The following is a 57,671-nucleotide window of genomic DNA, read 5'->3' on the forward strand; positions in this document are numbered from 1 at the left end:
GGTCAGCCTGACCTAATGCGTTATGTTGCCGATTTAAGAATGAATCCAGCTTATCGTGGTGCTAAAGTCATGCGCTTATTAATGGACTATGTCCACGATGAAATTCCGCAAGATACGATTTTTGAAAGTGTAGTTTTAAACGCCAATACTGTCGCTGCTAGTATTTTACATCATGAAAGATCAGGTTTTCCATTGCCATATTTTTATGACGAAATCCGAACCTATACTGTTTCACAGGCAGTGAAACCAAAAACTTTCAATCAATATCAATTTAAAACGCTGACTGCTGAAAGTGTAGATGAAGCAAATGATTTCATTTTAAAAATGAAAGACCATTATAATTTTTTACCTAGCTATGATTTTAATGCGTTGGTTGATGGTCAAAATCCATTTTGGGCAGGCTTAAATCTGGATGATTTTTATTTGATTTATGATCAGCACAATCAGTTGGTTGGACTCTATGGATTATGGAATCAAAAGAGTTTTAAACAAACCCACGTAATCGACTATTCGCGTTCATTAAAGTTGATGAAGCCTTTTTATAATGCCTACGCCAGTGTGCGTGGTGTATTATCACTGCCAAAAATTCAGGGAACTTTCGATTATTTAATGCTGCACAGTCCACTATGTCATCCTGAACATCTAGATGTATTTGCAAGTTTGATTTTTCATGCCAAGCAACAGACCAAGCGACGTGGCAAAGAAACCTATTGCATCACTTTGGCAGAGAAGGACCCACGTATAGGATGGATGAAAAATACAACCTCTCACGTGTTAAAAGCCAAGCACTATTTTCATAGTTTTAAAGGCAATCCATATGCCGCATTTGATCGTAAACGTATAAGTTATTTTGAAGCTGGGCGTATATAGTTAAAGTGATAGCCATCAAAAAATCAATTAAAACTGCCAAATCAATCATTTAATATCATTCTAATTGTGTACTTATGTAACTGAGTTCTTCAGTATACTGCGCAAAGAATAATCAGAATGAGAAAGACATGTCAAAATTGATGTGGGGAATTGGCAGTTTAGTGGTGCTTTCAGCAGCTGTGGTGGGAGGGAATTTATATGCAGATAAATCTCTTGCCCAATTTTATACACAGAAAAATTGGTCAGCAGCTGTACAAGATGTTGATGTAAAATACAGCAATTATCAAATGGGTTTGATGGGTGGAACGGTCGATTGGGTATTAACTCTGAAAACAGACCCGTGTAAACCCAAAGAAGTGATCGTATTGAAGGGTACCGATCAGATTCAACGTGGGTTGAAAGGTTATAACATCAACTCTAACTTTAAGATTGTTCAACAACAAAGTACGTCCGAATATGCCAAGCTTTTTGGTACGGACTTAACGGCAAAAACGTTGGTCAATTGGATTGGTCAAAGTAAAACAGATCTACAGATTCCTGCATTTAAAACGACTGCACAAGGTGCAACAGTACAAGCTGATGCAAGCCAATTGCAAATTCGGATTAGTAGTTTACCGGGGCAAGCCACTAAGGTATCTGAGCTTTCAATCCATTTACCTGTGGTTCGGTTGAGTGAAGGTCCAACGCAAACCATGGTGCAAAATTTTTCGATGAAGACCAATCAAGGTCTAAATCAGAAAAATCTTGAAAATGGTTTTGTTGAAATTCAAGCGGGTTCTATCAAACGTTTAGATCAAAAGTTCTCAGGCGGCATGCGTGGTATGCAATTGCGTTGGGAGACCGAACTAAATAAACATGATGTGGACTTTGAAGGCTACTTAAAAGCTGATGAGATGGATTTCCCTGGTTCACCGGTCACGAAAGATTTCGCACTAAATTTGGCATTACATAAAGTTAATCTAGATAAAGTTCGTGCATTTAGTGAACTTTTGCATCAGGTGGAAAATTCATGCGATGCAGTGGGTGAATCAAGTGAAGAAATGACTGAAGCTTTCTTAGCAATCGCAAGCCAAGGTTTTGATTTTGAATCTAAAGATAACTCGATCAGTATTGGTGGAGGTAAAGCCTCTGCAAATGTCGTGGGGAAAGTCATGCCGGGTCACCATGCCTCAATGGAGTCTTTTATTAAAATGGTGCCGAGCTTACTAGATTTTCAAGCAGACTTAAGTTTTGATAAAAATATGATGACTGCAATCATGAATAACTTTTTGCAATTACAGGGCAAAAGTTTGTCAGGACAGGAAGCCGAAGCCATGTTTGCTGGTTTTGAAACATCAGGGCAAGGCAAGCGCGATGGCAATAACATGGTCATGAGTATGCAATATAAGTTCGGTCAAAAGCTTTTTGGTCAGGCTATACAAAAGAAATAAGCAACCAGTAGTGAGTAGTTAAGTTTGAAAATATAAAACCGTCATAGATTGGCGGTTTTGTATTTTTGGCTACAGAATTATGATTTTCAGTTTATCGGAACACAGCGGCCTAGCCATTGTTGAACAGTTGAAAAGTTGCTAGCGTCAATGGGCAACTAGCCAATGAAAACAACAATAGGAAAGACACCATGTCACACGATTATTTTTTTAGACGGAAACTTGTTCATTCATCCATGCCTAAATGTTCTTGGGTAAAACATAGTCTTATTAGTAGCATTTTTTTAATCGCTGTTCAGTCTATAGCTTTTGCGGGTACTTCAATTTCAGATCAACGCTTGTCGAATGAAACGCAAGGTAAAAAACAGTTTAGTGAAGAAACCTTAGATATTATTGAGAGTGAAGCAGCTAAACCCAAAGAAGAGCAGCAGAAAAATTCAAATCATAAATCTAATCGTAATAACAAGATCATTCAGGAGACCCAGCTTGAAGGCTCAACCATGAGTGATTATTTGCTTCAAAAGAAAAGGGCAGCGGATCAGGTCGGGTTAATACAATCTCCAGAAGTCGCACCGATTAACCGTATTGTGCTGCAAGAGCGACATGAAAATATTCGAGTAACGTATCCAGATGGAGTCGTGGTTGAAATGAAGCACTGACGTGCTTCATTTCATAGATCAGGAATTGCTAAAGTTAAACCTTAGATTTGTGGATGGGTGATTTTCCATGCACGATGAATTTTGCTGTTACGTTTAAAGTCTAGACCAATGGTTTCATTGCTGATTTCTTCAACATCAAACATTGCCATGATCACATCGTCCATCTCAAAACCACGGTAGTTGTTTGAGAAGTAAAGCGTACCGTCAGTGGTTAAACGGTTCATGGCACGTTTAAGCAAAGACATATGGTCGCGTTGGACATCAAACGTACCATAGAACTTTTTAGAGTTTGAGAAGGTTGGTGGGTCAATAAAGATCAGGTCATATTGCTCGTGACCTTCTTTCAACCATTCAAAACAGTCGCTAGAGAAGAACTGATGTTGTTCATCTGCATGATCTACAGTCAAACCATTCAGTACAAAGTTCTCTTTAGACCAGTTTAGGTAGGTATTTGACAAATCGACACTGGTCGTACTTGCTGCACCGCCAAGCGCTGCATGTAAGCTCGCTGTAGAGGTATAGCTGTATAAGTTCAGGAAGTGTTTGCCTTTGGCTTCTTTGGCAATGCGTAGACGCATTTGACGATGGTCAAGGAACAAACCTGTATCGAGGTAATCTGTTAAGTTCACCAAAATCTTAGCTTTGCCTTCTTGAACGATAAAACGTTTAGACGCAGTACTTTGTTTAGTGTACTGATTTTTACCTTCTTGGCGCGCACGTGTTTTAATGAAAATCGCATCACGACCTAAGCCTGTCACTGCACGAATCGCTTGAAGTGCTAAGTTAAAGCGTTTTTTGGCTTTTTCAGGGTCAATTTTTTTCGGTGGTGCATATTCTTGTACGTGTAAACGATCACCATACAAATCTACCGCGACATTAAAGTCAGGCAAATCGGCATCATATAAACGTAGGCAGAAAATATTTTCTTTGACTGCCCATTTTTTAAGATTCTGCATGTTTTTTTGCAGACGGTTAGTAAAGTCTTCTGCACCTTCAATTTTTTCAAATTGTTGCGGTTCCCAATGCTCTAGGAAAGGCTTTTGAACTGCCGCAGGTTTGACTGTACCAAAACGGACGTAAATTGGTAGCTTACCATTCATCAAACGCAAAATTTGTGGATCATTAAAGGCAAGGACATCGGCCTGTTCAACTTGTGCTGCAATAATTGCAGCAGGCTGATTTGGGAAGTTCTTTTGTAATAATGCCGATAGACCTAAATATAGTGCGCGGTTAGAGGCTTTATCACCTAAACGCTCGCCGTATGGAGGATTAGTGACAACAAAGCATTTCTTACCTGTTGCTTGGAAATCTGGCCAGTCTGCAAGTGTACGTTCTTCAATTTTAATTTGATCAAGTACAGATTCGAAACCTGCAGCGATAATATTTTGTTTGGTTGCTTTTACTGCTTCCCAGTCTGCATCAAATGCATAGAATTGTGGGAGAGGGTTTTCAAGTGCGGCTTTATGACGTTCAGCAGCTTCGCCTTTGATCGACATCCAAAGTTCATGGTCATGACCATTCCAACCATTAAAACCAAAACGACGAACAAGGCCTGGCGCGCGGTCAGTCAAAATCATTAAAGATTCAATGATAAAGGTCCCTGAACCACACATTGGGTCCAAGATAATATCGGGTTGATGTTGTTTAAGTTTTGCTTTCTGTAAGATAGCAGCCGCTAAGTTTTCTTTAATCGGTGCATCTGTCATGTAGCGACGGTAGCCGCGTTTATGCAGAGAATCACCTGATAAATCTAAGCAATAAGTATGTTCAGTTTTGCCAGCTAATACATACAACGTAATTTCAGGTTGCTTAATGTCAATGCTTGGACGTTTGCCCACAGCTTCCATAAAGGAATCGACCACTCCATCTTTGACACGTAAAGTTGCGAACTGAGAATTGACTTTGATGTCACGTTCGATGTGTAAACGAACGGCAAATGTACTTTGTGGTGCAAAAATAAGTGACCAATCAAAGTTTATTGCACCTTCATAGAGCTCTTCCGCTACATCACGTGCATCATGCGTGAACTCTAATTCATGTGTATGAATCGGGGTGAGTACACGTGAAGCCAAACGTGACCACATGCAAATACGGTACGCATCTTCAAGTGTGCCTTTGAATACAAGACGACCCGGGAACTGTTCAATATTTTGAACACCTAAACCTTCAATTTCCTCGCGGAGTAAGGTTTCCAGTCCATCTGCACAGGTAACCCAATATGTAGAAAGACGCGGTTTCGAATTCATGTAAATTTCCAAAGGCAAAAAAGCAATCTTATATTTTAACGTATTTTCGGGGATTTGGGCGGACGATATTGCGCTGAAACGGGAGAAATATCGGTAGATTTGAATGACTTTATCAAATTTATTCTGTGTACATTGTGAGAAATATCACTTAATGGTACAAAAATTGCTATAACACTGATCAAAATTCGATCTTTATAATATTGATATCATTAGGGGTATTTATGACAGGGCTGGCAATCAATAGTCAATCAAACGCATTTTCAATCGCCACTTTAATTTACGCGCGTTTACGTCGTGTGTCAGGTCGGGTTATTGACGCATTATATGTGGTTGAGAATGTCGAATATGCACGCTTTGTTTCTAACTTGGCTTTGGAAACGGCTGATCCTGAATTATCTCGTTTAGTTGCACGTTTATATAGTGAGTTGAATTTGCATGAAGTTGCAGTTTCAGCACCAGAAGAACCAATAGTTAGCTCAGTTCAATCTGAAACAGCAGAAATTTTAATGAGCGAACCGACTGCGGAAGATATCTATAAAGCACAGGTTGCACATCGTTATATCGGCGCATTGCGTTAATTCAATCCTGCTGTGAGCAGTAGGTATATTTTTCTTGCTGCGCACAGCCTGATGTATAAACCAACTTCCTTATTTCAAGAGTTGTTGAACTGCGCAGAAGGCGGCTGTTTACAGCTGAACTTTATTTTTTGAAAGTATCCAATTCAATTAAAAATAAAGGTGGATTGAAGTCCTGTTTGAAGGCTTTTTGAAAGGGTAAAGGTGAAGTTTAATTTAAAACGTTTAATTTATCTAATTGAAATGATAGATAGGAATTTGAAAATTCATTTTGAATAACATCATGCGTTTGCATTGAACGTTGAAAACTTCAACTGCCATTTGCCAAGATTCTCTGTATAATGCGTTAACTTAACGATAAGGAATCTCTCATGCACTTGGCGGCATTGCATACACCGAGCCAGATTCAACTCAACCAAGATGGTAACTTAAAACATTTCCTCACCATCGAAGGCCTTTCTAAAGAAACTCTCACAAAAATATTGGACACTGCACAGTCCTTTTTTAATGACCAAAATCAGCTGATTACCAACAACCTTTTAGAAGGTCGTACGGTAATGAACCTGTTTTTTGAAAATTCAACACGTACCCGTACCACTTTTGAAGCGGCAGCAAAACGTCTGTCTGCAAACGTATTGAACATTGATATTGCACGTTCAAGTACATCAAAAGGCGAGACACTGCGTGATACCTTGTGGAATTTAGAAGCGATGGCGACCGACATTTTTGTGGTTCGTCATTCATCGTCAGGCGCGCCGCACTTTATTGCCAAAGATGTTTGTCCGCATGTGGCAATCATCAATGCAGGCGATGGCCGTCATGCGCATCCTACGCAAGCCATGCTGGATATGTTGACGATTCGCCGTGAAACCAAAAAGAATTTTGAAGACATTTCCATTGCCATCATTGGCGATATTAAGCATTCGCGTGTTGCCCGTTCAGATGTCGCTGCATTACAAACATTGGGCTGTAAAGATATTCGTGTCATTGCGCCTAATACTTTGCTGCCTTACGGTTTTGATGATTATGGCGAAGGCATTCGTCTGTTCAACAATATGGAAGACGGCATTCAAGACTGCGATGTGATTATTACTTTACGTATTCAAAATGAACGTATTGATTCTCCTGCGCTGTCATCTCAAGCTGAATTCTACAAAATGTACGGTTTGAATAAAGAGCGCTTGGCTTTGGCAAAACCTGACTGCATCGTGATGCATCCGGGACCGATGAACCGCGGTGTTGAAATTGACTCGAGTATTGCCGATGGTGTTCAGTCGGTGATTTTACATCAGGTGACCAATGGTATTGCGGTACGTATGGCGGTACTGGCTTTGGCAATGCAAGGTCAGTTGCAAGAAAAAGGTTTAATTGAAGCGATTGCGGTTTAAGGGATAGTCATGAGTATTGTTAAAGTTGAAAATGTACGTGTCTTAGATCCAATCAATCAAACTGACAGCGTACAGACAGTTTATATTGAAAATGGCCGATTGGTTGCCGAAAGCAATACCGCTGAAACCATTGATGGTCAAGGCAAATGGCTGATGCCAAGTATGGTTGACCTTTGCGCGCGTTTACGAGAGCCGGGTCAGCAGCAGCACGGCACTTTAAAGTCAGAAGGTAAGGCTGCGCGTGCGAATGGTATTTTGCATGTGTTTACCCCGCCTGACTCTAAACCGATTGTGCAAGACAATGGCGCATTGATTCATGGTCTGGTGGAAAAAGCCTTGCTAGACGGCGGCATTTATCTGCAGGTGATTGGCGCGCAAACTCAAGGCTTGTTAGGCAAGCAGCCTGCGAATATGGCAGGTTTGAAAAAAGGCGGCTGTACAGCAGTATCAAATGCCAATGCGCCATTTATGGACGATGATGTGGTGATTCGTACCTTGGAATATGCTGCGGGTCTGAACATGACCGTTGTGTTCTATGCCGAAGAGTCGCAGATTGCCAAAGATGGCTGTGTGCATGAAGGTTTTGTCGCATCTCGTCAAGGTTTGCCGATGATTCCTGCATTGGCGGAAACCGTAGCCATTGCAAAATATTTACTGATGATTGAAGCCACTAAAGTGCGTGCGCACTTTGGTCTGTTGTCATCAGGCGCATCTGTCGAATTGATTAAACATGCCAAATCGAAAGGCTTGCCCGTGACTTGCGATGTAGCCATGCACCAATTACATTTAACTGATCAGTTGATCGACGGCTTTAATTCACTTGCGCATGTGCGTCCGCCGCTGCGTTCTGAGCAAGATAGAGACTTGCTCCGCCAAGCGGTAAAAGACGGTGTGATAGACGCGATTTGTACGCATCATGAGCCATTAAGCAGCTCTGCGAAAATGGCTCCATTTGCTGAAACACAGCCCGGTTTTACCGCATTTGATACTTATGTGCCTTTTGGTATTCAACTGATTCAAGAAGGCCTATTAAGCCCACTGGAATGGGTTGAAAAAGTCACACTCGCACCTGCTAAAGTAGCCAATATGCAACAACGTTGGGTAGATGAAGCGGGTTGGGTGCTTGTCGATCCAGAGCTTGAGTGGACCATTAATAAAGACACGATTGTGTCAAATGGTAAGAACACACCATTAATTCAGCACACCGTTAAAGGTAAAGTGCTTCAAGCTTTTTATGCTGTTTAAGCTGAAGCTCAACATGGAAAATGTTGAGTCCTAGCATTTTAATTTCATATCTAAAAAGTCAGCTTCGGCTGGCTTTTTTTTATGAGGATTGAAATTAATATATTGAAAATAAAAAAGAAATTAACGCGCTGATAAGTCCGAACAAATTATTACATTTGATCAAAAAATAAGCATATAAACTAAAGTACACATGAAAATAATGACAACTGCATGGAGTACAAATATGAATATAGACTTATTAGCGCTGATTAAGCAGCACGTCTCCTCGATTGTGCTGGACGGTGATACACAATATTTAACTGAAAAAAATTCAGCCATTAGCCAGTTTATTCCATTCCTGTTAAATATTTTTCGATCCAAACCTGAATTTATTGATGCCTTTCAAAAACAGTTAAACCCTCGTATTAGTGATATATTTTCGGCAAATCCCACATTAAAAGATCAATTTTTGCAACATCTCGGTGGCGGTACGGCCCCAACGTCAGAAATAGAGCAAACCTTAAACCACTCTATAGCTCCAACTTTAGGGGCACTTGAAAATGAAGCGGGTTCATCTGATCCCGTCGCAATCACGCATTTACTTGATAATCATGCAGATAGCATTTTGGCGGCACTACCACAATGGGCAGTGCCTTTACTCGCAGGTTTAGGGGTAAACACTGCAGCTGGCCGTACATTACACCAAACGCCTGTTGTTGAACCAACACCTGTTATCGTTGAAGAAAAACGCTCGAATTGGTTATTGTCAATTATTGCGCTGCTTATATTATTGGGTCTGATCGCATTTTGGTTTAAGTCTTGTACTAATAAAGAAGAACCAACCATCTCTGCAACAACGGTTGCACAGCCTGCTGCATCTCAGCCAGCACATTTGCAATTTAGCACCGGTACAGATGGGCAGTTAACCAACTGTCAAATTCAAACAGGCGATTCAAACTATCTTGAAATTTTGCAGCAACAAGTCAAACAGATCTTTAACTTTAATACGGGCTGTGGTGCTTCATCTGATGCCAGTTACCATACTCAATTTATTGATCAAGATACCATTCCAACGGTTCTGCAAAAACTTAAAGGTGTGCCAAATACCACTTTAACCTGGACAGAAAATCAGTTATCGATTTTGTCGCAAAATCCTGCGGATGCTCAAAGCCTTGCCAATCAAATTAAGCCTTTAGTAAAAAATATGACGGTATTGGTTCAAGAAGGTGTGAGTGAACAAACTGCAGTAGATAACAGTATTACTGATGCACAAAAAGCATTAGCGAGTATTAACCCTGAACAAGTTCGTGCTCTAGATGTTGCGACTGCGCTGAACTTACAAATTATTAATTTTGCGACAGGTTCATCTGATATTCCTGACGTGAATAAATCGATTTTGGATCAAGCGGCAGCGTTAATGCAGCGCGCAACACAGGTACATCTGACTGTACAAGGTCATACCGACGCTGTGGGTAATGCGGAAGCGAATAAAGCTTTATCGCAAGAGCGTGCACAAGCTGTGGTGGATTATTTGGTGTCGAAAGGCGTTGATCCTGCACAGCTTCAAGCGGTGGGTTATGGTCAAGAAAAACCGGTAGCAGAAAACAGCACCAAAGAAGGTCAATTCAAAAACCGTCGTATTGAGTTTGAAGTTTTAAATACCGAGAATGGTAAAGTACGAGATGTCACCAGCGAAGGCGTAACTGAAAAGACCAATTAAAACCGTACTAAATGAGATGATATATAAAAAATCCCTGCACATGCGGGGATTTTTCTCGTCAAAGCGCTGTATTTTTGAGTAAAATACGCCCGAAGAATAAAATCATAATGGTACTTATACAATGAAAAAAATAGTCATCACGAGCCTCATGTTGTCTGCGGCATTGATATCCGGCTGTGATAATTTTAAAAATAAAAAAGATACTGAAGCCAAAACGGAAGCGCCTGCTTTGGAAGATTGGAGTTGTACTGCACAAGCCAATATTGACCAATTGCAAGATCATTTAAAAAAAGAATATCTCAAAGAATTAAACAAAGAAATACGTCAGTCAGATTATGAAGCTGATCAGCAACTCATGGATCTGATTGTAAAAAATCTAAAATTTAACATTCAAAATGTCACGACTTTAACTGAAGACCCTAATAAAGCCAAAACATTGGAATGTAGCAGTCAATTGTTGGTGGTTTTCCCGAAAGGATTACAAAAGCGTGCTGAAAACGCCTATGCTGAACGACCATGTGACGAAGGCTGTGAAGAACGTGGTCATTATACTTTGAATGATTCACTCGAAGATGGTGAGTCAGGCTTAAGCATGGACAATGATCAGCTTAAAGGGAACTTTAGCTATAGCATCACTAAAACGGACAAAGATGGTTTAAGTTTAAGTGTCCCAAGTCAAAATGACGTAATTGATAGCGTTGTAACAGTGACACGTCATGCGGTGCTATATGCGGCATATAGTGCTCAAAATAAGCGAGACGAAGAATCCTATCAGCAAGGGATGGAGAGTCAATCTCAACAAATGAGCCTTGCACAAAAGGCGATGGATATTCGTAAGAAAGAGCTAGATCAGGATAATGCCAAAGTGGTGGATCGTCTCAATCAGACTTGGGATCGTTTTAGTGATGAACAAAAGGCGCAGTTACAGCAAGATCAAGCGGATTGGTTTGAAAAGCGTGATATCGATTGTAAAGTGCTTGCACAAAAAAGTGTTTATTCATTAAATGAAAGTGAAAAAGAGACTTATCAAAAGCATTCGCAATACTGGGATGATGCGATGAATACGCAAAATCAAGAGTTGCAATATACCAAATGTTTTAATCAGAAAACTACAGAACGAATTGTGTATTTAAATAATGTGTTTAATTGATCTAAAAGAAGAAAAGCCCTCAATTGAGGGCTTTTTTATGAATCTTAGTTTATTGCTTGATGATCAAAACAGGAATTGGGCACTGCGTTAAAATATTTTGTGCTACGCTGCCCAGCATGGCTTTTTTTAAACCTGTGCGTCCATGTGAACCCATGATGATTAAATCTGCAGAGATTTCATCAGCCACTTGTAAAATCCCTTCAGTTGGCGATACACCATGAATCAAACGAGTTTTAACTTCGATACCATCACGTACAAAGGTTTGTTTGATATCTTCTAAACGCAGCTGAGCACTTTTTTCAGCTTGCATAAAATATTCAGTGATTGCAGGTGCAACAGCGTAGAAATCGACACCAACGAATGGATCAACAGCAACAACACTAACAATGGTCACTTGTGCATTTTGACTTTTAGCCAAGCTGAGCGCATGTTCAACAGCAGAATATGAAATTGGAGATTCATCCACAGGGACTAAAATTTGTTGATATTGACTCATATCTGCTTCCTTAATATTTTAAATGTTATCAATCTAATCTTGCTCTATTCACGATATTGTATGAATTAGACAAAAGGGTAAGCCTATGGGTGAAGGGTGTGCTGAATAGAAAAAAGCCCACATGATGTGGGCTTAGTCATCTTAAGCTTTTACAACCAACACAGGTAATTCAGTATTACTGAGTACATCTTGTGCGAAGCTGCCGAGTAGCATTTTCTTAAAGCCTTTACGACCATGTGAACCCATCACAATCAAATCGGCTTTGACTTCATTGGCTGCTTCTACCACACCTTCAGCAGAAACTTGGCCTTTAATGATTTTACTTTGTGCTTCTACACCCACTTCAGTTGTAATTTGCACAGCTTCTTTCAAAGCAGATTCAGCATTTGCATAAGCTTGTACGAAATATTCTTTCATGATTGATGAAGAATAATAGAAGTCTGCATCGGTAAATGGGTCTTCAGCAACAAGGCTGATTAAAGTGAGTTGGCTGTTAAACGCCTTGGCAATAATTGCAGCTTTTTTAACTGCAGAAAACGAGATTTCTGAACCATCGACAGGTACTAAAATGTTTTGATATGACATGGAACAATCTCCTGTAATTTTGCTTTTAAACCCTATAGATTATTGATAACACATTGTCGTGCATGGTTCAATTTATTAATCTAAAAAATATTGTAAATTCATAAAATTACATAAATTAATGTCGATAAGTCGTCAAATAAATCTGAGCGGAAAACTCGGACTTTGCTCAAAAAATATTAAAATAAAATCGACCAATTTTCTCGGATTTTGAGCTTAAAAGATCAATTTGAACTTTATGAAAATAAGCCTAAACTATATACAGTTTTAAATCTAAGATTTATAACAAAATTGATGCGATTGGATAGTTTGATATGTCATATAAAGCAGGGTTGGTTGTACTTAGCATGTGTTCAGTGTTGCATTTGTCTGGTTGTCAAAACACGCAAAGTAGTACCAAAGTGATTGCAGGTGCTTTTAATTTATCGACACAAGTTCAAAAGACCTTCATCAACCTACATGCTCCTGACAATGTTATTGTGCAGTCAAATATTCAATATCTACAAAATCCAAATTTAAACTTGGATATCTATCAACCTGAAACTAGTATGGCGATTGCACCAAGACCAACGATTGTTTGGATCCACGGGGGCGGTTGGGTCTCAGGTTCAAAAGAGCATGCAGGTGGATATTTTAAACGGCTCGCAGCGCAAGGCTATAACGTGGTTTCTGTTCAATATCAGTTTGCACCTGAAGCCATTTATCCTGCACAGCTCAACCAAATAGATGCAGCACTGACGTTTTTGAATCTACATGCGGCACAATATGGCATTGATTCGCAAAATATGTATTTGGCAGGGGATTCTGCAGGTGCAAATATGGCCAGTCATTATGCAACTTTGGTTACAAATCCAGATTTTGCGCAAGCGTCAAAGATTCAACCTGTATTAAAGCCTTCACAGCTTAAAGGGCTGATTTTACATTGTGGTATTTATGATTTAAACAGCTTTGTAAATACTGCACCCGACGAGATTGGACTGATCGAGTGGGGCGTCTATAACTTGGTTCAGGCGTATACCGGAGACAAAAAAGATGATGCCGAGTTTTTAACGCGTATTTCAACGGCCTCAAATATTAATGCAAATTATCCGCCAGTATTTATCAGCGGTGGCAATAAAGATTTTTTAACCAAAACGCAATCTGAGCCTTTTGTAGAAAAATTGAAGGCAAATAATGTACCTGTGACGGCGGTATTTTATCCAGATTCGAAAGAATATTTGGTACATGAATATCAATTTATGATGAGTAAAAAGGCCAGCCAGCAGACCTTTGATCGCACTTTAGAATTTTTGCAACAACACGTACAGTCCGTTAAAAATTAAAAATAGGCTTAAAATGCTTGCAGAATAATCTCTAACTTAATAACATACCTACCAGTTGGTATGTTTATTTTGGAATGATTAATGAATTCGGTCACTTTAGCTTATGGCTTACTGTCATTGGCGATTATCTCAGAAGTAATTGGTTCGACATTTTTGGTGAAGTCAGAAGGCTTTACCAAACTTGCGCCTTCATTGGCTGTCGCAGTTTTATTCTGTTTGGCATTTTATTTATTGTCTCAGGTGATTAAAGTCATACCACTTGGTATTGCTTATGCCATTTGGGCAGGCGTTGGTATTGTTTTAACTGCACTAATTGGCTACTTTATCTTTCGTCAAAGTTTAGACCTCCCAGCCATGTTAGGGATAGGCCTGATTGTTTCAGGTGTGGTCGTGATCAACCTGTTTTCAACTTCAGCTGGACACTAGTATGGATAATCCGCATCAGCGTAAGAAAGAGCCTCAACTGATACGCCAGAGTATTTTGCAGCATGCAATCCTTCTTGCTGCTGATAAAGGTGTTAATGGGGTGTCGATTCAAGCCGTTGCGGATTTAGTTGGGGTTACAAAAGGTGGTGTATTTCATCATTTTTCAAATAAGCAAAAGCTCTTAGAGTCCATGATTGTGATGCTTTTGGCTCAATTAGACAAGGTCGTTGACCGTTTAGTTGAAGAAGACCCTGAGCCGTACGGTCGCTTTACCCGAGCCTATATTGAAATTACTTTAGAAAAACAAATCATGGGTTTGCAACAGTCTTGGTCCGCGATTTCGATGACCATGCTGACCGATAAAACATTTAATGAATATTGGATCGACTGGATGAACTCACGTCTAGAGCGTCATCATCAGACCGATTCGGATATAGAACTGAAAATTGTTCGTTATGCAGCCGATGGTATTTGGCTCACCGCTTTTACAGAAGTGGAAGATGAGAGCGAAACCCAATTATTAAAACAAGAACTGATCGCCCGAACGTATCGAGCGAAATAGATTAAATAACTGATTTTACATACGTAAAAGTAATTACGCATTTTTAAAATGATTTTTAAGTCTATTCGACAGAGTCTTACATCTAGGGATTGAATAAAGGGATTAGCCTTCGGCTGGAGGTACTCTTGAAATGTTGTTTCTCATTCGGCAAAATGAGAAGCGTGCTACGTAAGGAAACCATCTTGCGGAGCATTGTTCCTCACCGCAAAACTTGTTCACTAGTGTCTAATTATTCAAAGTACCGCAAAAACATTTTTGATTAGAAATAGTCCTATATCAAACACTTGCGTATGACCTTACCGCGTATCATTCTTTTATTTGAAGCAAATTATTTTACTGAGGGCTTAATTTCTTTTATATTTGAAAATAGCATGCACGACTAAACCAAAGACCAACCCCCAAAACGCGGAACCAATACCAAAAAATTGTACGCCCGATGCACTAAACAAGAAGGTGAGTAGAGCGGCGTCACGTTCACTCGCTTCTTGGAAAGCAATGACGATGTTGTGTCCAATGGTGCCTAGTAGGGCAATGCCTGCTAAAGCGGTAATAAACACCAATGGGAAAGCGGTTAAGAAACTCACCAAAGTGGCTGCAAACAGGCCCATCAAAATATAAAAGACGCCACAGGTCATACCTGCGATATAGCGCTTTTTCTCATCGGGGTGGGCTTGGTCATCTAGACTGATTGCCGCACTAATCGCAGCAATATTGACACTAAAACATCCAAATGGCGCGAGTAGTGTTTGGGCTGTCCCAGTCCAACCGATCAGTTGATTAACGTGGGGTTGATAGCCATAACTTTTAATCATGGCTAAACCCGGTAAATACTGAGAGGCCATATTGATTACAAAGAGTGGTAACGCCAAACCCAGTATTGCTGAGATCGAAAATTCAGGTGTGACCCAAACCGGCTGTGCGAGTTCTAAATTAAGCGCCGGTAATTGAAAGCCAAGTAATAATGGACAAAGCATGATGCCAATGATCACCGTAATGACAATGCTATAACGTGGTAACAGTCGTTTACTGATGACGTAAGCCGCGAGTAAACCAAGAACGAATGCCCATTCATTTTGTAAACTGACAAATAATTCAATACCAAATTTTAGAAGTACGCCCGCCAACATCGCACTGGTTAGACTTTGCGGGATATAGCGAAGTATTTTTTCAAAAATGCCTAAAAATCCGAGTACTGCTGTCAATAGGCCACAGACTAAGAAAGCACCTAGGGCGGCATTCATGCTGTAACCATTTGCAGTCGCTAAAATCAGTGCCAGTCCTGCAGTGGACCATGAAGTCGCAACGGGATATTTAAATTTCCAAGACAGAATCAGCCCGCTTAAGCCGATACCCAAACCTAGAGCCCAAAACCAAGAGGTTATTTCTGCTGTGTTGGCACCGAGCAGTTGTGCAGATTGGATCACCAAAACAGCCGAGACACTGATCCCGACTAAGAACGTAATAAAACCTGCAAAAGCAGCTGGAATGGAAAAGTCTTGGGGTAGTTTTTGCATAATGATCGAGCTATGATTATTGTTGGCGCAGATTTAAGATGACATTTTTCAGGATGATACGCTCAAGTCCTGTACAGTAAAAGTGCTTAACAAGATATTAGGGAAATACTTTATTTATTCACGAACGACACTTTAATAAAAGGCGCTTTAATAGTACGAACCGAAAACCTGGATTGTGGATGTTTCAACCATTCAAAAGTTTAAAGGCATATAGATTTTTAAGTAAAAAAACAGAAATACTTTGCCCATGTCGGTTACATGGTAGATGTCGCAAGCTTTAGACCAAATCCACAAAATAGAAGACCAACAGCTGCGACACAGCTTGCCGTAAATTTATAGCGATGGCCAAAATAGGTAGCCAGTTTTGCACCCGAAAAGATCAAAATCGTTAAATAGCTCATACTGATAATTTGCAATACGATCGCGAGTGCGGTGAATGTAATCGCTGGATATGGATATGCAGGATCGACGAATTGTACAAAGAACGATAAGTAAAAAAGAATGGCTTTAGGGTTTAAAATACTGATGGTTAATGCAGTCTTAAACGGTTTCAATTCATTCAAACTCAGTTGTTTAGTGTCGAGTTGTTCTGGAGTTTGAACGGCATTCCAAGTTTGGTAGGCAGCCTTGAAAAGTTTGATACCTAAATAACTTAAATACAGCGCACCCACAATTTTTAATAATAAGAATAACCAAGGGAAGGCATGAAGTAAGGATGCAGCCCCCAGAGCGGTGAGTAAGATTAAGATCAAATCGCCAGTATAAACGCCAAAAGCACCTAAATAGCCGACCTTAATGCCATAGCGAGAAGCAACAGACATGACATAAAGTGAATTTGGACCGGGTAAAATCACAATTAATATCGTACCAATAATAAAGGTCGTTAAGTCTGTGATTCCAAACACTGAAGACACTCAAATAAAAAACCGAAGCTGTAGTATACAACTTCGGTTCTAGAGGAAACTGAAAAATTCTAATTTAAGCTTTTATTTCAACATCTAAGCCAAAAGATTGACGCAGTAAGCTACTTAATTGCTCACGGGCTTTAATAAAACCATCAATACCGCCTTGTAATAGTTGGAAAGACATTAAGTCTTTTTCAACTTCAGCTTTGAAAGTTTGCTTGTCGAGCACTTGTATGTCGTGTTGACAGTGTGCATGTGCATGATGATTAGACAGTTGCACTTCAACGGTACGCTGATCTTTTTCCAGTTCTGCCAATAAATTTGGTGAAACTGTCAATAAATCACATCCTGCTAAGCCGAGCACTTGATCAATACTACGGAAGCTAGCACCCATAATTTCAGTTTTGATGTCATGTTGTTTATAGTAGTGGTAAATCTGCTTCACTGATAACACGCCTGGATCTTTCTCAATCGGGTAGCTATCCACATTTTCAGCTTTTTTGTACCAATCTAAAATACGGCCGACAAATGGCGAAATCAGCGTGACTTGAGCATCTGCACAGGCTTGAGCTTGATGCAAACCAAACAACAGAGTCAGATTACAGTGAATGCCTTCGGCTTCAAGGGCTTTAGCGGCTTGAATGCCTTCCCACGTTGAGGCAATTTTAATTAAGATACGATTTTGATCGATACCATACTGTGCATATAAAGCCAGTAACTCTTTAGCTTTTGCAATGGTGGCATCAGTATCATAAGACAAGGCTGCATCGACTTCTGTAGATACACGTCCTTCGATCAATTTTAAAATTTCTACACCAAATTTGACCGTAAGAATATCGATGGTGCGCTCAACCAGCTCATCATTTTGATAACCTTCTTTACGCGCTTGTTCAAAAGCACTTTCAATCAGTTCTTTATTTTCAGGTTGATTTGCCGCTGCTGTAATTAAAGATGGATTTGTGGTCGCATCCAATGGACGGAATGTATTAATCGCAGCTAAATCACTGCTGTCAGCAACAATCGTTGTTAGGCTTTTTAATTGGTTTAACGCATTTTGAGTCATTTGAAATCTAGTTCTTAATGTTCTTGGTGTACATACTTTTATAACACAATCTGTTTAGAACCCAACCAAAAAACGCCCAATTAGGCAGTCTAAATCGTAGTTTTTCGTGAATTTCGGATGTGATTAATCAAAAAATGAGCAGCCGAGCCGAGTGGTTTTTCACGGTTCCAGACCAAGTCGACGAAATATTCAAATTTGGGTGTGAAATCTTGAAAGCTTAAAATTTTGAGTTGATCTTTGAGCGTCGGATTTTCATTAAACATCTCGAGGGGAAGCACACCCCAACCCAGACCTTGAATAATCATCGAACAGGCAGAGTGGTGATTATCTGTACGCCAACTGTGTTTGGAAAATAACAACTCTGGTTTGATGCTTTTATCACGACTTGCGACCACGATTTGTCGATTTTGCAAAATTTGCTCAAAACTGACTTGCTTAAATTTCGACAGGGTATGTTTTTTCGCCGCAACTGGAACCAGTGCTTCACGCTTTAATTCAACAAATTGTTCATAACTCTCAAGCTGTTCACGTTCAAACATTAGAGCAAGCTGTGCTTGACCTTGTAATAGCATCTTTTGGGCATCTTCTTGAGGCGCAGAAAAAATATTGATTTGCAAAGATGGAAAATGAGTTTCTAGCAAAGAGATATAGTCGGTCCACTGTGTATGTAGCAGTTCTGATACCACCACGATATTCAGTGAAGACTCTAAACCATGACTCAGTGCAATTGCATGCTGTTTCCATTGATTGATTTCTATCAATAATTGTTCAGTTTTTTCATACAGGTTTAGCGCTTGAGCTGTGGGCACAGGTTCACGACCAACCCGCTCAAACAGTTTAAGGTTGAGATCAATTTCGAAGTTGGCAATGGACATGCTGACAGCCGAAGGTACTTTGCCGAGTTGTCTGGCAGCTGCGGAAAATGATCCTGTTTCCATGACTGTTTTAAAAATCATCAGTTGTTCTTGATTAATATTCATGTGCATACAGAAAAAAAAGGAATACAACCTTTCAATAATATTGAAAGAACCTAACTCGATTAATCAATAATATAAAAATAAAATAAGTTTTTTACAAATAATAGAGTGTTTCAAAATGACGATTTCCAAGAGAAGGATTATTCATGCGCTAAGCTATGAGATCATCCTATTGGTGATCATTGCTATTGCGTTAAGTTTTATTTTTAAAGTTCCGATGGAGGTGACAGGTACGCTCGGTATTGCAATGGCGGTCACTTCTGTGATTTGGAACATGATTTTTAATCATTATTTTGAAAAATTTGAAGCAAAAAGAAAGTTAAAAAGAACCTTTGGTGTACGTGTTTTACATGCAATTGGATTTGAGGGCGGTTTAATGCTTGCAACCATCCCAATGGTGGCTTATGCCATGCATATGACCTTATGGCAGGCGATTTTGCTCGATTTTAGTATGACCATGTGTATTTTAGTCTACACATTTATTTTCCAATGGTGCTATGACCAGATCGAAGCGTACCTAGGTTACCAACCACAATATCGTTAAATTTCAATAAGAAAATCACATTGGCCTGTATTGATAAGTACAGGCCTTTTTTGCATTAAAATAGTGCAAAAATTTACAAATAACAATATATAGGCTGTGTTGCACAAACCTATCTGTAAAGGCTTTTTCAGCGATATAATTTTCAAATGAAGAAGCCTACACACAAAATCTATCGCACAACCAATTGGCCCGCATATAACCGAGCACTCATGAGTCGCGGAAATATTGCCATTTGGTTTGATCCTGCTACGCAATGGTATGCTCCATCAAAAGGCAAACAAGGGCGAAATCAAACCTACTCCGACGCAGCTATCCAATGCTGCTTAATGATTAAATCCTTATTCCGTCTATCTTTACGTATGGTCACTGGCTTTGTGCAAAGTCTGATTAAACTTTGTGGATTAAATTGGACCGCATCAGATTACAGTACGCTTTGCAGAAGACAAAAACATATTGATATTGCGATTAATTATCAAAAAAGCAGTGGTGGGCTTAACTTGCTGATAGACTCTACCGGTCTAAAGTTTTTAGGTGAAGGTGAATGGAAAAGGAAGAAACATGGACCTGAATATCGTCGCCAATGGCGTAAACTTCATATTGGTATAGATGCTGAAACCCTTCAAATACGCGCCATTCAACTCACTACAAATAATGTGAGTGATTCACAAGTGCTTGGTGATTTACTCGATCAGATCCCACAAGATGAGCAGATTGACTCTGTTTATACCGATGGAGCTTATGACACCAAGCAATTCCGTCAGGTCATTGCAGATCGGCAAGCGCATGCGGTGATTCCACCTAGAAAAAATGCGAAACCATGGAAAGATACAAAGATCAGCTCGCTAGCGCGAAATGAATTACTTCGTACTGTTAATCTTGCGAAGCAGTGCTTCTCAGGCAGGACATTATGGAAAAAATGGTCCGGCTATCATTGCCGAAGTTTGGTCGAAACTAAGATGCATTGCATCAAATTATTGGGGGACAAACTCAGTGCAAGAAAATTTGATAGCCAAGTCAATGAAATTCATGCACGTGTAGCAGTCCTCAACAGATTTACGGAATTAGGTCGACCACTTACCCAAGTTACGCCTTAAATTTGGCTCAATTAGGGGGCTTTGTATTTCAAATCTTTGTGCAACAAAGCCATGTATAGGTATAAAAAAAACCGCTCATATGAGCGGTTTTTTATAGTGCAGATTAATTATTTTTCAATAATTGCTGTCACACCTTGACCACCTGCAGCACAGATCGAAACAAGAACGCGACCTGAACCTTTTTGGTTCAGCAATTTTGCAGCAGTCGCAATAATACGACCACCTGTTGCAGCAAATGGGTGACCCGCAGCAAGTGAAGAACCTTTCACGTTTAATTTAGCACGGTCAATTGAACCTAGTGGTGCATCTAGACCTAAACGTTCTTTACAGAACTTCGGATCTTCCCATGCTTTAAGCGTAGACAATACTTGAGAAGCAAATGCTTCATGAATTTCATAGTAATCGAAATCTTGTAGCGTAATACCTGCACGTTCAAGCATACGAGGCACTGCATACGCAGGCGCCATCAATAAGCCTTCTTTTTTCTCTACAAAGTCAACCGCCGCTGTTTCTTGGAAGGTTAAATAAGCAAGCACTTCGTGACCGTTTGCTTTTGCCCATTCTTCAGAGGCAAGAAGGACACATGACGCACCATCAGTTAGTGGAGTCGAGTTACCCGCAGTCATCGTACGCGCATCGCCTTTACCAAACGCTGGTTTTAACTTCGCAAGTTTTTCTACTGATGAGTCTGCACGTAAGTTGTTGTCACGCTCTAAACCAAGGAATGGCGTAATCAGGTCATCAAAGAAACCTTCTTCGTAAGCAGCTGCCATTTTTTGATGTGAAGATGCAGCAAGTTCATCTTGCGCTTCACGTGAAATACCCCATTCAAGCGTAGTAATGGCTTGATGATCACCCATAGAAAGACCTGTACGTGGCTCACCGTTTTTCGGCGCATCCATCAAGTCTTTTACATTAATTTTAGTTAATGCTTTAAGGCGATCTTTACCTGTTTTTGCGATGTTCAGTTCAAGTAGTGCTTTACGTAAACCATCACCAAAAGCGATCGGTGCATCAGAGGTTGTGTCTACACCACCAGCAACACCCACTTCGATTTGACCCAATGCGATTTTATTAGCAACCAAGAAAGCTGCTTGTAAACCTGTACCACATGCTTGTTGAATATCGTAAGCAGGTGTTTCAGGAGCAAGTTCGGTATTGAGTACACACTCACGGGTCATGTTAAAGTCACGACTATGTTTTAACACAGCGCCAGCAACAACTTCACCAAGGCGTTGACCTTGAAGGTTGAAGCGTTCAACAAGACCATTTAATGCAGCTGTGAACATATCGCTGTTTGATGCTGTGAAGTAAGCGCCGTTAGAACGAGCGAAAGGAATACGATTACCACCGATAATAGCAACGCGGCGAACTGTGTTTTGACTCATGGTATTATCCTGTTGAACAGACGTTTGAGTTGTTGATTTTGAAGCTGTTTTAGGGTTTGAAGCGGGTGTCTTAGTACGCGTAGATGCACGACGAGGACGGCTCGTTTTAGCGGCATCACTTGTAGACTTGGTTGCTGTGCCCGTACTTTTAGCGGTACGTGGCGTACTCTTTGATGTATTTGACACAGTTTCCGTGGTCGGAGTTTCGACTGCTGGATTTTCTTGAGTTGTTTTGCTCATAAGGCTTTTCCAAGCATGTGGATGATCTTCTTGACGGCTACATTAGCATATTCACCAAAGTGGTAAATTGACTAAAATGACATTTGCTAAAGCATTCAGGTCAAGCCATCTGCGGTTTAACTCAAGTATGATTCCATGGAAACTGATGGAACTATTGAAATATAAGTATCTGACATCATCTTGAAGTTAAAGGGATATCTTCAGATCCATCAAAAATTAATCTGTATGAGAGATAATAAACATGACTGATCAATACCAAACATTTGCAAAATCTCCTATTGGTAAATTTGTCATCAAAAATTTAGGTTTACCATCACCGACTTTTTTAGAGCGTTTTGAGTCTGCAACACCTGTAGTAAAAGGCGCTGTTTTATTAGGTGCGGCACCAGCTTCAACATTGTCAGGTGCAATTGCTCAAGTATTGGCAAATATTCATGCCAATAGCTATGCAGGCAATAATGCTGAATTACAACAAGCTGCTGCCAAGTCAGGTTTAAACCTAAGCGCATTTAATGAAGGTGATAAAGAGTCTAAGTTTAAAGTTGTAGTTTTTGATGCATCTGGTATTCAAAATTCAGAGCAACTTCATTCGCTTTATGCATTCTTTAATCCAATTGCTCGTCAAATTCAGGCATCTGGTCGTGTTGTAGTAGTAGGTACAACGCCTGAAACAGCGAAGACTGTGAAACAAGCCATTGCACAACGTGCCCTTGAGGGTTTTGTGAAGTCTGTGGGTAAAGAATTTAAAAAAGGCATTGCTGCTCAACTTGTGTATGTAGATGAAGGGGCAGAAGCAAACTTAGAGTCTGCGCTGCGTTTTGTGATTTCACCACGTTCAGCTTATGTATCGGGTCAGGTGATTCGTGTATCTAAAGCAGATGTGGTTGATGTTGATTGGAATAAGCCGCTTGCAGGTAAAACAGCTGTTGTAACAGGTGCAAGCCGTGGTATTGGTGAAGCAATTGCACATGTATTGTCACGTGATGGCGCGCATGTCATTTGTTTGGACGTTCCACAGCAGCAAGCAGACCTTGACCGTGTTGCAGGTGAAATTGGCGGTTCTACGCTAGCGATTGATATTACTGCAAGCGATGCCGGTGAAAAAATCAAAGCTGCGGCAGCTGCTCAAGGTGGTTTGGATATCATCGTGCACAATGCCGGAATTACCCGTGACAAAACTTTGGCCAATATGAAGCCTGAGCTTTGGGATTTGGTGATTAACATTAACTTGTCTGCGATTGAGCGTGTAAATGATTACCTTCTTGAAAATGATGGCTTCAATGCAAATGGTCGTATTGTTTGCGTATCTTCTATTTCAGGTATTGCAGGTAACTTAGGTCAAACCAACTATGCTGCTTCTAAAGCAGGTGTAATTGGTGTGGTTAAATTTACTGCTCCATTATTGAAAAATGGTGTAACCATTAATGCGGTTGCTCCAGGCTTTATTGAAACGCAAATGACTGCTGCGATTCCATTTGCAATCCGTGAAGCAGGTCGTCGCATGAACTCGATGAGTCAAGGCGGTTTACCTGTAGATGTTGCAGAAACGATTGCGATGTTTGCTTCAACTGCGTCGACTGGCTTGAACGGTAACGTGGTACGTGTGTGTGGTCAAAGCTTGTTAGGGGCTTAATACATTCCTCTTAAAATTTCCTCTCCTTTTAGGAGAGGGCTAGGGAGAGGTAAAAATTTGCTATAAATGAATGGGTCTAACCCTCATTCTAGCCTTCTCCTTGAGCTATATATGGCGCAAGAGAAGATGCTTTTAAAACATTGAAATAAAAACTTCCAAAGGTTTAGTATGAATACTCACCATTTTAGTCAACTTCCAAAACCTTATTTAGCCTATCCAAAAGTGATTCAAGGCTTGATTTTTAAAAAGCCTAAAGCTGAAAAAGTGCTGCCGCAAGTTGAATATGTGGTGGATTCATTTAAGGTCGATCAAAAACATTTAAAAGCTTATAACGAAGTCTGTGGCTTTAAAAACAATGGATATATCCCAGCGATTTATTTGGCTGTGCTTTCTCAAAGTTTGCAAATGCATATGATGACTACGGAAGCTTTTCCATTTGCGATCTTAGGTTTGGTACATATTCGTAACCAAGTGAAGCAATATCGCAAAGTTGGTGTGAATGAAACACTGTCATTGTCATGCAAATTTGGTGAATTACAGCCACATGATAAAGGTGTGCAATTTGACTTTATTACCACTGCAAAAGTGGGCGATGAAGTGGTTGTAGAATCATTAACCACGTATTTAGCACGTCAAAAAACAGAGAACAAAGCTGCGGCAAAATCTACCGAAACAAAGTCAGCTGAGTTGCAAGTTCAAGCTGAATGGAATGTTTCTGAAAATACCGGTCGCCGTTATGCGTTGACTTCTGGTGACTTTAACTTGATTCATATTCATGCTGTAACCGCTAAAGCGTTTGGTTTTAAACAAGCCATTGCACATGGTATGTGGAGTAAAGCCAAAGCTTTGTCGAGCTTAACTTTACCAGATGCCTATGAAGCAGATGTCTGGTTTAAACTGCCGATGTATCTCCCATCACAAGTTGAGTTTTTAACGGCTCAAACTGGACAAGATACCGAGTTTGCAATTCGAAATAGCAAAAACAAAAAACCGCATGTCGCGGGAAGTGTGAAAGCACTGTAAGACTTAAGCCTAAATCGATATCGGTTTAGGCTTTTTTGTTTTAATCTCAAGCGATTCATATTCAAAGGAATGATGATGCAGGCGCTCAAAGAATATCTATTTGCACAGAAGAATAATTATCAAGGTACGGTTGACGAGGCGTTTCAAGATTTGGCGGCGCAATTTAGCCGTATGCAGGATGCTCGAACCCACTTAGGCGGAGCCGCCTTAGTGGTGTATTTTAAAGGTCAAAAAGTCGTAGATATTTGGACTGGTAAAAAGTCAGCCGAAGAAGCTTGGCAGGCCAATACACCCTCAGTCTGTTATTCCACGGGTAAAGGCGTACTTGCAACGCTTGCACATATCTTAGTGAGCGAAGGCTTTCTAGATTACGATACTCCCGTTGCCGCATATTGGCCGGAGTTTGCTCAAAATGGTAAGTCGGATATCACATTAAGGCACATGCTGAGTCATCAAAGTGGTTTATACGATATCCGTAATATCATCGAAACAGCATCTGAAATGGCTGATTGGCCACATATGCTTAAAGTCATCGAACAAGCTAAGCCGCGTTTTGAGCCATCAACTGATGCAGCATATCAACCGTTAACCTTCGGTTGGCAAGTCGGTGGTGTACTTGAAAAGGCCACAGGTCGACCGCTTACAGAATTGATGCAACAGTATTTGGTTGAACCTTTAGAGTTGGATCATGCTTTTTTTGGTGTACCAGAGCATCAACTTGGTAAGGTTGCACGCTTGATTCCGAAAAAGAAAAAAGAAGAACGCACTATAGATGCTTCTGTTCAAGAAAATACCCAAGCGCAGACAACGAAAAAAAAGACCGAGACACGAAAACCGTCAATCTTTGATCAGTTCCTGCAAATTTCAGGACAAAATTTGCAAGACTTTCAAGATGGTATGATTCCAAAAGGGATGCGCAAGTTTTCATTTTTTAGTGATGAGGGTTTGCAAGCCATTATTCCTGCGGCAACAGGCGTATTTAGTGCCAATAGTTTAGCGAAAATCTATGCAATGCTAGCCAATCATGGCCAGTGGCAAGGACAGACCTTAATTACACCACAAGTTTATGAATCTTTAAGTAAAATTCAATATAAAAAGCGTGATCGTATTATGCCTTTACCAATGAATTGGCGTTTGGGATATCACCGCATTTTAACTTTAGGCAAATCGAGTCAAGGTTTTGGACATATAGGTTTTAATGGTTCTGGGGCCTGGTGTGATCCGCAGCGTGATTTAAGTTTTGCATATACACATAACTTTGCGACGGGTTCAATCACCGGCGATTATCGCTTATGGGGCTTAACTCAAGAAACGCTACGCTGTGCAGATAAAGTATTAAAAGGGCGTAAAGGCTGGATTTAAGATACTTCGGAATAGAACAGAAATTGGGGAAATGTGAAAAATATGCTATTTTCCCTCGCAGTTTTAGACTGCTGTGATATCCCTATGAAAAAAGTTGTTTTGATTCCCTTAGTAGCAACGTCGGCAATGTTGGGTTGTCAGGATTCAACTCAAACGAAATCAAAGGAGATAGAAGCAATTACTGCTGAAAAACAGCATGCAGCATGGGTCGGTAATTTTAAAGGCATAACACCTTGTATGGGCTGTCTTTCTCGTTGTGAAGATTGTCCCGGTATGGCTGTGGCACTTGAGCTACATGAAGATCAAACTTATACACTCACTCGTGAAAGTTTAAGCGGTCATAACGGCGTTGAAGTGCTAAAAGGTGTAATTCGTTTTAAAGATGAATCAAAGCAGCAGCTAGAACTTATGAATGTGCAAACGCGCAATCTTTTGTATGTAGATTTGGATCAGCAACTGCTAGAAATTCGTGAAGACCAGACGGCGAAACGCTATCAAATGCAGAGTGATTTTATCTTAGCTAAATCAGTGTAGAATTGGTTTAAATGAATAATTATTATTTTAATTTTTTATGAAAATTAGAGATTGGAGCGTTACTGATTTAATAGCTATTGTATCTGCAGTTGCTTTAGTGGTTACAGTTGCATCTCAAGCTTATTTTTATCTTCGTCTCAATGCTTTATGGGTGATGTCAATATTGTCACCATCAGTATATTTTGTTGAAGTAATAAAAGTACTATGCTTAACATCTATATTAATAGTTAGCGTTCCAATATTTGAATTTATTTATAATTATTTAATCCAAAAATTCCTTGGAAAACGGAAAATAATATATAAGGGAAATTCAGAAGAAATAAAAATATTACTTCATAAAAAGCGGAAAAAATATGTAATAGGATTTACAATTTTTTCTATATTTTGCATGTTGTCCATATTTGGTGTTTTGCATGAATTAGGCCTTCCTGTAACAGAAGTTATACTCTTTTGGATATCTTTTATTTTTGGCTTATGTCTAAGTTTATTTACAAATAATAAGTTGGATATAATAACCAGACGCATCACTATTGTTCTGATAGTAATATTTGTAACTGCACTAAATGCAGAATTAAAAATTGCATATCTAAAGTTTTCACCAACTGTATATTTGAAAAACAATACATTTGACAAGAGTAAAAAAATTAGATTATTGGAATCTTATCAAGACAAAGTTGTAACTTTTGAGGATCAAAATTCGAAACTAGTTATTAGAGTTTTAAAAATTGATCAAGTCGATAGAATCGAAGAGTATAAAGAGGCAAATTAAGAGTTTTCATTCACTCTTAGACAAAAAAACAGTATGCTTACACCTGTAAAAAGGAGCATACATGTATCAAGTACTTGCACGAAAATACCGTCCACGAAATTTCATTGAACTCGTGGGACAAAACCATGTGTCACGCGCACTTACCAGTGCCTTAGAACGTGGTCGGTTACATCATGCGTATTTATTTACAGGTACTCGAGGTGTGGGTAAAACCACTATTGCCCGTATTTTGGCAAAATGTCTGAACTGTGAAACGGGTGTAACATCAACGCCGTGTGAAGTCTGCCCAACGTGTAAAGCAGTAAATGAAGGCCGTTTTATTGATTTAATTGAAATCGATGCGGCATCACGGACCAAAGTTGAAGATACTCGAGAACTACTCGATAACGTTCCTTATGCTCCAACCCAAGGTCGCTTCAAAGTTTATCTAATCGATGAAGTGCATATGCTCTCTACACATTCATTTAATGCGTTATTAAAGACTCTCGAAGAACCGCCAGAGCATGTGAAGTTCTTATTTGCTACCACAGACCCACAAAAATTACCGATTACTGTCATTTCGCGTTGCTTGCAATTTACTTTGCGTCCTTTAGCCGTGGATGAAATCACCACGCATCTGACCGATATTTTACAAAAAGAACAAATTCAAGCGGAGCAAGATGCGATTTGGCAAATTGCTGAATCGGCTCAAGGTTCACTGCGTGATGCATTGTCACTAACTGATCAAGCGATTGCCTATGGTCAGGGTTCAATTCAGCACCAAGATGTTAAAGACATGTTGGGCCTAATTGACCGTACGATCATTTATGATTTGATTTTAGCCATTCATCAAAATCATCGTGAACGCGTGAGTGCTTTACTCATGCAATTCCGTCAACAAGCACTGGATGTGTCGCTGGTATTAGATCAGTTGATTTCAACGTTACATGAACTGGCATTATTACAATACTTGCCAGACTTAGCGTTGAAATATAGCGCTGAGATCAATCAAAAAATTATGCAATTGTCGCAGTTGATTTCAGCTCAAGATTTGCAGTTGTATTATCAAGTCGCATGCAAAGGTCGGGCAGACTTGCAGTTGGCAGTCACGCAAGAGCAAGGTTTTGAGATGTGTGTGCTGCGTCTATTAGCATTCCGACCATTACAGCCAAACGAAATGTTGGTCTCTGCCGTACAGCAAGAGTCAGCCGCACAGCCACAGCTTGCTCAAAATCAGGCCGAAACAGTTCAGCCGACTCAAACACAGTCTTTGCAGCAACCCAATACCGTTGTTGAGTCTGCTGCACAGGTTGCCACTGTTGAGCAGCCTGAAGCTGTACCCGCTGTAGACACATCGCCAGCTTTCGATGATTTTGATGATTCACATTATGATGACGATGATGGCTATGTTTCTGCACCTGCAGTCGATGAACCTTCATCTGATGATTTTTTAGATGATCCTGAAGAGGATGTGATTAGCCAAACTTCTACAGCATCTACAGCAAATGGCACTCTAGATACGCAAGAGGTTGCACCGGTTGAGTCTGTATCGACACAGCAAAATGACACGCTTGTTATGGATGCCGTGGCAGAAGATACATTATTTGATTTAGATCCGACGCCGAGTACTGAAACTGAAGAAGTTGATGTGAGCGCTATAAATTTTGAAGATATTGCACCTTTAGAACCAACAGCTTTAGAGTCAACAAGTACAGAAACTGAAACGACTCAGCCAAATTTGACAGATGCAGTTGAGCCACAGCAAGAGGTGAATGAATCAGTTTCGGGTGCTCAAGGCGACAATGGTTTTGATCTAACATCACCACAAGTTACGCAAAGTTCAGTTTCTTCGGATGCTGTTCAAACGGGTTCATCTTCTACTTTGCTGCCACAAGATATTTTGACTTTACAGCCTCAAACCCTTGAAGGTGAGTGGACGGTCGAAAAGTGGGAGTATTGGTTCCGTAATAGTCAACTTTCACCTGCGGTACAAGAGTTGGCTCAGCATGGCATTATGCGAGGTACGATTGACGGTGAATCGACTTTCCATATTCCAAAGCGATACGAAGCTTTAGTGACTCAATTGCAGCATGTATTGGAACAAGCCATTCATGCGCAATGGTCAAAATGTCGTTTCCATATCAACTTTGAAGATGTCGAAGAAACCACACCGTATGCTTTACAACATGTCCGCAAGGAGAAGGCCTTTGCACGTGCAAATGAGTTATTACATGCAGAGCCTGTTGTGAAAGACTTACTCAAAAGCTTTGATGGTGAGTTGCAAAATATCCAGCTCAAATAAGTTTCAAGCTGGATATAAAAATTAAAGTAAAAATTGAGTTAAAGCATCTCGCATATCTTCGGGTATCGAGGTGCTTTTTCGTGTTTGGCGGTCAACAAATACATGCACGAAATGTCCTTGAGCTGCAGCCTCATTTTGTCCTTGTTTAAAAATGGCTAAGTCATAGCGCAGTGAAGAATTACCAATTTTTTCAATCGCAACTCCAACTTCAATGATTTCTGGATAGGACAGTTCTTGTAAAAAGCTGCAGGCTGAATCGACCACTAAACCAATGATCGGGGTATTTCGCAAATCAAAACCGGCATGTTGAATCAATAGCGCATTTGCAGCGGTATCAAAATAGCTGTAATAAGTGACATTATTGACATGGCCATACATATCGTTGTCTGCCCAACGCGTTTGGATTGGAAATAAAAAACGATAGTTTTGGCGGCGTTTAGTTTCAGGTTTCATCGTTGGTATTTTCTTTATTTCAAAATGAGTGAACTTTAGGCATAGATCGATTGGTAAATCTGGCGAGCGTCTTCAAACTGCAGTTCTCGCGGATTATTTTGTAATAGTCGCGTTTGTAATAGCGCATCTTCTGCTAAACGATCGAGCATATTTTCAGGCACATTCAGTTGACTGAGTTTAAGCACCAAACCGCTCTGATCTAAATGATTTTGCATATGATCAATAAATAAATCACATAAACCATCGGTACAGCCCGTACTGTATGGGTCTAGCCAACTCATAAGTTCTGCATAATGCTGCTTGGCCTGAGGTGCATTAAACTTTAACACTTCAGCGAGAACCAGTGCATTGGTATGACCATGCGAGAGATGAAAGTGTCCACCGAGTGGATAGGCGAGTGCATGCACCGCTGCAACTGGTGCATTAGCAAAGGCCTGACCCGCAAGCATTGAACCGACTAGCATGTGCTGACGCGCTTCGAGGTTATGTCCATCTTGTAAAACCAGTGCTAAGTTTTTATTTAATAAACGCAAAGCTTGTTTAGCAAGCATATCCGCATACGGATTTTTTTTAATTTTTGATGTATAGGCTTCAATGGCATGCACCATGGCATCGATACCTGTCGCTGCGGTAATATGTGCGGGAAGATTTAAAGTAAAGTTCGCATCGAGGATACAGACATCGGCATACAGTACAGGGGAGACGATACCAGTTTTGGTGGTTTCACCTGTAGTGACGATAGAGATTGGTGTGACTTCAGAGCCGGTCCCTGCCGTTGTCGGGATCAAAATGAGTGGCAAGCGTGGTCGTTTTGCATTAGCTACACCATATAAATCACTGATCTGTTGTGTTTGCTTAGGATGAGCCAAGATCGCAATAATTTTAGCCACATCCATTGAACTTCCACCACCAAATCCAATAATCAAATCCACTTTTTCATTCTTGGCAAATTGAACTGCATCCAAAACTATATGTTCTGCAGGGTCAGCTTGAATACTGGAATAAATCACATAATCTTGATGGATACTTTCTAAAATATCCAAAATGGGTAAATGTAATTGTTGTTGCAACATACCGGGGTCGGTCACAAGCATGACACGCTTGGCTTTAAAGTCGCCTAGGACCTCTCTCAGTTGGGAAATAGAGCCTAAGCCTGAAATAATATTGCTGACGGTTTGAAACTGAAATTGACTCATTGGCTTATCCCTAATTTTTTATATCCAAATAAACATTATTCTTGAGTGTTGATATAGGATTCATCCTGTAAATAACTTAACATAAGACGCTTGAAATAAAAGTAGTCTTGAGGTTGTTATGTCATCCAGCACGCCATATAAGGTGTTGTGTGTTTGTTTAGGAAATATTTGCCGTTCACCTACGGCTGAAGTGGTTCTCAGACATTTTTGTGATGAAGCGCAACTCAATGTTCACATCGACTCTGCGGGTACGAGCAATTATCATCCGGGCAAAGCGCCTGATCTACGTAGCCAACAGCATGCAAAATTACGTGGCTATAACTTATCTGCATTACGCGCACGTCAGTTAACGGTTCATGATTTTATTGAATTTGATTTGATTTTGGCCATGGACTACGAAAATTTAGACAATATTCAAAACCTCATGCAAAAGGCGCAGCAACAATTCGGTCAACTACGTGCACAAGTGTCTTTGATGAGTCAACATGATCACCAATATCCGCAACAAGAAGTACCAGATCCGTACTATGGTGGTGATGCAGGGTTTGAACATGTATTAGATCAATGCGAATCTAGCAGTCAGGCTTGGGTCAATTATTTAAAAACTCAGTTACAAGCACAGCAAAAAAATTAAGGTTTAAGAATGCAAATTCAAACACAGGTTCAGCTTAAGCCATTTAATACATTAAGCCTCGATGCTGTAGCATCTCATTATGTACGTGTTCAATCGGTAGAAGATATCCAAGCAGCGCTCGACTTTGCCAAAGCTGAGCAATTAAATGTATTGGTACTTTCAGGAGGCAGTAATATGCTGTTGCCTGAGCAAATACATGCTTTAGTGATGCACATGGATATTCAAGGTATTGAATATGTACAAGACGATGCCGCAACTCAAACTTTAAAAGTGGGTGCAGGGCAAGTGTGGCATGACTTTGTACTTTGGACGACGACACACCAGTTTTATGGCTTACAAAATTTGGCACTGATACCTGGTTTAGTCGGTGCTTCACCTGTGCAAAATATTGGAGCTTATGGTGTTGAGGCGGGTGAATTTATTGAATCTGTGCAGGTCTATGACCGAGTAACAGAACAGCAAAGTAGTATTAGCGCTGCCGATTGTCATTTTTCATATCGCCATAGTATTTTTAAAGATGAGCCAGAGCGTTTTATTATTACGCATGTGACTTTTAAACTTTTAAAACATGCCGATTTAAAATTAAATTATGGTGATTTAAAGCAGGCTGTAGGCGAAGACTTAAGTGCAGAAAACCTACAACAACAAGTCATTCATATCCGTCAAACCAAACTTCCAGATCCGAAAGAATTTCCAAATGTCGGAAGTTTCTTTAAAAATCCTGTGATTAGCCAGCAAGCCTTTGACCAAATTGCGCTGCAATTTCCAAATTTACCCCATTATCCACAACCGAATAATGCGGTAAAACTGGCAGCTGGCTGGTTGATTGATCAAGCGGGTTGGAAAGGGAAATCTGTGGGTTCAGTGGGTATGTTCCATAAGCAAGCTTTGGTGTTGGTCAATTATCAGGACGCCACGCTGCAAGATGTACGTACAACTTACAAAGCTGTACAACATGATGTTTTTGAAAAATTTAATATTGAACTACATCCTGAGCCTGTATTATTTGATACAAATGGCTTGATTCGATCTCACGCAGATCAATAAAAACACATAGGTTTTAGATTTATGCATAAAACACATTGGATGGTTCGCTTAGTACAAATTGCCGCAGTGCTATTTGTACTTTTGGGCTGTCTAATGATTTTTATCTATACGCCGTTTTATTCTAAATTGATCGTTAAAAGTTTAAATTATTTCGTTCCTGTAGAAGTCAATCAGCTCGCAGCGCAAAGTCAAAAACTCGGCGCCTTGAGTGATGATGATAACTATGAGCCGGGTTCTGACTTGTGGATAGCGCGTCAAGCGTATTTAAAACTCATGGAGCAAGCCATACAGTCCGATGAACCTCAAGATTTAACCCTTATACAAGCACGTTATAAGGCGTTACAGCAGCTCATTGAAGAAGAACATGAAAAAGAAAAGAATGATAGTCAAAAGGATATACCGAAAGTACCTCTGCTGAATCCTTCTGCGTCCGAGGCGGCTTCTTCTGAAGCATTGGCGGAAAATCCTGCTCAAAAAATGAAAGAGCTGCTTGAGCTCAATAGTGCGGAAAATAAAGGACTGATGACTCAATATACCGAGTTCTTAAAAACCCATGAAATTGAGCAAGCGGCTTCAGAAGCGGAACCGATCGATGATGAAACATATCTTGATCTTGCCAAAATGAAAGATAAAACCCTGAAGCAGCCAACCGCAGAGCCGTATGCGATCGTGGTGTTAGGTGGTGGTTTAACCTTAGATAAAAATGATAAAGATATCGTAGTGAATGACTACACACGACTTCGACTGGAAAAAACACTCGATGTTGAACGAGCCAATAAGTTACCGATTGTACTGAGTGGTGTAGAAGCACCGTATATGCAAGCATGGTTAAAGCAATATGATGTTGATGCGAAATTGCTTGAAGACCGCAGTATGAATACTTGCGAAAACTCACGGTTTAGTTCGTTACTTTTACAGAAAAAAGGCGGCGCACCGACGGTTATTTTAATTACCGATCAATATCATATGCCTCGAACACGTCGTTTATTTGCACTAAATGGTATCGAAACCATTCCTGTTGTGGCACCTATGCCAACGACACTAACCACATGGCGACCAAGTGAAAAAAATTATGACCATAGTCGTCGTGCTAATTATGAATTATTAGCCACCTTACGTGATGTTTGGTTTGGCTCAAGTGACTGTCGGGAGGTCCCATAATGTCAGATATCCCATTTCTTAATCCTTCGATTCTTAAACAATTAGATCTTCCAGTTCCAAGTCGAGAATTAACCCCACAAGTATTAGAACCGCTGAATTTAAATCGACCGTTTGAGCCTAGTGTTGAAATACAGTCATATCGACGACTTTATGGTTTAGATGCCTTGAACTGTGAACATTGGCAAGGATATGTAGAAATGCCTTTGTTCAAATTACACGTACAAGTGTTTCAACCGAAACTGAAGACTGAAACGGATGTCATTAAAGGCACTGTATTTTTATTGCATGGTTATTTAGAGCATAGTGGAATATATCAGCCGATTATTCGTGAACTCTTAGATCAAGGTTTTAGTGTTTTAACCTATGATTTACCGGGGCATGGTCTAAGTAATGGCTCGCCAGCCAGTATTCAAAACTTTGACCATTACCAACAAGTTTTGGAAGCGGTATATCGTTATGTTAAACATGCGGCTCAATTACCGACGCCATGGTTAGGGATTGGACAGAGCACGGGTGGTGCGATTTGGCTGCATCATCTGTTAGATTTTGCTGAACATCGCAAAAACCCATATGTCGAACGGGTTTTATTATTATCTCCGCTGATTCGTCCTGCAAAAACGGCATGGTGGCATAACTCGGTTGGATTAGGCATTATTCGTCGTATTAAACGTGAAGTGCCACGTCATTTTAGACGGAATAATCATAACCCTGAGTTTTTACGTTTTGTCCGCTTAAAAGATCCACTACAACCTCGAATGATGGGGATGGATTGGATTTTGGCCATGTCAAAATGGATGCAGGAGATGGAAGAACGCCCAGCGTGCCGTATTCCAGTGTGGTTAGCGCAAGGCGCACAGGATCAAACTGTAGATTGGCGTTATAACATTGAGTTTATACGTCGTAAATTTCGTTTACAGACGCTTCTCATGCTTGAAGAAGGTTCGCATCAGCTGATTAATGAACGTGCCGATATTCGTGCTGCATTAACAGGTTTGATCCCGGCATTCTTGCATGCTCAATCGAATAGCAAGTCTTATTACTAACTGATGTTACGCACGTAAAAGTAATTACGCATTTTTAAAATGATTTTTTAATTTTATTCGACGGAGTCTTACATCTAGAGATTAAATAAAAGGATTAGCCTTCGGCTGGAGGTACTCTTACGAAACATTGTTTCTCATTAGGCAAAATGAGAAGCAAAGCTTCGCAAGGAAACCATCTTGCGGTGCAATGCACCTCACCGACAAAACTCGTTCACTAGCATCTACTTATTTAAACTATCGCAAAAACTTTTTTGATTAGATGTCGTCCTGCCTCAAACACTTGCGGATGACGTTGCCGCGTATCGTACTTTTATTTGAATCAAATTGCGCTTCTGGTGTTACTGCGTAACATCAGTTACTAATTGACGATTGAGCACAGCTTACCTTAATCAGTGTGATTGATCTAGACGAAAAAAAAGAGGCGTAGTCGCCTCTTTTTTTTGGGTGGAGGAATCAGAACTTTTCTAGATGTGCCATATTCCACATACGGAAATAGAAGTTTTCTTCATCTTTATTTTCACAACTGAGTAACTCCCCATCTTTTAACCAAAAATGTAGCTGTGCATAGTTTTTAATTTCACGGTTGTTAATGCGCTGCGCTAGATGGTGCGCACGGATATCTGATGGATGTTGTAAACCCGCAGAGGCAATAAGTTCAGATAAACCATGCATGGTGTTTTTATGGAAATTAAAAACACGCTCTGCTTTGGTCGGAACATGGATGGCTTTTTGACGGTCTTTGTCCTGCGTTGCAACGCCAACTGGACATTGGTTGGTATGACAGCTTTGAGCTTGAATACACCCGACTGCAAACATAAAGCCACGAGCTGAGTTCACCCAATCTGCACCAATTGCCATGGTACTGGCAATATCAAAAGCACTAATAATTTTACCACTGGCACCGACTTTAATTTTTGAACGTAAGCCTGCACCAATCAGGGTGTTATTGACAAAGAGTAGGCCTTCACGCAGTGGCGTACCCATATTATCGATCAATTCAATTGGCGCTGCGCCAGTCCCACCTTCAGAACCATCTACCACGATAAAATCGGGTGTAATCCCTGTATGTAACATGGCTTTTACGATACTCATAAATTGCCATGGTTGCCCGATACACAGTTTAAAACCCACAGGTTTGCCTTCGGAAAGCTCGCGCAATTGCTGAATAAATTGCATCATTTCAATAGGGGTGCTAAAGGCAGGATGGCTAGATGGAGAGATACAGTCATGTTCACGGCTGACACCACGGATTTGAGCAATCTCTTCGGAAATTTTGTCTTTAGGTAAAATGCCACCATGGCCTGGTTTTGCACCTTGAGATAATTTGATCTCAATCATTTTGACTTGAGGGTGCTTGGCTTGTTCAGCAAAACGTACAGGGTCGAATTGACCATCAATCGTACGGCAGCCAAAGTAACCACTACCGAGTTCCCAAACAATGTCGCCACCATTTTCCAAGTGATAAGGACTAATACTGCCTTCACCGGTGTCATGGTAGAAATTGCCCATTTTTGCGCCTAAGTTTAAGGCACGAATGGCATTGGCACTTAAGCTACCAAAGCTCATCGCAGAGATGTTTAATATCGATGCGCTATACGGTTGCTTACATTGCTCATTGCCGATGTTAATACGGAATGTTTCAGGAATGGCAGGAATGCAAGGTGACAAGGAGTGATTGATAAAGCGGTAATCATTTTGGTAAACATCAACAATTGAACCAAATGGTTTATCTGCATTTTGGTTTTTTGCACGTTGATAGACCAAGCTACGTTGCATACGAGAAAAGGGCAGTGCATCTTGATCAGATTCAATAAAATATTGGCGAATTTCAGGTCGAAATTCTTCAAATAGAAAACGAAAGTGCCCCATGATAGGGTAATTTTTTAAAATCGAATGTTTGTTTTGTATGACGTCATACAAACCCAATAAGCTTAAAAGCCCAGTAATGACCCAGATACTATTCAATAAGGTTTGTGGAATAAAATATTGAATATAACGAGGGGAATAACCTAAATGAAAACTCGAAATGAGTAGGAAGATAAAAATACAAGCAAACCAAATGGAATGCCGAGAAAAAAAAGTATTTAGTAGCTTGTGGCGAATAGTTTGCGCTGGACTGGCCATATTTTGAAAAATCTTATTCAGCTCATTTGCTCATAATTTGCCGAGTTTATGCACAATGCTCAAGCTTTAATTTGTTGATTCAGTGTAGCATTTATAAAAAACAACATTGAAGTTGGATGAATTTTTCATTTAAAGCCAAATCAGATAAGAAAAGCAGGAATGTTCTTTAAGAAAATTTGTGAAAAGCAGCGCGGTTCTTGTTATTTCACAGTACGCAAAATGGAGGTTAAAGTGATTTTACTTTCTAAACACGAGGTGCTGAATATGACTATGAAATCTATTCGTTATAATAATGCCGACCTAGCCTGCCTATGTCAGTAATTGATTATAGCCATGAGAAATTAGCGCTATGGCATAAGGTATTCAGCAGATACTTATGCTGTAGTTCCTTTGACCTAAACGACTAAAATTACAAAAATATTCTAAGAAATTATCCAGTCCCAGCGTTGGGACTTTTTTATGTGTTGATAATTTAAGTGAAAATCTAAGCAAAAAATTAAGTGCTAAATATTTATTATGAAATAAAAGTTGCTACCTCAAATTTAATATTTCAGGTAGCAGAAAGTCTGAGATCGGTTTAGTCATTGCGTTGTTGTACAACCATAGCGACTTCTTCAGGTTCAATTTTCTGAATCTTTTTACCAAAACTACGCAGCCACCATGTTAACTGAGAGGTAAAAGGTACTGTTGCACTAACTTCCACCCAGCCATCTTTGGTTTTTTGAATCACTTGATCTTTACTTAGCTGACTTTCTTCAAAATAAATTGCCTCTGCTTCAGACATGGTTAATTTGAGCTGAATCATTTCTGTAGGTTTATTAAAGTCTACACGGAAGCCAAGCGCTCCAGAGTCAATATAGGCATCAATATCAAAATCGACAGGGTGTAATGCACGTGAATTTAAGACCGTAGCAGATTTAAAACGATGTAAAGCAAAGGTTTGGATGTCTGTTTTGTCATGACGTGTGCAAACCAAATAGATAATTGCACCTTTTTGGACCAAAGCCAGTGGATTTAAAATATAGGTCTTTTCTTCACTTTGTTGTCCACGACCTTGATAAAGACATTCGAGTTGTTTGTCTTGTAGTAAGCCTTCATAAATAGATTGCTGTGCTGCTTTTTCAACCACAGGAGGAATCAATGGCTGAGTAGCTGGCACGATTCGCACGCGGTTAATCCACTGACGGACATTATTTTGTGACGACAAACTTCGACGTGCGAGATCAAACCAAGGATTCATTTCTTCAATTAAGCTCGGTGGAAGCAAATGTTTTAAGTGCTCCTCAACCATCATAAAGGTGACCGCTTGTGAGCTAGTCATATGAGGCAAGCTTTGAATTGGTGCATCGGAACGCCAACGCCAGCCTTGAGGGGTTGTTTTACTGCTCTCAATTGGGAAACGTAGAGAAATTTGATTTAAGTCACGCTGAATGGTGCGTAGGCTGATATCAATGCCTTCACGGTTCAGTATTTCTTGTAATTCACGAGTACCCATCCACTTACCTGTGGACAGTCGTGAAAGAATTTGCCACTGACGATAGAGGCTGTTCGACGTTTCTTTTTCTTGTGAAGACATAATCTAGTGCTTGAACTTGGACTTAAATGAATAAAATGATGCTGTGGGACACAATAAGAAATCTTCCTGCGTTAAGCAAGTCTTCATCTGAAAAAACTAAGATGATTTTAATAACGCAATTTGACACAACTTGAGCAGTTAGATGCTGTACCACTTTGCAAAAATGATGCATAAATAATCAAAGAGAAGCAGCATATGTATTGATGGCATATATATTGCTTTATCTAGTTCATAAAACATGAGAAAAATATGGAGTTGCTATGCTGAAAGAAAATCGTAATACAACTTCAAATGGAATTGAGGGTTATGAGGCAAAGTTGGTCAATACTTCTGTCTCTACATTAAAAAATTTACCTCTTGCTCGAGGACATGCGCTGTTTAATCAATTCAATTCGGATTTTTTAATGAAATGCGCGACAGTAAAACTGTAGCTAAAGAATCATGCCAACGGATAGAGCAGTGGTTATCACAGCATACACTTGATGAATTAAAACAACTAAATCAGGTAGCAAAACAACATTTTCTCTATGAGGGTATTACCTTTACAGTGTATGGCGAAGATGAGGGCATTGAACGCACTATTCCTTATGATCTTATTCCCCGTGTGATTGCACGAAAGGAATGGAATAATTTATCACTGGGCTGCGCACAGCGCGTGAAAGCTCTCAATCTGTTTTTACATGATGTTTATCATCAACAAGATATTTTAAAAGAAGGAATTATTCCTGAACTGCAAGTTTTAACGCATGAAGCCTATTTGCCACAAATGTATATGCATGGGCTAAAAGGTAAAATTTATAGCCAAATCAGTGGTATTGATATCATTCGAGATCAATCAGGCGATTTTTACGTCCTTGAGGATAATCTTAGAACACCATCGGGGGTGTCGTATATGTTGGAAAGTCGTAAGATCAGTCAAAAACTGATGCCTGAACTTTGCCAGCAAAGCAACATCATGGGGATTGAGCAGTATCCGCAGCTTTTACGTGAAATTCTTGCAGAAAATGCCTATGTCGATAACCCGTTTATCGTGGTTTTAACCCCAGGGCGTTTTAACAGTGCGTATTATGAACATGCCTTTTTGGCAAGAGAGATGGATGTACCCTTAGTGACATCGCGTGACCTTTATGTAGAAAACGATAAGGTTTATGTGAAAACCATCAAAGGTCGACAACAGGTTGATGTAATTTATCGTCGTGTGGATGATGCTTTCCTCGATCCCTTATGTTTCAAACCTGACAGTACTTTGGGCGTAGCAGGGCTCATGTCAGCGTATATGCAACATAATGTGGTTATTGCAAATGCACCGGGAACAGGCGTAGCAGATGATAAATCGATTTATCCTTATGTGGATAAAATGATTCATTTCTATTTAGGTGAACAAGCGATCCTGAAAAATGTGCCGACCTATCAATGTCGTGAGCAGAACGACTTGGACTATGTGCTGTCGAATATCGAAAAATTGGTGGTGAAAGAAGCACAGGGTTCAGGTGGATACGGCATGCTGATCGGTCCGCAAGCCTCTTTACAAGAATTAAATAGCTTTAAAGATAAAGTGGCCGCAGCACCACATTTATATATTGCACAGCCGACTTTAAATTTATCTGTTAGCCCAACCCTAAGTGAGGCCGGTGTTTCTGAACGCCATATTGATCTGCGTCCATTTGTACTGAGTTCTCCATATCGAACTGAAATTGTACCGGGTGGCTTAACTCGTGTCGCGATGCAAGCAGGTTCACTGGTAGTGAATTCTTCGCAAGGCGGTGGGATTAAAGATACATGGGTTGTAGACGATTTACGCTCATAGCACTCCAGTGAAGGAGCAAAACATGATTTTATTAAACAGTAATGCAGAACATATATTTTGGCTGGGACGTTATTTAGCACGTACTCAATATTTATGCAGTATTTTTCCATTTCAAGATGTCGATACGGCATTGAACTATGCACATGCTTTTTGTTTGCCAGCATTTGATACCGACCCAATGAATGAATTGGTTTTAAATGCGGAGCAGCCGGCGTCATTTTCCAGCCAATTTCAATATGCACAAAGTAATATTCAGGATTTAAGGGGTGTACTTTCAGCAAAAAGTTATGCAGAACTCAGCCGTTTAATTCGTAATGCGAGTGATAACCCGGGTTATATCTGTGACGTGGTAACGGATTGCCAAGATGTTTTAGAGTCCGAATCTGAAGATGTGTTTTTATTTTTTAGTTTAGGACAAGCCATAGAGCAGCTTGATCGCCAGTTACGTCTGCAGCAGGACATTCAACACACCCTAGCGAAGATTGAACATATCGTAATCGCTTTGGTTCAGTTTGGCTGGGAAAGCGTGCAAGAGGCATGGTTGGTACTTAAACAGCAGCCGAATAGCCAAAATTTCTACCATTTCAGTGATCATATCCAAAATATGTTTGAGGTGGCTGTATGAGGCTCATGATCAACCATCAGACCCATTATGTTTACACTGATGTGGTTAGCAGAAGCATTCAATATATCAAAATGACCCCATCCACCAATGCGCATCAACAAGTGCAAAATTGGGATGTGAGTGTGCCGGGGCAGCGTGATATGCAATTGGATACTTTTGGTAATGTGTGGTTGACCACAACGCAGCGCGAACCGTATCTGCAAATGACCATTATGGCGCAGGGCATCGTAGAGATGAATTTGAGCTCAACAGATTCAAATGCAGATGATTTAAACCCAAAATTGTTTTTACAGCCAACGCAGAGTACGCAGTGCGATATTCACATGAAAAGTTTTGCCGACTGTTATGTCCCTCGTATCAATCGTGCCAATCTGATTCGTTTGGCTGAAGCGATCTTGGCGCATATTCCCTATGTTTCTAATCAGACATCTGTACGTACTTCTGCAATAGATGCTTTTCATTATAAGCAAGGGGTATGTCAGGATCATAGTCATGTCATGATCGCAATGTGTCGCTATTTGGGTATTCCTGCACGATATATTTCTGGGTATTTATTTGTACCGAATAGTAGCCACCTTTCCAGTCACGCTTGGGTAGAAGTCTATATCGAAAATAAATGGTATTGTTTTGATGTCAGTAATCAGTTATTTACACCACAATCACATATTTATGTCGCGATTGGGCGGGATTACTGGGATGTAGCTCCTGTTCGAGGGGTTCGTGATAAAGGTGGTACTGAGTCAATGAGCTCAATTGTACAAGTGTTGAGTTGTTAATCATTTGAGGGATAAAAATGACCTATTGTTGTGCATTACGATTAAAAGATGGCATGGTGTTTATCAGTGATACACGTACAAATGCAGGAGTTGACCATATTTCAGTTTTTCGTAAACTTTATACCTTTGGTGTTGCGGGTGAGCGATTTATTACCATCCAAACCTCTGGGAATTTAGCTACTACACAAGCGGTCATCGGGCATTTACAAAACAGACTAGAAGTCAAACAAGAGCCGAATCTATATAGTGTAAATACGATGTTTGAAGTGGCAGAACTGGTCGGACATACCTTAAAAAAAGTTATCTCTGATGTCACCTCAGATATTTTAGAACAAAGTAATTATTACTGTAGTTTATTAGTAGGTGGTCAAATTGGTAGCGCTGATATGCAGCTATATAATATCTATCCGCAAGGTAATTTTATATGTGCAACACCGGATACCCCATATTTTCAAATTGGTGAAAGTAAATATGGTAAGCCGATACTTGACCGAACTTTGCGTTACGATATGCCGCTCGATGAAGCAATGCGCTGCAGTTTAATTTCTTTTGATTCAACGATACGCTCAAATGTGTCTGTAGGTATGCCATTAGATGCTTTGGTTTATAAAAAAGACAGTTTAGAAATACCTACTGGTAAACGCATTTATGAAGAAGACCCATACTTCACCATGATCAGTAAAGGCTGGTCAGAAGCATTGCGTCAGGGCTTAATCGAATTGGCAAAACCAACAGCTGACTATTTTCAATGACGATTTGATCAAAGAATAGATCAATTTAAAAAGCGAATAAAAAAGCGAGATAAAAGAAAGCCCAGATTTGATCTGGGCTTTGTGATTTGGCTAATTAAGCTAATTTACGTACAGGGCGCGCACTCATACGGCATAATAATTCATAACCAATGGTTCCGTTCGCTTCTGCAACGTCATCAACCAGACGATCTTTACCCCAAAGCTCGACTTCTGTGCCTATGGGTGCATTTATACCAGTGATATCAATCGCAATCATATCCATGGCAACACGACCAATCACACGTGTTTTCTGTCCTTGAATAGATACATAGTTTTGTTTAGGGAAGGCACGTGGATAACCGTCGCCATAACCAATCGACACAATCGCAAGATTCATTTCTTGTTCTGCAACGAAAGTCGATCCATAACCCACAGATTCACCAGCTTGAATGGTATTTAAAGCAATCACTTCAGCGGTAAAGGTCATCACCGGTTTAAGATCTAATGCTTCTACAGAACGGTCTGCGAAAGGTGTCGCGCCATATAGCATGATGCCTGGACGAACAAAATCAAAATTCAGTTCTGGCCATTTGAAAATCGCTGCTGAGTTACAGCACGAACCCATGATTGGCGCACAAGCTTCTTTTACGTGTAAGAATTGTTCACGTTGTTGGTCATTTAGTGGATGATTTTCTGCGTCAGCATTGGCAAAATGCATAGCCAGTACGCAAGTAAAACCTTCCGCCTTTAATGCATTGATAACATCAATAATTTCAGGCACTTTAAAACCTAAACGGTTCATACCGCTGTTGAGTTTAACCCAAACTTTTAGACCTTGAGCGATATAGGCATCTTTATGCGCACGTAACCAATCTAGTTGTTGCTGATGATGCACCACACATTCAATTTTTTTATCGATGATAATTTGCATTTCATCATCTGAAAAAATCCCTTCAATGAGTGTAATTGGCTGTTCATAACCCAGTTCGCGTATTTCTAAGGCTTCTTCTAGGCAGGCAACACCAAAGGCATCACTGTCTTTTAAGGCTGCTAAGCAGTCTTTAACTCCATGTCCATAAGCATTGGCTTTTACCATGCTTACAATTTTAGCGGTTGGGGCAAGTTGTTTGACACGGTTTAAATTATATTGAAGTGCTTGTTGATCAATATAAACTGTAGCTTGGCGCACCCTAAATACTCCTACAGGGTCGATGAATTAATGGATGATAAAGAGTCTTTACTCTTCATCATCATACTGAGCATAAAACTCAGGGGAGAGGTTACTAAATTTGGTGTATTGACCTTCGAAGGCAAGACGCACAGTACCAATAGGACCGTTACGCTGTTTACCAATAATAATTTCTGCAGTACCTGCTTCTTTAGACTCTTTGTTATAAACCTCGTCGCGGTAAATAAACATGATCAAATCGGCATCCTGCTCGATCGCACCCGATTCACGTAAGTCGGACATCACGGGGCGTTTATTGGGACGGTTTTCCAGTGATCGGTTTAACTGTGATAGTGCAATAACAGGGCAATGCATTTCTTTAGCCAGTGCCTTTAAGCTTCGGGAAATTTCCGAGATCTCGCCTACACGGTTGTCGCCCATACCAGGTACTTTCATAAGCTGCAAATAATCGACCATGATACAGCCAAGTTTACCGCCGTGCATTTTGGCAATTCGGCGCGCACGGGCACGTACTTCAGTTGGAGGTAGTGCAGACGAGTCATCAATATACAAATTCTTTTCTTGGAGATGCACAATGGTGCTGGTCACTTTTGACCATTCATCAGCATCCATTTTACCTGCACGTAAATGCCCTTGGTGTACACGTCCGAACGAGGATATCAAACGCATGGCAATCGAGTCAGCGGGCATCTCCATAGAGTAAACTAGAGCGGGCAGGTTGTTATTAAATAGCACACTTTCAACCAAGTTCATGGCAAAAGTAGTTTTACCCATCGATGGACGGGCCGCCACAATAATCAAATCGCCTGCTTGCATACCTGAGGTTTTGTTATCAAGTTCAACAAATCCAGTAGTTAAACCCGTGATACTGCCTTCAGTTTGTGAAAGTTCATTCAACTTATCAAAAACACTAGCAACGACAGAGTTAATAGCTTTAGGGCCTTGTGCTTTGGCGTTATTGTTGTGTTGCTCGGCAATCGAGAAAATATTGGTTTCTGCCAGATCTAAAATTTCGCTGACCGTACGACCTTTGGTGTCATAGGCATTTTGTAAAATTTCTGAGCTGACTTTAATCATGCTGCGTAAAGTGGAAAACTCTTTAATTTTTGCAGCATACGTTTCAAGGTTATAGAAACTTGAAGGTGAATCTGACATGAGTTGCATCAGATATTCTTCGCCACCAGCAGCATCGAGCAAGTTTTGTTTAATCAGCCAATCATTGACCAAGACAGCATCATAAGGTGAGCTATCTTTTGATAGCTGGTCGATGGCACGGAAAATATATTTATGACGTGTCGCATAAAAATCAGCTTCAGTCAGTACATCACCCACTTGCTCAAAAGATTCTGCAACGGTCATCAGTGCAGCAAGCACGGCTTGTTCAATCGCAAGGTTATGGGGTGGGGTACGAAACTCTTTCAACGAACTTTGTTCTGTGGTTTTTGCTGTTGGCGTAGAGTTTGGCTTGATGGCATTCGCCTGTGACATAAAAATCCCTGATGCTGAAACCATTTAATGTGATGGAAATGGGTGCTAATTACAGTTTTTTCAACTCTTCATTGAACTGAAATGATAGGCGTTTTCTACAGAAATGCGAACAAGTATTTCCGATTAATTCGTCATACATTGAATTGAATGAAGAGTTAAAAATATAAAAAAGTTGGAGCACTATTTTTTACAGATAAAAAAAGAGCATGCGTAAGCATGCTCTTTTCTTTGCAAGAAATTACTCAGCTACGATAGTAACTAGAACTTCTGCAACAACATCATGATGCAATTGGATTGCGATGTTGAATTCACCAGTGTTGCGAAGCGCACCATTTGGTAAACGAACTTCTGCGCGGTCTACAACAAGACCAGCATTAGTTAACGCGTCAGCGATGTCACGAGTACCGATAGAACCGAATAGTTTACCTTCGTCACCAGCTTTAGCAGTGATTACGATGTTAACTTCGTTCAATTGGTCAGCACGTGCTTGAGCAGCAGCTAATACTTCAGCTTCTTGTTTCTCAAGTTCAGCACGACGAGCTTCAAATGCAGCAGTGTTAGCTTCAGTAGCAGCAACTGCTTTACCTTGAGGGATAAGGAAGTTACGGCCGTAACCAGCTTTAACTGAAACTTTATCGCCTAATTTACCAAGGTTTTTAATGCGTTGTAATAAGATAATATCCACAGCTCAACCTCACTTATGATTGTCAGTGTAAGGGATCAAAGACAAGTAGCGAGCTTGTTTAATAGCTAGCGCTAATTGACGTTGGTAACGAGCTTTAGTACCTGTAATACGGCTAGGAACAATCTTGCCGTTTTCAGTGATGTACTGTTTTAAAGTGTCGATATCTTTGTAGTCGATGTACGTAACGTTCTCAGCTGTAAAGCGGCAGAACTTGCGACGACGGTAAAAACGTGCCATGTTATGTTCTCCTTATGCTTCAGCAGAGTCTTGAGCTTGTTGTGCTTCTTCACGTTGAGCTTTACGCGCACGTTTTTCTTCAGCACTCTTAGCCAATAGTGACTCTTCAGTGATAGCGTTTTCACGACGGATGATAAGGCTACGAATGATTGCATCGTTGTAACGGAACAATTCTTCTAGCTCATCAAGAGTAGTTTGACCACACTCAACATTCATAAGAATGTAGTGAGCTTTGTGGATCTTGTTGATTGGGTAAGCCAATTGACGACGACCCCAGTCTTCAAGACGGTGGATTTGACCTTCAGCTTCTTTGATGTGAGTTAGGTAACGTTCTACCATACCCACAACTTGATCGCTTTGGTCTGGATGTACCAATAGTACGATTTCGTAGTGACGCATTGTCAGCTCCTTACGGTTTAGGCAGCCCCAATCATTAATTGATTGAAGCAAGGAGTCACAACCAAAGTTGTGTCGCAAAGTTTGCGAAGCGTGAATTTTAGAGCGTTTAGGTTTGAAATACAAGGCATACACCTAAAAAGGCTTAATTATTTTGTGGTTTAATGACTATATTGAATACACAGCTAGAATCGGATGCAGATTGTAAAATAGGAGATATGTTTTCAATTGCGGGGAGCTTATCTTGTATTTGATGAGTTACGATCATATAGACGTTGTAATGATATAAATTTGATTTAAATTAAAGATCTTTTGTCATATTTGATTGTAGATATCGCTTTGAATGCTAATACGAATATGAAATATTTTTGTACTTGTCTGAAATCTATTGTACATGGGTAGATATTGGGAGAATCAGCGTTAAAACAGTTTTAGTGTGTATAGTAGTATTTCGATTTAAATTTTTGCTTTGCATTGAAGATGTATAGAAATAAAAAAGATAGAGTAAAACTCTATCTTTTTAAAAAAATACAATTGGCTTTAGAGGGGCAGTGGAAGTGAAACTAAAAATTAAACTAATCACTGTGATCAATTTGACCGAAAACATGAAATATTGTTTTGCCCAAATTTGATCATCTTCAGCTTTGAATCCTTGAATGGTCAGATAAATCCAATACAGACTTAAGGCATTCAGGACAATCATATAAATCCAATTTGCATAACCAAAAAAGAATAAACCATTCATGGTCATGCAGAACAAAAACACATAAACCAAAGACTCAACTTTGGTACGGTGAATTGAACGAGCTACAGGTAAAATTGGAATACCTGCATTTTTGTAGTCATCAAATCGGTAAACTGCAATTCCCCAAGAATGAGGCATTTGCCAAAATGCATAACCAATAAAAATCAGTAATGCACCTAAATCAAACTGGTTTGCAACAGCCGTATACCCGATTACAGGTGGCGCTGCGCCAGAAAGACTGCCGATAATGGTTTGATGGATTGTTGTTCGTTTTGTCCATAAGCTATAAAAACCAACGTATACGACAAAACCAATAACAGCAAAAAGAAAAGCGTAAGCATTTACCCAGAACCATAAAATGCTAAAACCAATTACACCTAAAACTAAAGCAAAAACTAAAGCAACAGGAATCGAAATTGATTTTTTTACCATCGCACGATTTTGTGTGCGTTGCATTTTTGAGTCGATGTCTTGGTCAATAACGTTATTGATTACACATCCAGAAGCGACCACAAAGAGGGTGCCTAAGAGGGTAAGAAGCAACAGAAGGAAATCTACAGAACCTTGGGCAGCTACAAAGTAGCCACCCAAAGCGGTAACAAAGTTACCAAAGAGAATTCCTGGTTTAGTCAGGAATAAATACTTTTTCAGCATGACGACCAGTTTAGATCATCATGTTGAAGTGAAGGTAGTTCATAATCCACACAGAACCTACTAAAAGGATAGCAATTGTGAGGATTGTATAAACAAATGCAATCACGTTCCAGCGTTGCTCTGAAGAAGAGTTCATATGCAGGAAGTAAACTAACTGAATAAGAACCTGAGCAACCGCAGTAATCGCGATTACGGCAACCAATAGACCGCGGCTAAAACCACCTGCCATTACCATACCGAATGGAATTACGGTAAGTAGAACAGAAAGGATAAATCCGATTGTATATTGTTTAACGTTACCGTGAGCTGCACCAGCAGAGTTATGATCGTGACTCATTAGATAACTCCCATCAAGTAAACAACGCTGAATACGCAGATCCAAACGATGTCAAGGAAGTGCCAGAACAAGCTTAGGCAAGCAAGACGACGAGTGTTTGGAAGTGTCAAACCATATTTCTTGATTTGGAACATCAACACAAGCATCCATACCAAACCAGAAGTTACGTGAATACCGTGCGTACCAACTAAAGTAAAGAACGCAGATAAGAACGCACTTGTGCTTGGGCCATGACCAGCATGAACTAAATGATTGAACTCATAAAGCTCCATGCCAATGAAGGCTGCACCAAATACCCAAGTAACTGCTAACCAAGTTAAAACTTGACCAACATTTTTCTTGTATGCTGCAAGAACAGCAAAACCAAAAGTTACAGAAGAGATAAGAAGGGCGAAAGTTTCAGTTAAAACGAAACCTAAAGATTCACCAAACAGCTCTTGTGCACTTGGCGTACCCACTGGAACGTGGCTACTTAATACAGCGAACGCGATGAAGAGTGTCCCGAAAAGAACCAAGTCACTCATCAAGTAAGTCCAGAAACCAAAGACAGTGATGTCAGTATCATCGTGATGATGATGTTCGTCATGTCCGTGGTTGTCGTGATGAAGTACTTCAGCCATTGTCTTAGTCCTTCTTCAAATGTTTTTCAAGAAGCGCGTAGCGTTCATTTTCAATACGTTCAACTTCTGCAGCTGGAACATAGTAGTCCACTTTCTTAGTGAAAGAAGAAACGATGAAGCTGATAATTGAAGCAATGAAAGTTACAACGACTAACCACCAGATATGCCAGATTAATGCGAAGCCCATAACTGTAATAAACATTGCAATTACGAAACCTGCCGCACGGTTTGTAGGCATATGGATGTCTTCGTATGTAGTTGGCTTAGCGTAAGCAACACCATTTTCTTTGTCAGTCCAGAAAGTATCAATACCATTGATCTTTGGAAGATAAGCAAAGTTATAGAATGGTGAAGGAGATGAAGTAGCCCACTCAAGAGTACGACCATCCCAGATATCGCCAGTAACGTCCATGTTGTCTTTGCGTTGAAGGAAACCAACAACGATTTGCATAACAAAACAGAAGATACCGATAGCAACCAATACAGAACCAAATAAAGCGATCGCTAAGTATGGATCCCATTCAGGGTTGTCATATGTATTCAAACGACGAGTCATACCCATGAAACCAAGGATATAAAGTGGCATGAATGCAAAGTAGAAACCGAAGAACCAGAACCAGAACGCTGCTTTACCCCAAGTTTCATTCAATTTCCAACCAAACATTTTTGGCCAGTAGAAAATGATACCCGCGAACATCGCGAACACTACACCACCAATAATTACGTTATGGAAGTGAGCGATAAGGAATAAAGAGTTGTGTACTAAGAAGTCCGCTGGTGGAACTGCCATTAATACGCCTGTTAAACCACCAATACCGAAAGTCACAAGGAAGCCAAGTGTCCAAAGCATTGGAGTTGTATAGGTGATGCGGCCCTTGTACATGGTGAATAACCAAGAGAAGATTTTCACACCAGTAGGGATCGCAATGATCATGGTCATGATACCGAAGAACGCGTTAACGTTGGCACCAGCACCCATTGTAAAGAAGTGGTGAACCCATACAACTAGTGAAAGAACACCAATTGCTACAGTTGCGTACACCATAGATTTGTAGCCGAACAACGCTTTGCGTGAGAACACAGCAGTAACTTCTGAGTAAATACCAAAAGCTGGTAATACCAAGATGTAAACTTCCGGGTGACCCCAAGTCCAAATCAAGTTTACATACAACATTGGGCTACCACCCATGTCATTTGTAAAGAAATGGAAGCCGAAGTAACGGTCAAGTGAAAGCATTGCAATAGTCGCAGTCAAAACTGGGAATGTTGCAACGATAAGCACTACAGTAACTAATGCAGTCCAAGTGAAAATAGGCATGTCCATAAGTTTCATGCCAGGCGCACGCATTTTGATGATGGTAACGAAGAAGTTAACACCAGTAAGAAGCGTACCTAGACCAGAAACCTGAAGTGCCCAGATATAGTAGTCTACACCTACACCTGGAGAGTATTCGATGCCAGAAAGTGGAGGGTAAGCCATCCAACCTGTTGCAGCGAATTCACCAATTGCAAGAGAAGCCATCATCAAGCCCGCAGCGCCGGCGAATAACCAGAAGCTAAGAGAGTTTAATAATGGGAATGCTACGTCACGTGCACCAATTTGAAGTGGTACAGCAACGTTCATTAAACCAACAACTAGACCCATTGCTACGAAGAAGATCATGATTACGCCATGGGCAGTAAAGATCTGGTCATAGTGTTCTGGGTGTAAGTAACCTTCACCGCCACCTTTTGCAAGGAACAGTTGAAGACGCATCATAATCGCATCGGCAAAACCACGCACAAGCATGACAATTGACACGAGGATATACATGATACCAATTTTTTTATGGTCTACAGATGTGAACCATTCGTTCCACAAGTAGCCCCATTTTTTAAAGTAGGTGATACCAGCAACAATTGCGATACCGCCAAGGATCATCATTGCAACAGTAACCAACACGATTGGGTCGTGTGGAATTGCATCTGGTCCTAACTTACCTAATAAGCTCATGTCTTATTCCCCTGCAACAGTCGCATGTTCAACGCCTGCATGAGCTTCAGAAGCAGCAGCTTCGTGTCCAACAGTAGCTGTATGATCAGCACCATGGTAGTTGCTCATGTATTTGTTAATCACTGATTCGAACAATTTAGGTTCAACTGAAGAATAGTAAGTCACTGGGTGTGGCTTAGTAGGGTAAGGCTTCATTGCTTCAGCTAGAGCCTTCTCTTCAGGAGTAGTTGCTTTGGCAACTAAAACTTCGATCTGGTGTTTAGAACGGTTGCCGTCACGTAAGGTTGCAAATTCAGCTTGGTCTAAAACAGTTTTTTGAACCGCTTCAGGATTAACTGAAGAACCATTACCAGCTTTAACAGCAGAAACCCATTCAGCAAACTGAGCATCAGTCACAGCATGTGCACGGAAGCGCATTTGTGAGAAGCCATAACCTGAATAGTTAGAAGAGAAACCACGGAAGCCTTCAGCAGGACTAGTTTCATCAGCTAATAAGTTCAAGTGAGTTTGCATACCTGCCATAGCATAAATCTGACCACCTAACGCCGGAATGAAAAATGAGTTCATTGTGAAGTTAGATGTTAAACGAAGGCTTACAGGAGTTTTCTCAGGGAAGCGGATCTCGTTTACAGTCGCGATGCCTTGTTCAGGGTAGATGAAGATCCATTTAAATTGTTCAGCAATAACTTGAACAGTTAAAGGAGCTTTATCTGACTCGAGTGGACGGTAAGGGTCATACTTGTGGGAACCCCACCAAGTTAACCAAGCTAAAATAGCGATAATAATTACGGGAATACCCCAAACTACAACTTCAATTGCAGTCGAGTGTGCCCAAGTAGGTGCATAGTCTGCATCTTTATTTGACGCGCGATATTTCCAACCAAACCAAAGAGCCATAAGTGCTGATGGAATAACTACCAACAACATTAGGTAGATCGCAGTAAGCATGAGGTTTGACTGACCTTCAGCAACTGGACCTTTTGAGTTTAGAAGTACCATATCACCACCACACCCAGTTAAGAGTGCAGCGATCGCAGATAAAGACAATACAGCTAAAATTGTTTGTCTCATTTTACAACCTCGGTGAAGAGTCCCATTCCCTAATTTTTAAAATTGGGATAGCGAATAAAGTGTCGCATGATTGTGATTTTTCAGATATGAAAAAAGTTCACAATGATGTGACACCGCTACGTTGTAGGGCATTATGCCTGATATCGGCAAACTAAGCTATACATAAAGAGGCTTTAAATGACTGTATTAAAACCCTATTTTGTTGGTCGGGATTGTGTTTTTTTTATCTGAATTTTATTTTAATTTCAATGTAATGCACAAAAAAGGGATGAGAAATTCATCCCTCAATAAAAGTGAAAGTTATTGGTTTATTACCTTGGTTTTTGCTAACTTGTCATGCAAAGTTTGACGCTTTTTGCCGAAAATAAAAACGGAATCAATGATTGCGCTTAAAGGCATCGATAAAAAGTTCAGAAAAATAAATAAAACACTACGTAAAGTGAAGCCACGCATGAGGTTTACAGGTTGGCTGGTTTCGGCATCTACGATTTTAATTTTGGTGATTTTTTTACCAATACTTTGACCAGATTTAGCAATCAAATACGCTTGAATGAAAAGCATAATGAAGAGGTAAGCAAACATTGCAATCCAAGCTTGGTTGGGAAACATCTCAACCATTTGTGTTTGTAGTGCTTGTAAAACATTAGGGTCAGCATTTGGGGTCATCACAGCTTGCATAAACTGTTCATTTAGATTGGCAAATTGTGTCTTTTCACTTGGATTAAAAAATGCCGTTAAGATAAAAGTTGCCGGTATCCAAAGCAGTAAATCAACGATCTTAGCCAAAACACGTTTAGGAATACTTGCTAGGCTAGTTTGCAATTGTACAGCCTGAGGTTGTGTGTAGGTATTTGATGGCGTAGTTGTAGTTTGATTTGATTCGAATGCTGTCGGTGCTATATAACCTGCAGGCATATAAACCAACTGACCTTGAGTGAGTTCACCTAAAGCTTTCCATTCGGTCATACCTTGGTGCCAAACCAAGTCCGTGAGTAACACTTGTTGGCTCGCGAGCATTTGGTTAAGTTGTTCTAAGGTATAGGGACCAGCTTGTTGGTTATTTCGTGCCAAGTAAATCTGCATAAAACTAAAATCTCAAAAAACGTCTGTAAAAGTATAAATAAAAAAAAAGACCCACATGTGGGTCTTTTTTTAACACAGTTTATTAAGCTTGTTGAGCTTTTTCTTCAGAAAGGAAGAACCAAGTGTCTAATACTGAGTCTGGGTTAAGCGAAACAGACTCAATGCCTTGTTCCATTAACCATTTAGCTAGGTCAGGGTGATCTGAAGGGCCTTGACCACAAATACCTACGTATTTGCCAGCTTTACGACAAGCATGGATTGCCATAGAAAGAAGTGCTTTAACGGCTGGATCACGTTCATCAAATAGGTGAGAAACGATACCAGAGTCACGGTCTAGACCGAGTGTTAACTGAGTTAAGTCGTTAGAACCGATAGAGAAACCGTCGAAGTGTTCAAGGAACTGTTCAGCTAATAATGCGTTAGTTGGAAGTTCACACATCATGATCACTTTAAGACCGTTTTCACCACGTTTAAGACCGTTAAGCGCTAACAATTCAATAACACGTTTCGCTTCAGCAACAGTACGTACGAAAGGAATCATGATTTGAATGTTAGTTAAGCCCATTTCGTCACGTGCTTTTTTCAGTGCACGGCATTCAAGTTCGAAGCAGTCACGGAAATTGTCAGACACATAACGGCTTGCACCACGGAAGCCAAGCATTGGGTTTTCTTCTTCAGGTTCGTATAACTTACCACCGATTAAGTTTGCATATTCGTTTGACTTAAAGTCAGACATACGAACAATCACTGGTTTGTCTGCAAACGCTGCAGCAAGTGTAGAAATACCTTCAACTAGTTTTTCAACATAGAATTCGATAGGAGATGCATAACCCGCAGTACGTGACATTACAGCAGCACGAGTTTCGCGTGGTAGGCTGTCAATATTAAGCAATGCTTTAGGATGTACGCCGATCATACGGTTGATGATGAACTCAAGACGAGCAAGACCAACACCTTCGTTAGGAATTTGAGCAAAGTCAAATGCGCGGTCAGGGTTACCTACGTTCATCATAATTTTGAACGGAAGTTTAGGCATAGATTCGATAGAATTACGTTGGATTTCAAAGTCCAAAGCACCTTCGTAAATAAAGCCTGTGTCACCTTCAGCACAAGAAACAGTCACTTCTTGACCGTCAGTCAATACTTCAGTCGCATTACCACAACCTACGATTGCAGGAACACCAAGCTCACGTGCAATAATCGCAGCGTGACAAGTACGGCCACCACGGTTAGTGACAATCGCAGCTGCACGTTTCATTACTGGTTCCCAATCTGGGTCAGTCATGTCAGATACAAGTACGTCGCCGTCTTGAACTTTGTCCATTTCTTTGATCGAAGTCACGATACGAACGCGACCAGAACCAATACGTTGACCGATTGAACGACCTTCACAAATAACATTACCTTTTTGTTTAAGCAGGTAACGCTCCATTGTGCCCACGTTTTGGCGGCTCTTCACAGTTTCAGGACGTGCTTGAACGATATAGATTTGGCCATCATCGCCATCTTTCGCCCATTCGATGTCCATTGCTGAACCGTAATGGTTTTCAATGATCAATGCTTGTTTAGCAAGTTCTTGAAGTTCGTGGTCATTTAAAGCGAATTGTTGACGATCTGCTTTTTCAACGTCTACAACAACCACTGATTTACCAGCAGCGCCTTCTTCACCATAAATCATTTTTTGGTGTTTAGAACCAAGGTTACGACGTAATACAGCGTGTTTGCCTGCATTTAAAAGTGGTTTAGATACATAGAATTCGTCAGGGTTTACAGCACCTTGTACAACCATTTCACCTAAGCCATAAGAAGCTGTGATGAAAACTGCGTCGCGGAAACCAGATTCTGTATCTAGTGTAAACATTACACCAGCTGCACCTGTTTCAGAGCGAACCATGCGTTGAACACCTGCAGATAACGCAACGACGTCATGTGCGAAGTTTTGGTGTACACGGTAAGAAATTGCGCGGTCGTTATAAAGTGAAGCAAATACTTCTTTAATCGCAATAAGGACGTTGTCGATACCACGGATGTTCAAGAAAGTTTCTTGTTGGCCAGCAAATGAAGCATCTGGTAAGTCTTCTGCTGTTGCAGATGAGCGAACGGCAACCGCGATATCAGGGTTGCCGTTTGAAAGAGCTGTGAAAGCCTCACGAATTTCTGTTTCAAGTTCAGCTGTAAGCGGAGTGTCTACAATCCATTGACGGATTTTTGCACCAGTTTCAGCAAGTGCATTTACATCGTCAACATTGAGTGCAGCAAGTTCAGCGTTAATTTTAGCGTTTAGGCCACTTTGCTCGAGGAATTCACGATATGCTTGAGCTGTAGTAGCAAAACCACCAGGAACAGATACACCAGCATTTGCTAGATGGCTGATCATTTCACCTAATGATGAGTTTTTACCACCCACGAGTTCTACGTCGTGTTTCCCTAATTTTTCTAGACCAATTACGCGCGCTTCCAAAGTTGTTACTCCACTTTTGCAGTATTAATCACTATCTTGGCATGAAATTATAACAAATTACTTAGCATTCTAAATTTACTAAGTGACAGTCATGTAAGATGGTTTACTATAAAGATTATATAGCACTAAGACAAATTTTGGAGGAGAATTTTAATGTCAGAAGGTAAACAGATTCAGCGTAGTGTTTTTTTTGTTTCGGATGGTACCGCGATTACCGCAGAAACCCTTGGACACTCACTGTTAGCCCAGTTCCCTCATGTAGATTTTGACATTCATATTATTCCATATATTACCTCTGAAGAAGCTGCTACAAATGTGGTTGCAGAGATCAATCTTAGAGCGCAGCAAGACGGTCAAAAGCCTTTGGTGTTTGATACCCTTGTAGACCCGTATGTACGTGACATTATTAATACTGCAAATGCGATAAATCTTGATGTTTTTGAAGGGCTTATTAGTAAATTGTCTGACGAGTTAGGCACTGCACCTACGACTTTAGTCGGTCAGACCCATGCAGTAACAGATTCTGAGTCTTATAAAGCACGTATTGATGCGGTGCATTTTGCTTTAGATAACGATGATGGGGCACGTACTCGTCATTATGATAAAGCTGATTTGATTTTAATCGGGGTATCACGTTCGGGTAAAACACCAACTTCCATCTACCTCTCTTTGCAATTTGGTATTCGTGTAGCGAACTATCCTTTGACAGAAGAAGATTTGGATGACAACCGTTTACCTGCAGTTTTACGTGAGCATAAACATAAGTTGTTTGGCTTGATGATTGATGCAGAGCGCCTTGTAGCAATTCGTTCAGAGCGTAAGGCCAATAGTCGTTATGCAAGTTTTAGTCAGTGCCAAATGGAACTACGTGCGATTGAAGGTATTTATATTTCTGAGGGAATCAAATACTTAAACGTGTCTGAAATGTCGATTGAAGAAATTTCAACACGTGTTTTACAAATGACCGGACTGAAGCGTCGCATTGGTTAAGTGTAAATTGAGCCACTTTGGTGGCTCTTCTGATGATAATAAATTACTGTATAAATTATATAAAAATAGTATTAATTTCTGGTTTGTCATACTTTTAATGAATGATAAATATTTAAGATATTGATGAAAATTTTCCTCAATATTTAGACTTAAATTTTAAGCAATTTTTGCATTCATTTGTGTACCAGTTCGATGAATTTCTTTGGCTGAAAATTTATAAAATATGGCCAAATTGACAGCACAAATCTTTTATAAAAATCCGTGTTTTGCTGTATTTTTATCTATGAATTAAGCCTGAATAATCCACTTGATATGAGTTGTATAAATACAAGATTTAGCTAATATGGTTTAATATTTAATCAATTTTTCAAAAATACTGATTTAAATGCTAAAAAAATAGGCAGAAAATAGAATAAAAAATAATCAAACAGTTGCTTTTGGATACTAAATATAAAGAAATGGCACCATTTATTTAATTGATGTGGGTGAAAAATAGTCAAATTAATAACATTCAGGCTCTAAACTCCGATATAAATTGATATTTAAACTGGATTTCAATCTGTTATTTTCCTATT

51 protein-coding genes and 1 pseudogene (1 of these 52 running past the window's edge) are annotated in these 57,671 nt (G+C 40.1%); 28 read left to right on the top strand and 24 right to left on the bottom strand.

Annotated features, from left to right (window positions below; genetic code table 11):
* From LXF01_RS06200 to LXF01_RS06210, 3 genes are all read left to right on the top strand, one after another.
* Positions 1–870, top strand: partial view of a GNAT family N-acetyltransferase gene (locus LXF01_RS06200; protein ID WP_233945207.1) — the 3' portion only. The gene continues 297 nt to the left of window position 1, outside the view; 870 of the gene's 1,167 nt are visible here — the last part of the coding sequence; its start codon lies off the left edge, out of view; its stop codon occupies positions 868–870.
* A gap of 128 nt (positions 871–998) precedes the next feature.
* Entirely contained in the window at positions 999–2,300 is a 1,302-nt protein-coding gene (locus tag LXF01_RS06205) for a DUF945 family protein (protein ID WP_233945208.1), read from the top strand.
* Between the two features lie 188 nt (positions 2,301–2,488).
* A complete protein-coding gene (locus LXF01_RS06210; RefSeq protein ID WP_180084797.1) occupies positions 2,489–2,956 on the top strand; it encodes a hypothetical protein in 468 nt (155 codons plus the stop codon).
* Between the two features lie 41 nt (positions 2,957–2,997).
* Here LXF01_RS06210 and rlmKL read toward each other — a convergent pair whose 3' ends face one another.
* Complete coding sequence (rlmKL, locus tag LXF01_RS06215) at positions 2,998–5,202, bottom strand: bifunctional 23S rRNA (guanine(2069)-N(7))-methyltransferase RlmK/23S rRNA (guanine(2445)-N(2))-methyltransferase RlmL (RefSeq protein WP_180084798.1); 2,205 nt, start codon at positions 5,200–5,202, stop codon at positions 2,998–3,000.
* A 221-nt stretch (positions 5,203–5,423) separates the two neighbouring features.
* Between rlmKL and LXF01_RS06220 the strand changes: the two genes are divergently transcribed.
* From LXF01_RS06220 to LXF01_RS06240, 5 genes are all read left to right on the top strand, one after another.
* Positions 5,424–5,780 carry a hypothetical protein gene (locus LXF01_RS06220; protein ID WP_180023478.1) on the top strand — a complete coding sequence of 119 codons (357 nt, stop codon included), beginning with the start codon at positions 5,424–5,426 and terminating at the stop codon, positions 5,778–5,780.
* A 368-nt stretch (positions 5,781–6,148) separates the two neighbouring features.
* Positions 6,149–7,165, top strand: a complete 1,017-nt coding sequence (locus tag LXF01_RS06225) for an aspartate carbamoyltransferase catalytic subunit (protein WP_233945209.1) — start codon at positions 6,149–6,151, stop codon at positions 7,163–7,165.
* Between the two features lie 9 nt (positions 7,166–7,174).
* Complete coding sequence (locus LXF01_RS06230) at positions 7,175–8,410, top strand: dihydroorotase (RefSeq protein WP_233945210.1); 1,236 nt, start codon at positions 7,175–7,177, stop codon at positions 8,408–8,410.
* Positions 8,411–8,633: 223 nt separating this feature from the next.
* Positions 8,634–10,109, top strand: a complete 1,476-nt coding sequence (locus LXF01_RS06235) for an OmpA family protein (protein ID WP_233945211.1) — start codon at positions 8,634–8,636, stop codon at positions 10,107–10,109.
* 121 nt (positions 10,110–10,230) lie between these two features.
* Entirely contained in the window at positions 10,231–11,259 is a 1,029-nt protein-coding gene (locus LXF01_RS06240; RefSeq protein ID WP_233945212.1) for a DUF1311 domain-containing protein, read from the top strand.
* A gap of 49 nt (positions 11,260–11,308) precedes the next feature.
* On the opposite strand, the gene LXF01_RS06245 is transcribed toward LXF01_RS06240, so the two are convergent.
* Both LXF01_RS06245 and LXF01_RS06250 read right to left on the bottom strand, forming a co-directional pair.
* Positions 11,309–11,755, bottom strand: coding sequence for a universal stress protein (locus tag LXF01_RS06245; protein WP_078188616.1), 447 nt, complete (start codon positions 11,753–11,755; stop codon positions 11,309–11,311).
* A gap of 141 nt (positions 11,756–11,896) precedes the next feature.
* On the bottom strand, positions 11,897–12,340 hold the full coding sequence (locus LXF01_RS06250; protein WP_078191806.1) for a universal stress protein: 444 nt from the start codon (positions 12,338–12,340) through the stop codon (positions 11,897–11,899).
* A 311-nt stretch (positions 12,341–12,651) separates the two neighbouring features.
* On the opposite strand from LXF01_RS06250, the gene LXF01_RS06255 reads away from it, so the two are divergent.
* The 3 genes from LXF01_RS06255 to LXF01_RS06265 all read left to right on the top strand — a co-directional run bounded on the left by LXF01_RS06255 (position 12,652) and on the right by LXF01_RS06265 (position 14,647).
* Positions 12,652–13,659: an alpha/beta hydrolase gene (locus LXF01_RS06255; RefSeq protein WP_180130372.1), complete on the top strand. Its 1,008-nt coding sequence runs from the start codon at positions 12,652–12,654 to the stop codon at positions 13,657–13,659.
* An 81-nt stretch (positions 13,660–13,740) separates the two neighbouring features.
* Positions 13,741–14,085, top strand: coding sequence for an SMR family transporter (locus tag LXF01_RS06260; RefSeq protein WP_078188613.1), 345 nt, complete (start codon positions 13,741–13,743; stop codon positions 14,083–14,085).
* Position 14,086: 1 nt separating this feature from the next.
* Complete coding sequence (locus tag LXF01_RS06265; protein WP_180130375.1) at positions 14,087–14,647, top strand: TetR/AcrR family transcriptional regulator; 561 nt, start codon at positions 14,087–14,089, stop codon at positions 14,645–14,647.
* A 344-nt stretch (positions 14,648–14,991) separates the two neighbouring features.
* Here the strand turns inward: LXF01_RS06265 and LXF01_RS06270 are convergent, their stop codons facing one another.
* From LXF01_RS06270 to LXF01_RS06285, 4 genes are all read right to left on the bottom strand, one after another.
* On the bottom strand, positions 14,992–16,161 hold the full coding sequence (locus LXF01_RS06270; RefSeq protein ID WP_233945213.1) for a benzoate/H(+) symporter BenE family transporter: 1,170 nt from the start codon (positions 16,159–16,161) through the stop codon (positions 14,992–14,994).
* A 254-nt stretch (positions 16,162–16,415) separates the two neighbouring features.
* Positions 16,416–17,066 (bottom strand): leucine efflux protein LeuE, encoded by a 651-nt coding sequence (leuE, locus tag LXF01_RS06275; RefSeq protein ID WP_233945214.1) that lies wholly within the window; start codon positions 17,064–17,066, stop codon positions 16,416–16,418.
* Positions 17,067–17,139: 73 nt separating this feature from the next.
* Positions 17,140–18,129, bottom strand: coding sequence for a transaldolase (gene tal / locus LXF01_RS06280; RefSeq protein WP_233945215.1), 990 nt, complete (start codon positions 18,127–18,129; stop codon positions 17,140–17,142).
* An 89-nt stretch (positions 18,130–18,218) separates the two neighbouring features.
* Positions 18,219–19,109, bottom strand: a complete 891-nt coding sequence (locus LXF01_RS06285; protein WP_180172156.1) for a LysR family transcriptional regulator — start codon at positions 19,107–19,109, stop codon at positions 18,219–18,221.
* Between the two features lie 115 nt (positions 19,110–19,224).
* Between LXF01_RS06285 and aceI the strand changes: the two genes are divergently transcribed.
* Positions 19,225–19,650, top strand: coding sequence for a chlorhexidine efflux PACE transporter AceI (gene aceI / locus LXF01_RS06290; RefSeq protein WP_078191799.1), 426 nt, complete (start codon positions 19,225–19,227; stop codon positions 19,648–19,650).
* 146 nt (positions 19,651–19,796) lie between these two features.
* A complete protein-coding gene (locus LXF01_RS06295) occupies positions 19,797–20,744 on the top strand; it encodes an IS5 family transposase (protein WP_180172155.1) in 948 nt (315 codons plus the stop codon).
* 107 nt (positions 20,745–20,851) lie between these two features.
* Here LXF01_RS06295 and LXF01_RS06300 read toward each other — a convergent pair whose 3' ends face one another.
* On the bottom strand, positions 20,852–22,372 hold the full coding sequence (locus LXF01_RS06300) for an acetyl-CoA C-acetyltransferase (protein ID WP_233945216.1): 1,521 nt from the start codon (positions 22,370–22,372) through the stop codon (positions 20,852–20,854).
* A 241-nt stretch (positions 22,373–22,613) separates the two neighbouring features.
* Between LXF01_RS06300 and LXF01_RS06305 the strand changes: the two genes are divergently transcribed.
* From LXF01_RS06305 to dnaX, 6 genes are all read left to right on the top strand, one after another.
* Positions 22,614–24,005, top strand: coding sequence for a 3-oxoacyl-ACP reductase (locus LXF01_RS06305; protein ID WP_233945217.1), 1,392 nt, complete (start codon positions 22,614–22,616; stop codon positions 24,003–24,005).
* A gap of 168 nt (positions 24,006–24,173) precedes the next feature.
* The gene (locus tag LXF01_RS06310) at positions 24,174–25,028 is read left to right on the top strand and encodes a MaoC family dehydratase (RefSeq protein ID WP_180157123.1); all 855 of its coding nucleotides are present in this window, start codon (positions 24,174–24,176) and stop codon (positions 25,026–25,028) included.
* Positions 25,029–25,103: 75 nt separating this feature from the next.
* Positions 25,104–26,390 (top strand): serine hydrolase domain-containing protein, encoded by a 1,287-nt coding sequence (locus tag LXF01_RS06315; RefSeq protein ID WP_233945218.1) that lies wholly within the window; start codon positions 25,104–25,106, stop codon positions 26,388–26,390.
* Between the two features lie 84 nt (positions 26,391–26,474).
* Complete coding sequence (locus LXF01_RS06320) at positions 26,475–26,924, top strand: copper resistance protein NlpE N-terminal domain-containing protein (RefSeq protein ID WP_233945219.1); 450 nt, start codon at positions 26,475–26,477, stop codon at positions 26,922–26,924.
* A 37-nt stretch (positions 26,925–26,961) separates the two neighbouring features.
* Positions 26,962–27,693, top strand: coding sequence for a hypothetical protein (locus tag LXF01_RS06325; RefSeq protein ID WP_233945220.1), 732 nt, complete (start codon positions 26,962–26,964; stop codon positions 27,691–27,693).
* Positions 27,694–27,754: 61 nt separating this feature from the next.
* Positions 27,755–29,974, top strand: a complete 2,220-nt coding sequence (gene dnaX / locus LXF01_RS06330) for a DNA polymerase III subunit gamma/tau (RefSeq protein WP_233945221.1) — start codon at positions 27,755–27,757, stop codon at positions 29,972–29,974.
* 21 nt (positions 29,975–29,995) lie between these two features.
* Here the strand turns inward: dnaX and LXF01_RS06335 are convergent, their stop codons facing one another.
* Complete coding sequence (locus tag LXF01_RS06335; RefSeq protein ID WP_180035283.1) at positions 29,996–30,427, bottom strand: acyl-CoA thioesterase; 432 nt, start codon at positions 30,425–30,427, stop codon at positions 29,996–29,998.
* Between the two features lie 35 nt (positions 30,428–30,462).
* The gene (locus LXF01_RS06340) at positions 30,463–31,623 is read right to left on the bottom strand and encodes an iron-containing alcohol dehydrogenase (protein WP_233945222.1); all 1,161 of its coding nucleotides are present in this window, start codon (positions 31,621–31,623) and stop codon (positions 30,463–30,465) included.
* Between the two features lie 118 nt (positions 31,624–31,741).
* Here LXF01_RS06340 and LXF01_RS06345 point away from each other — a divergent pair, with 118 nt between their 5' ends.
* Genes LXF01_RS06345 through LXF01_RS06360 form a run of 4 tightly spaced genes read left to right on the top strand, consistent with a single transcriptional unit; the run spans position 31,742 to position 35,508 of the window.
* Complete coding sequence (locus LXF01_RS06345; RefSeq protein WP_180107486.1) at positions 31,742–32,257, top strand: low molecular weight protein-tyrosine-phosphatase; 516 nt, start codon at positions 31,742–31,744, stop codon at positions 32,255–32,257.
* 9 nt (positions 32,258–32,266) lie between these two features.
* The gene (gene murB, locus LXF01_RS06350) at positions 32,267–33,304 is read left to right on the top strand and encodes a UDP-N-acetylmuramate dehydrogenase (RefSeq protein WP_180130399.1); all 1,038 of its coding nucleotides are present in this window, start codon (positions 32,267–32,269) and stop codon (positions 33,302–33,304) included.
* A 21-nt stretch (positions 33,305–33,325) separates the two neighbouring features.
* Complete coding sequence (locus LXF01_RS06355) at positions 33,326–34,465, top strand: YdcF family protein (protein WP_078188595.1); 1,140 nt, start codon at positions 33,326–33,328, stop codon at positions 34,463–34,465.
* Positions 34,465–35,508 (top strand): alpha/beta hydrolase, encoded by a 1,044-nt coding sequence (locus tag LXF01_RS06360; protein ID WP_111884274.1) that lies wholly within the window; start codon positions 34,465–34,467, stop codon positions 35,506–35,508. The genes LXF01_RS06355 and LXF01_RS06360 overlap by 1 nt, the downstream gene beginning before the upstream one ends.
* A gap of 453 nt (positions 35,509–35,961) precedes the next feature.
* Here LXF01_RS06360 and LXF01_RS06365 read toward each other — a convergent pair whose 3' ends face one another.
* Positions 35,962–37,632: an FMN-binding glutamate synthase family protein gene (locus LXF01_RS06365; protein WP_180035278.1), complete on the bottom strand. Its 1,671-nt coding sequence runs from the start codon at positions 37,630–37,632 to the stop codon at positions 35,962–35,964.
* A 577-nt stretch (positions 37,633–38,209) separates the two neighbouring features.
* Positions 38,210–39,208: a helix-turn-helix transcriptional regulator gene (locus LXF01_RS06370; RefSeq protein ID WP_233945223.1), complete on the bottom strand. Its 999-nt coding sequence runs from the start codon at positions 39,206–39,208 to the stop codon at positions 38,210–38,212.
* 260 nt (positions 39,209–39,468) lie between these two features.
* Between LXF01_RS06370 and LXF01_RS06375 the strand changes: the two are divergent.
* The 4 genes and pseudogenes from LXF01_RS06375 (at position 39,469) to LXF01_RS06390 (ending at position 43,168) form a co-directional block, all read left to right on the top strand.
* Positions 39,469–41,015, top strand: a pseudogene (locus tag LXF01_RS06375) (circularly permuted type 2 ATP-grasp protein).
* Positions 41,016–41,037: 22 nt separating this feature from the next.
* Positions 41,038–41,640 (top strand): hypothetical protein, encoded by a 603-nt coding sequence (locus tag LXF01_RS06380; protein WP_233945224.1) that lies wholly within the window; start codon positions 41,038–41,040, stop codon positions 41,638–41,640.
* Positions 41,637–42,416, top strand: coding sequence for a transglutaminase family protein (locus LXF01_RS06385; RefSeq protein WP_233945225.1), 780 nt, complete (start codon positions 41,637–41,639; stop codon positions 42,414–42,416). Before LXF01_RS06380 ends, LXF01_RS06385 begins: the two co-directional genes overlap by 4 nt.
* Before the next feature lie 17 nt (positions 42,417–42,433).
* Complete coding sequence (locus LXF01_RS06390; protein ID WP_180130407.1) at positions 42,434–43,168, top strand: proteasome-type protease; 735 nt, start codon at positions 42,434–42,436, stop codon at positions 43,166–43,168.
* 94 nt (positions 43,169–43,262) lie between these two features.
* Here LXF01_RS06390 and alr read toward each other — a convergent pair whose 3' ends face one another.
* The 12 genes from alr to ppsA form a co-directional block, all read right to left on the bottom strand.
* Positions 43,263–44,336: an alanine racemase gene (gene alr, locus LXF01_RS06395; protein ID WP_233945226.1), complete on the bottom strand. Its 1,074-nt coding sequence runs from the start codon at positions 44,334–44,336 to the stop codon at positions 43,263–43,265.
* 48 nt (positions 44,337–44,384) lie between these two features.
* Positions 44,385–45,824, bottom strand: coding sequence for a replicative DNA helicase (dnaB, locus tag LXF01_RS06400; RefSeq protein WP_111884293.1), 1,440 nt, complete (start codon positions 45,822–45,824; stop codon positions 44,385–44,387).
* A 238-nt stretch (positions 45,825–46,062) separates the two neighbouring features.
* Complete coding sequence (rplI, locus tag LXF01_RS06405) at positions 46,063–46,509, bottom strand: 50S ribosomal protein L9 (protein ID WP_078188585.1); 447 nt, start codon at positions 46,507–46,509, stop codon at positions 46,063–46,065.
* 9 nt (positions 46,510–46,518) lie between these two features.
* Positions 46,519–46,746 carry a 30S ribosomal protein S18 gene (rpsR, locus tag LXF01_RS06410; protein ID WP_004278792.1) on the bottom strand — a complete coding sequence of 76 codons (228 nt, stop codon included), beginning with the start codon at positions 46,744–46,746 and terminating at the stop codon, positions 46,519–46,521.
* Between the two features lie 12 nt (positions 46,747–46,758).
* Positions 46,759–47,145: a 30S ribosomal protein S6 gene (rpsF, locus tag LXF01_RS06415; protein WP_004696436.1), complete on the bottom strand. Its 387-nt coding sequence runs from the start codon at positions 47,143–47,145 to the stop codon at positions 46,759–46,761.
* Between the two features lie 517 nt (positions 47,146–47,662).
* The gene (gene cyoE, locus LXF01_RS06420) at positions 47,663–48,541 is read right to left on the bottom strand and encodes a heme o synthase (protein ID WP_180157109.1); all 879 of its coding nucleotides are present in this window, start codon (positions 48,539–48,541) and stop codon (positions 47,663–47,665) included.
* Between the two features lie 10 nt (positions 48,542–48,551).
* On the bottom strand, positions 48,552–48,878 hold the full coding sequence (locus LXF01_RS06425) for a cytochrome o ubiquinol oxidase subunit IV (RefSeq protein ID WP_078188582.1): 327 nt from the start codon (positions 48,876–48,878) through the stop codon (positions 48,552–48,554).
* Entirely contained in the window at positions 48,878–49,498 is a 621-nt protein-coding gene (gene cyoC, locus LXF01_RS06430; protein ID WP_078188581.1) for a cytochrome o ubiquinol oxidase subunit III, read from the bottom strand. The genes LXF01_RS06425 and cyoC overlap by 1 nt, the downstream gene beginning before the upstream one ends.
* A gap of 4 nt (positions 49,499–49,502) precedes the next feature.
* The gene (gene cyoB / locus LXF01_RS06435; protein WP_078193968.1) at positions 49,503–51,491 is read right to left on the bottom strand and encodes a cytochrome o ubiquinol oxidase subunit I; all 1,989 of its coding nucleotides are present in this window, start codon (positions 51,489–51,491) and stop codon (positions 49,503–49,505) included.
* 3 nt (positions 51,492–51,494) lie between these two features.
* Positions 51,495–52,562 (bottom strand): ubiquinol oxidase subunit II, encoded by a 1,068-nt coding sequence (gene cyoA / locus LXF01_RS06440; RefSeq protein ID WP_078193967.1) that lies wholly within the window; start codon positions 52,560–52,562, stop codon positions 51,495–51,497.
* Positions 52,563–52,862: 300 nt separating this feature from the next.
* Positions 52,863–53,645, bottom strand: coding sequence for an RDD family protein (locus LXF01_RS06445; RefSeq protein ID WP_078193966.1), 783 nt, complete (start codon positions 53,643–53,645; stop codon positions 52,863–52,865).
* A gap of 82 nt (positions 53,646–53,727) precedes the next feature.
* On the bottom strand, positions 53,728–56,106 hold the full coding sequence (ppsA, locus tag LXF01_RS06450; protein ID WP_111884281.1) for a phosphoenolpyruvate synthase: 2,379 nt from the start codon (positions 56,104–56,106) through the stop codon (positions 53,728–53,730).
* 153 nt (positions 56,107–56,259) lie between these two features.
* On the opposite strand from ppsA, the gene ppsR reads away from it, so the two are divergent.
* Complete coding sequence (gene ppsR / locus LXF01_RS06455) at positions 56,260–57,096, top strand: posphoenolpyruvate synthetase regulatory kinase/phosphorylase PpsR (protein ID WP_078193964.1); 837 nt, start codon at positions 56,260–56,262, stop codon at positions 57,094–57,096.
* Positions 57,097–57,671 lie beyond the last annotated feature (575 nt).

The sequence above is a fragment of the Acinetobacter sp. SH20PTE14 genome (genome assembly GCF_021391555.1).
In the GTDB taxonomy this organism is placed as follows: Bacteria; Pseudomonadota; Gammaproteobacteria; order Pseudomonadales; family Moraxellaceae; genus Acinetobacter; species Acinetobacter amyesii.

Excerpts from the sequence above, each read along its gene's own strand:
- dnaX (WP_233945221.1), top strand. The coding sequence starts at position 27,755 with ATGTATCAAGTACTTGCACGAAAATACCGTCCACGAAATTTCATTGAA.
- LXF01_RS06310 (WP_180157123.1), top strand. The coding sequence starts at position 24,174 with ATGAATACTCACCATTTTAGTCAACTTCCAAAACCTTATTTAGCCTAT.
- LXF01_RS06210 (WP_180084797.1), top strand. The coding sequence starts at position 2,489 with ATGTCACACGATTATTTTTTTAGACGGAAACTTGTTCATTCATCCATG.
- cyoB (WP_078193968.1), bottom strand. The coding sequence starts at position 51,491 with ATGAGCTTATTAGGTAAGTTAGGACCAGATGCAATTCCACACGACCCA.
- aceI (WP_078191799.1), top strand. The coding sequence starts at position 19,225 with ATGACGATTTCCAAGAGAAGGATTATTCATGCGCTAAGCTATGAGATC.
- LXF01_RS06240 (WP_233945212.1), top strand. The coding sequence starts at position 10,231 with ATGAAAAAAATAGTCATCACGAGCCTCATGTTGTCTGCGGCATTGATA.
- LXF01_RS06370 (WP_233945223.1), bottom strand. The coding sequence starts at position 39,208 with ATGTCTTCACAAGAAAAAGAAACGTCGAACAGCCTCTATCGTCAGTGG.
- LXF01_RS06385 (WP_233945225.1), top strand. The coding sequence starts at position 41,637 with ATGAGGCTCATGATCAACCATCAGACCCATTATGTTTACACTGATGTG.
- LXF01_RS06380 (WP_233945224.1), top strand. The coding sequence starts at position 41,038 with ATGATTTTATTAAACAGTAATGCAGAACATATATTTTGGCTGGGACGT.
- LXF01_RS06315 (WP_233945218.1), top strand. The coding sequence starts at position 25,104 with ATGCAGGCGCTCAAAGAATATCTATTTGCACAGAAGAATAATTATCAA.
- LXF01_RS06390 (WP_180130407.1), top strand. The coding sequence starts at position 42,434 with ATGACCTATTGTTGTGCATTACGATTAAAAGATGGCATGGTGTTTATC.
- LXF01_RS06365 (WP_180035278.1), bottom strand. The coding sequence starts at position 37,632 with ATGGCCAGTCCAGCGCAAACTATTCGCCACAAGCTACTAAATACTTTT.
- rlmKL (WP_180084798.1), bottom strand. The coding sequence starts at position 5,202 with ATGAATTCGAAACCGCGTCTTTCTACATATTGGGTTACCTGTGCAGAT.
- LXF01_RS06345 (WP_180107486.1), top strand. The coding sequence starts at position 31,742 with ATGTCATCCAGCACGCCATATAAGGTGTTGTGTGTTTGTTTAGGAAAT.
- LXF01_RS06335 (WP_180035283.1), bottom strand. The coding sequence starts at position 30,427 with ATGAAACCTGAAACTAAACGCCGCCAAAACTATCGTTTTTTATTTCCA.
- LXF01_RS06355 (WP_078188595.1), top strand. The coding sequence starts at position 33,326 with ATGCATAAAACACATTGGATGGTTCGCTTAGTACAAATTGCCGCAGTG.
- LXF01_RS06260 (WP_078188613.1), top strand. The coding sequence starts at position 13,741 with ATGAATTCGGTCACTTTAGCTTATGGCTTACTGTCATTGGCGATTATC.
- LXF01_RS06270 (WP_233945213.1), bottom strand. The coding sequence starts at position 16,161 with ATGCAAAAACTACCCCAAGACTTTTCCATTCCAGCTGCTTTTGCAGGT.
- cyoC (WP_078188581.1), bottom strand. The coding sequence starts at position 49,498 with ATGGCTGAAGTACTTCATCACGACAACCACGGACATGACGAACATCAT.
- LXF01_RS06225 (WP_233945209.1), top strand. The coding sequence starts at position 6,149 with ATGCACTTGGCGGCATTGCATACACCGAGCCAGATTCAACTCAACCAA.
- rpsR (WP_004278792.1), bottom strand. The coding sequence starts at position 46,746 with ATGGCACGTTTTTACCGTCGTCGCAAGTTCTGCCGCTTTACAGCTGAG.
- LXF01_RS06265 (WP_180130375.1), top strand. The coding sequence starts at position 14,087 with ATGGATAATCCGCATCAGCGTAAGAAAGAGCCTCAACTGATACGCCAG.
- ppsR (WP_078193964.1), top strand. The coding sequence starts at position 56,260 with ATGTCAGAAGGTAAACAGATTCAGCGTAGTGTTTTTTTTGTTTCGGAT.
- LXF01_RS06245 (WP_078188616.1), bottom strand. The coding sequence starts at position 11,755 with ATGAGTCAATATCAACAAATTTTAGTCCCTGTGGATGAATCTCCAATT.
- LXF01_RS06250 (WP_078191806.1), bottom strand. The coding sequence starts at position 12,340 with ATGTCATATCAAAACATTTTAGTACCTGTCGATGGTTCAGAAATCTCG.
- LXF01_RS06325 (WP_233945220.1), top strand. The coding sequence starts at position 26,962 with ATGAAAATTAGAGATTGGAGCGTTACTGATTTAATAGCTATTGTATCT.
- murB (WP_180130399.1), top strand. The coding sequence starts at position 32,267 with ATGCAAATTCAAACACAGGTTCAGCTTAAGCCATTTAATACATTAAGC.
- cyoE (WP_180157109.1), bottom strand. The coding sequence starts at position 48,541 with ATGCTGAAAAAGTATTTATTCCTGACTAAACCAGGAATTCTCTTTGGT.
- LXF01_RS06340 (WP_233945222.1), bottom strand. The coding sequence starts at position 31,623 with ATGAGTCAATTTCAGTTTCAAACCGTCAGCAATATTATTTCAGGCTTA.
- LXF01_RS06300 (WP_233945216.1), bottom strand. The coding sequence starts at position 22,372 with ATGAGCAAAACAACTCAAGAAAATCCAGCAGTCGAAACTCCGACCACG.
- dnaB (WP_111884293.1), bottom strand. The coding sequence starts at position 45,824 with ATGTCACAGGCGAATGCCATCAAGCCAAACTCTACGCCAACAGCAAAA.
- LXF01_RS06255 (WP_180130372.1), top strand. The coding sequence starts at position 12,652 with ATGTCATATAAAGCAGGGTTGGTTGTACTTAGCATGTGTTCAGTGTTG.
- cyoA (WP_078193967.1), bottom strand. The coding sequence starts at position 52,562 with ATGAGACAAACAATTTTAGCTGTATTGTCTTTATCTGCGATCGCTGCA.
- LXF01_RS06320 (WP_233945219.1), top strand. The coding sequence starts at position 26,475 with ATGAAAAAAGTTGTTTTGATTCCCTTAGTAGCAACGTCGGCAATGTTG.
- LXF01_RS06425 (WP_078188582.1), bottom strand. The coding sequence starts at position 48,878 with ATGAGTCACGATCATAACTCTGCTGGTGCAGCTCACGGTAACGTTAAA.
- LXF01_RS06295 (WP_180172155.1), top strand. The coding sequence starts at position 19,797 with ATGAAGAAGCCTACACACAAAATCTATCGCACAACCAATTGGCCCGCA.
- rpsF (WP_004696436.1), bottom strand. The coding sequence starts at position 47,145 with ATGCGTCACTACGAAATCGTACTATTGGTACATCCAGACCAAAGCGAT.
- LXF01_RS06235 (WP_233945211.1), top strand. The coding sequence starts at position 8,634 with ATGAATATAGACTTATTAGCGCTGATTAAGCAGCACGTCTCCTCGATT.
- LXF01_RS06205 (WP_233945208.1), top strand. The coding sequence starts at position 999 with ATGTCAAAATTGATGTGGGGAATTGGCAGTTTAGTGGTGCTTTCAGCA.
- LXF01_RS06360 (WP_111884274.1), top strand. The coding sequence starts at position 34,465 with ATGTCAGATATCCCATTTCTTAATCCTTCGATTCTTAAACAATTAGAT.
- LXF01_RS06220 (WP_180023478.1), top strand. The coding sequence starts at position 5,424 with ATGACAGGGCTGGCAATCAATAGTCAATCAAACGCATTTTCAATCGCC.
- LXF01_RS06285 (WP_180172156.1), bottom strand. The coding sequence starts at position 19,109 with ATGAATATTAATCAAGAACAACTGATGATTTTTAAAACAGTCATGGAA.
- LXF01_RS06445 (WP_078193966.1), bottom strand. The coding sequence starts at position 53,645 with ATGCAGATTTACTTGGCACGAAATAACCAACAAGCTGGTCCCTATACC.
- LXF01_RS06305 (WP_233945217.1), top strand. The coding sequence starts at position 22,614 with ATGACTGATCAATACCAAACATTTGCAAAATCTCCTATTGGTAAATTT.
- tal (WP_233945215.1), bottom strand. The coding sequence starts at position 18,129 with ATGACTCAAAATGCGTTAAACCAATTAAAAAGCCTAACAACGATTGTT.
- LXF01_RS06230 (WP_233945210.1), top strand. The coding sequence starts at position 7,175 with ATGAGTATTGTTAAAGTTGAAAATGTACGTGTCTTAGATCCAATCAAT.